The organism is Rhizobium johnstonii 3841 (assembly GCF_000009265.1).
GTDB classification, from domain to species: domain Bacteria; phylum Pseudomonadota; class Alphaproteobacteria; order Rhizobiales; family Rhizobiaceae; genus Rhizobium; species Rhizobium acaciae.
Genome location: NC_008380.1, coordinates 4,373,533 through 4,430,268, shown reverse-complemented (window position 1 = coordinate 4,430,268; position 56,736 = coordinate 4,373,533). Strand labels below are relative to the sequence as shown.

Sequence of the window (56,736 nt, the reverse complement as noted above, 5' to 3'; positions counted from 1 at the left end):
GCGCCGCAAGGCGGGGGAGGCGGTGGCGGCCACTGACCTCCGGCCTGCCGCCCCTTGAAAAGGCCCTCTTCGGAGGGTCTTTTTGTTTGCCGTTTTCAGGTCGCTATGTCATCAGGTCGATCATCGCCACCGGATCGGTCCGAAGCGAACATGCCGGGAAAACGATGCGGAAACCCGCCCGTTCGATTTTTTGATTTACGTACATCAAAATTGGCGCTAATGGTCTCGTCAGGAGGAATGATGAGGCCAACCGTTCACGATATCGCCGCCGCCGCCGGTGTCAGTCTGGCGACCGTTGACCGGGTTCTCAACCAGCGTCCCGGTGTGCGCCACGTCACGCGGGAAAAGGTCGAGACCGCGATCCGCGAACTCGGTTATGTCAGAGACGTCGCCGCCGCCAATCTTGCCAAGGGGCGCACCTATCCGCTGGTCTTCATCCTCCCGGCCAGCGACAACTCCTTCATGCACGGGCTCAATGCCGAGATCCGCCAGGCAGTCCTCCGATCGTCGGCCGAGCGCACCGATATCCGCACCATCGAGGTGCCGGCCTTCGATCCGGCCGCCCTCGTCTCCGTGCTCGAAGAGCTTTCCCGCGAAAAGCCCTGTGGCATTGCGCTGGTTGCTACCGATGCGCCTGACGTGCGCGCCGCCGTCGACAGGCTGGTGCGCGAGCGCTTTCCCATCGTCACCCTGGTTTCCGATCTCACGGGGTCGCTCCGCCATCACTATGCCGGCGTCGACAATATCGCAGCCGGCCGCACAGCTGCCCGGCTGCTCGGACGATTCCTCGGGCCGCGGAAGGGTGAAATCGCCGTGCTCGCCGGCTCCATGCTGGTGCGTGACCATCGCGAGCGGCTGGAGGGCTTCACCGCTGTCATGGCTGAGGAATTTCCCGATCTTGCGATCCTGCCGGTTCTCGAAGGCCGCGACGACCCGGAGGTCGCCCACAGGCTCGTTGCCGACGCGCTCGGGAATGCCGGCATCATCGGCGTCTACAGCCTCGGCGCCGGCAATCGCGGCCTGATCCGGGCGTTGAAGGAGAAGGCCGTCGACCGCGTGCTGACCGTGATTGCCCACGAACTGACCGCTCATACGCGTGCAGCACTGATCGACAACACGATCGATGCGATCCTCAACCAGGATGCCGGCCATGAGGTGCGCAGCGCGATCCGCGTGCTGAAAGCCAAGGCGGACGGGCTTGCCGTCATCGAAGCGCAGGAGCGCATCCGCCTCGACATATTCCTGAAAGACAATCTGCCGTAACGGCAAAGGGAGAAACACCACATGTATCTGGGTCTCGATCTCGGAACCTCCGGCGTCAAGGCGATGCTGATCGACGGTGATCAGAAGATCGTCGGCTCGGCCAATGGTTCGCTCGACGTGTCGCGTCCGCATTCCGGCTGGTCGGAGCAGGAGCCGGCCCACTGGGTGCGCGCCACGGAGGAGGCTGTCGCCGGCCTCAAGGCAAAACATCCGAAGGAGCTTGCCGCGGTCAAGGGCATCGGCCTTTCTGGCCAGATGCATGGCGCAACGCTCATCGATGCGACCGACAAGGTGCTGCGCCCGTGCATCCTCTGGAACGACACGCGCAGCTACGTCGAGGCCGCGGCGCTTGATGCCGATCCGCGCTTTCGCGCGCTCACCGGCAACATCGTCTTCCCCGGCTTTACGGCGCCGAAGCTCGCCTGGATCGAGAAGCATGAGCCCGATGTCTTCGGCAAGATCGCCAAGGTGCTCTTGCCGAAGGACTATCTACGTTTGTGGCTGACCGGCGACTATATCTCGGAAATGTCGGATTCGGCCGGCACCTCCTGGCTCGACACCGGCAAGCGCGCCTGGTCCTCCGAACTGCTCACGGCCACCAATTTGTCCGAGGAGCAGATGCCGGCGCTCGTCGAAGGCACCGAGCAGGCCGGCAAGCTGCGGTCCGAACTGGCGGCGCAATGGGGTATAACAGGTGATGTCGTCATTGCCGGCGGTGCCGGCGACAATGCGGCCTCGGCCTGCGGCATGGGCACGGTCAGCGATGGCGCCGCCTTCGTCTCGCTCGGCACATCAGGCGTGCTTTTTGCCGCCAACGGTTCCTATTTGCCGAAGCCGGAAAGCGCCGTGCATGCCTTCTGCCACGCGCTGCCGAACACCTGGCACCAGATGGGCGTCATCCTGTCGGCCACCGATGCGCTCAACTGGCATTCCGGCGTGACCGGCAAGTCGGCCGCCGATCTCACCGGCGAACTCGGCGAGACGCTGAAGGCGCCCACCGGCGTCACCTTCCTGCCCTATCTCTCCGGTGAGCGCACGCCGCACAATGATGCCGTCATCCGCGGCGCCTTCATCGGCCTTGAACATGAAAGCAGCCGTGTCGTTCTTACCCAGGCGGTGCTCGAAGGCGTCGCCTTCGCCATCCGCGACAATCTCGAAGCGCTGCGTTCGGCCGGCACCGGCATATCCCGCGTCACGGCAATCGGCGGCGGTTCGCGCTCGCGTTACTGGCTGGCGTCGATCGCGACCGCGCTCGGCGTTCCGGTCGACCTGCCGGCCGACGGCGATTTCGGCGCGGCCTTCGGCGCCGCCCGCCTCGGGCTGATCGCGGCAACGGGCGCGGATCCGATTGCCGTCTGCACGCCGCCGGTGACGGCAGGCACGATCGAGCCGGTATCCGCACTGAGCGGCGCTTATGAGGATGCTTACAAGCGCTACCGTGCGCTCTACCCGGCGATCAAGTCGCTGGCGTAGGCCAACAATTCAGAACTTCGAAAAGATACGAACCCAAGGAGAACCAACATGAGCACCGGATTTTTCGGCGATATCCAGAAAGTAAAATACGAAGGCCCGGACAGCACCAATCCGCTAGCCTTCCGCCATTACCAGCCGGACGAGATCGTCATGGGCAAGCGCATGGAAGACCATCTGCGCTTTGCGGTGGCCTACTGGCACACCTTCACCTGGCCGGGGGGCGATCCCTTCGGCGGGCAGACCTTCCTGCGTCCCTGGTTCGAGGACACGATGAAGGCTGCCAAGCTCAAGGCCGACGTCGCCTTCGAATTCTTCTCGCTGCTCGGCTCGCCCTACTACTGCTTCCATGACGCCGACGTGCGTCCGGAAGGCAAGACTTTCGCCGAGAACACTAAAAACCTCAACGAGATCGTCGACTATTTCGCCGAGAAGCAGGCCGCAACCGGCACCAAGCTGCTCTGGGGCACGGCGAACCTCTTCTCCCACCGCCGCTATATGTCGGGCGCTGCGACCAATCCGGATCCCGACGTCTTCGCTTTTGCAGCCGCGACGGTAAAGACCTGCATCGATGCCACGCAGAAGCTCGGCGGCGAAAACTACGTGCTCTGGGGCGGCCGCGAAGGTTACGAGACACTGCTCAACACTGATATCGGCCGCGAGCTCGACCAGCTCGGCCGCTTCCTCAATCTCGTCGTCGAATACAAGCACAAGATCGGCTACAAGGGCACGATCCTGATCGAGCCGAAGCCGCAGGAGCCGACCAAGCACCAGTATGATTACGACGTCGCGACCGTCTATGGCTTCCTCAAGAAGCACGGCCTTGAAAACGAGGTGAAGCTCAATATCGAGCAGGGCCACGCGATCCTTGCCGGCCACTCCTTCGAGCACGAGCTGGCGCTTGCCAATGCGCTCGGCATCTTCGGCTCGATCGACATGAACCGCAACGACTACCAGTCCGGCTGGGACACCGACCAGTTCCCGAACAATGTTCCCGAAATGGCGCTCGCCTACTACCATGTTCTGGCAGGCGGCGGCTTCAAGACCGGTGGCACCAACTTCGACTCGAAGCTTCGCCGCCAGTCCCTCGACCCGGCGGACCTGCTGATCGGCCATATCGGCGGCATGGATTGCTGCGCCCGCGGCCTGAAGGCCGCTGCCAAGATGATCGAGGACAAGGCTCTGTCGCAGCCGCTCGCCGATCGTTATGCCGGCTGGGAATCCGCCGAGGCGCAGAAGCTCTTCCGCGGCGAGTATTCGCTGGATGAGATCACCCACTATGTCGAGAGCCACGACGTGAACCCGCAGCCAAGGTCGGGCAAGCAGGAATTGCTTGAGAACGTCGTCAATCGTTACGTTTGATAAAGCGCGCCGGCGGCCATTGGTCGCCGGCGCAATTTTGCCGGCTAAATGCGCCTTAAGCGCTTACTGATACGGGTTCAACGTTTCGACCAGTTGCGCGACGGCGCCGAGACGGAGTTTCGAACCACCAGATCCGGCCGCAGCAAGATTTCCGTTTCGGTCGGCCGGCCATCGGACAGAAGTTCCAGCAGCAGCGCCATCGCCTGCTTGCCGATCGCCGTTCTCGGCTGGCGGATCGTGGTCAGCGGTGGGGATATGAAGACGGCCTGCGGCACGTCGTCGAAACCGGTCACCGAGAAATCCCGCGGAATATCATAGCCTCGCGCGCCGAGCCCGACCATGACGCCGATCGCCGTCTGGTCGTTGACGCACATGAAGGCGGTTGGAAGCGTGTCGCGCATGAAAAGCTGTTCGACCGCATGCCGCCCGCTTTCGATCGTGCCGTCGCCTTCCAGCACGATCCTGGTGTCGGGCGGGATGCCTGCGGCATCGAGACCGGCATCGTAACCCATGCGGCGTCTCGTATAGGCAAGCCGGGTGCGTGAATCGCCGATGAAGGCGATCTTGCGATGCCCTTCAGCCAGCAGCAGGTCTACTGCCTTTCGCGCGCCCTCGGTGTCGTCGACGCCGACATAGGGAATGCCGCCGTTGAAGACGGGTTCGAAAACGCCGACGCTCGGCGGCAGCCGCGCGGTCATCGTCTGATGCCCGAAGGGCAGGATGCCGGTGAAGAGGATCAATCCGGCCGCCTGGTTGGAATTTAAGAATTTCAGATATTCCAGGCCGCGCTGCGCATCGTTCTGCGTGTGGCCGATCAGGATGCCGTAGCCGTGCGCGCGCGCTTCGTTCTCCAGCCCGACGAGAATGTTGGAAAAATTGGGATCGCCAATATCGGGCGCCACGACAAGGATCATGTTGGAGCGGCCGAGCCTCAGGCTGCGCGCCATGGCATTGGTCGTATAGCCGGTGATGGCGATCGCCTGGTTGACCTTGAGGCGGGTGGAGTTGGCGACCTTCTCCGGCATGTGGATTGCCCGGGAAACCGTCGCGATGGAGACCTCGGCGATCCGGGCGACGTCTTCGATGGTTGCGGGCGTGGAATTCGACACTGAGCTCTGCCTTGGGCTGTCTTCGCCGCGACACTACACAGACTTGTCGAGAGGTCAAAGGCAGGCTTCAACTGATCTGTGTAAATCAACGATGTAAACCTTTACACGATGTATGTAAAGGTTTACATAGGGCCCCAGAGCGGATGGGACGCCGCTTGGGGAGGACCGGATGACTGTGGAAGCTGCCGACACCGCACCCGTGGTGCTGTCTGCCAGGCGCATATGCAAATCCTTCAGTGGAGTGCAGGTCCTTTTCAGCGTGAACTTCGATCTCCGCGCCGGCGAAATCCATGCGCTCATGGGTGAAAATGGCGCCGGCAAATCGACGCTCGTCAAGGTATTGTCCGGTTTCGAACAGCCGAGTTCCGGCGAAATCCTGCTCGACGGCAAGCCGGTCGTCCTGCCGCCCAATGGCGCCGCCGAGGCGCTCGGCATCGTCATCATTCACCAGGAATTCAACCTCGCCGAACATCTGACCGTGACGGAGAGCCTTTTTCTAGGGCGCGAAGTCACCCGTTTCGGCATGCTCGACCGCAAATATATGCGGTCGGAGACACGCAAGGTTCTCGATGTGCTCGGTTCGCATGTCGATGAGAATGCGCTGATCAGCACGCTTTCCATCGCCGACAAGCAGATGGTCGAAATCGCCAAGGCGATCAGCCGCGATGCGCGGGTGGTGTTCATGGACGAGCCGACCGCGGTGCTGTCGCGGGAAGAGACCAATATGCTGTTCAAGCAGGTTCGCAAGCTTCGCGATCAGGGTACCAGCTTCGTCTTCGTGTCCCACAAGCTCGACGAGGTGATGGAATTGACCGATCGTGTCACGGTCCTGCGCGACGGCCAATGGATCAAGACTTCGCCGACGTCCGTTCTGGACGGGGAATCGATCGCGCAACTGATGGTCGGCCGCGAACTCTCCAGCCTCTATCCCGCCAAGGTCGAGCCTGATGTCGACGAGGAGGTCGTCCTCAGAGTAGCCTCTGTGTCGACGGGTTATGTGAAGGATGCGAGCTTCGAGGTGCGCAAGGGCGAGATCATCGGGTTTTCCGGTATGATCGGCTCCGGCCGCACCGAGCTGATGGAGGCGATCGCCGGGTTGCGGACCCGTCTCGAGGGCGAGGTGGTCATCAAGGGGGAAACGGTTCCCTCCGGCGACGTGCATGCCGCCAATCGCTGCGGGCTCGCCTACATGACCAAGGACCGCAAGTCGAAAGGCCTCTTGCTGCGCTCCGGCATGGTGACCAATCTGACACTGCAATCGCTCGGAAGGCACGCTCGTCACGGCTATCTCGGCCCGGGCAGCGAGGCGGCCGCGATGGCAAAGGCCAAGCGCCGCTTCGATATCAGGGTTCGCGACGGCAATATCGTCGCTGGCCGGATGTCGGGGGGGAACCAGCAGAAGCTGCTGCTCGCCAAGGTCATGGAGACCGAGCCTCAGATCATTATCATCGACGAGCCGACGCGCGGCATCGATGTCGGCACCAAACAGCAGATCTATCATTTCATCTCGGCGCTCGCCCGGGACGGCCGGTCGATCATCGTGGTGTCGTCGGAGATGCCGGAGGTCATCGGCCTCTGCACCAGAGTGGCGGTGATGCGCGAAGGCCGTATCGTCGGCGTGCTCGAGGGCGAGGAGATTTCCGAGCAGGAGATCATGCGTTACGCCGCGGGGCTGAAGAAGAAGGCGGCTGCCTGAAGGCTGAAGTAGGGCTTTACCGATCAGGGCGACAGATAAGATTCCCAGAAAATATGGGACGGGAGGTTGGTTTGGAAATGAGTGTCAACGAGGAGACCAGGGAAATCCGGCGCCGATCCTGGCGGGATGTCGACCTGCGTGCGGTCGCGCCCTTCGTCGCCCTTGCGCTGCTACTGATCGTCGGAGCCCTGGTTAATCCCAATTTCATCGGCATCACCAACCTTGCCAATGTCGCAACGCGCAGCGCTTTCATCGCCATCATCGCGGTCGGTGCGACCTTCGTGATATCGGCCGGGGATCTCGATCTGTCGGTGGGCTCGATGGTGGCCTTCGTCGCCAGCCTGATGATCCTGCTGATGAATTCGGGCGCCATCGAAAACCCGGCTTTGATGCTGCTGGTCGCGGTCGTCTTCACCATGGTCGCCGGCGCACTCTGCGGCCTGGCGAACGGCCTGATCACGACGGTGGGCAGGATCGAGCCCTTCATCGCGACGCTCGGCACGATGGGCATCTATCGCGGCCTGACGACATGGCTGTCGCAGGGAGGCGCGATCACACTTCGCTCCGCCGATATCCAGACGCTCTATCGCCCTGCTTATTTCGGCAATATCGCCGGCGTGCCTGTGCCGATCGTGGTGATCCTGGCGGTGACGGCGGTTGCTGCCTTCATCCTCTACCGCACCCGCTACGGGCGCCACGTCGTCGCTGTGGGATCAAACAGCGATGTCGCCCGCTATTCGGGCATCGCGGTCAACCGTGTGCGGACGATTGCCTTCGTCATCCAGGGACTGTGCGTCGCCATCGCCGTGCTGCTCTACGTTCCGCGTCTCGGCTCGACATCGGCGACGACGGGTATCCTGTGGGAGTTGCAGGCGATCACGGCCGTCGTCGTCGGCGGCACGGCGCTCAAGGGCGGCGCGGGCAGGGTCTGGGGCACGATCTGCGGCGCCTTCATTCTCGAACTGGTCGGCAACATCATGCTGCTTTCGAATTTCATCAGCGAATATCTGATCGGCGCCATCCAGGGTGCGATCATCATCATCGCCATGTTCGTCCAGCGCTCGCTGGTGCGCAAATCATAAATTGGCAAATCATGAATTGACCGGGCTTGCAACTGGCCGGGGCTACAATTGATCGGGCTTACAGGGCGTCCGGTCCCGTATGGAAAAGTCCCTGAAGTTATTGGGAGGAAATAGCATGCGTAAATTGATGTTGGGCCTGGCGGTTGCGGCGGTGACGTTCGCCGGCGCCGCTCACGCCCAGGACAAAAAATTCACGATCGGCGTATCCATTCCGGCCGCCGACCACGGTTGGACGTCGGGCGTGGTGTTCCATGCCGAACGCGTCGCCAAGCTGCTGATGGCCGAACATCCCGGTCTCAATGTCATCGTCAAGACCTCGCCGGACGCCGCTAGCCAGGCCAACGCCGTGCAGGATCTCGATACGCAGGGCATCGACGCCCTCGTCATCCTGCCGTCGGATCCGGATCCGCTCGTCAACGCCATCAAGGAAGTCAAGGCCAAGGGCAAGTTCGTCGCCCTCGTCGACCGCGCGCCGAGCAACAACGACAATTCCGTGCGCGACCTCTATGTCGCCGGCAACAACCCGGCTCTCGGCGAAGTCGCCGGCAAGTACATCAAGGACACCACGCCGGACGCGGAAGTGGTCATCATCCGCGGTCTGCCGATCCCGATCGACCAGCAGCGCCAGGACGGCTTCGACAAGGGCATTGCCGGCTCGAACGTCAAGGTTCTCGACCGCCAGTACGGCAACTGGAACCGCGACGATGCATTCAAGGTCATGCAGGACTACCTGACCAAGTACCAGAAGATCGACGTCGTATGGTGCCAGGATGACGACATGGCCGTCGGCGTTCTGCAGGCGATCGAGCAGGCCAAGCGCACCGACATCAAGTATGTCGTCGCCGGCGCCGGTTCCAAGGACATGGTCAAGAAGGTCATGGACGGCGACAAGCTGATCCCGGTCGACGTTCTCTATCCGCCGGCAATGGTCGGCACGGCGATGGAGCTGACGGCGGCAGCACTTTACGATCAGGTTCCGGTTCATGGCAGCTACATTCTCGATGCGACGCTCGTCACCAAGGAGAATGCCAAGGACTTCTATTTCCCGGATTCGCCGTTCTGATCCATCGACTTGAGACATGCGCCCATTCGAAAGGATGGGCGCATTTTTATGCTTCCATACAGCGGCTGGCCGAAAATGCTGCACGTACCTCTTGCCCGCCACAGCCCATCGTGTTTAGCTCCCAGCCATATCGCATCTGGCCTCGCGCCAAATCACGAGCCAAGGGCGAGGAGGCGCCTTGCTCCCGCCAAATAGCGTGCTACAACATATCAGAAACGTTTACGGTCGATATTCAGGGAGGAATCTGACATGAAAACGATCAAAGGCCCCGGCCTTTTCCTTGGCCAGTTCGCGGGCGATACTGCTCCTTTCAACTCGTGGAACGCGATCACCAAATGGGCGGCCGACATCGGTTACAAGGGCGTTCAGGTGCCGACCTGGGCCAGCCAGCTGATCGATCTGAAGAAGGCTGCAACGTCCAAGGACTATTGCGACGAATTCGCCGGCAAGGCTCGCGAAAACGGCATCGAGATCACCGAACTCTCCACTCACCTGCAAGGCCAGCTCGTCGCCGTGCATCCGGCCTATGACGAAGCCTTCGACGGGTTCGCGGCACCGGAGGTGCGCGGCAATCCGAAGGCGCGTCAGGAATGGGCGGTCGAGCAGGTCAAGATGGCGCTGACGGCATCCAAAAATCTCGGGCTTACGGCGCATGCGACCTTCTCCGGCGCGCTTGCCTGGCCCTTCATTTATCCCTGGCCGCAGCGCCCTGCCGGTCTGGTCGAGACTGCCTTCGACGAGCTTGCCCGTCGCTGGACGCCGATCCTCAATCATGCGGACGAGAACGGTATCGACGTCTGCTACGAGATCCACCCGGGCGAGGACCTGCATGACGGCATCACCTTCGAGATGTTCCTGGAGCGGGTGAAGAACCATCCGCGCGCCAACATGCTCTACGATCCCTCGCACTATGTCCTGCAGTGCCTCGATTATCTCGACAACATCGACATCTACAAGGACCGCATCAAGATGTTCCACGTCAAGGATGCGGAGTTCAATCCGACCGGGCGCCAGGGCGTCTACGGCGGCTATCAGGGCTGGGTCGAACGTGCCGGCCGGTTCCGTTCTCTCGGCGACGGCCAGGTCGATTTCGGCGCGGTGTTTTCGAAGATGACGGCGAATAATTTCGACGGCTGGGCCGTGGTCGAATGGGAATGCGCGCTGAAGCATCCGGAAGACGGCGCCCGCGAAGGCGCCGAATTCGTCGCCGCGCATATCATCCGCGTCACCGAGAAAGCCTTCGACGATTTCGCCGGCAGCGGCACGGACCAGGCGGCGAACCGGCGGATGCTGGGGCTTTAGGCTTTCATTTCCCTTCTCCCCAGCGGGGAGAAGATGCCCGTCAGGGCAGATGAGGGGGATGAGGAGCGATAGCGACGAATGCCTTGAGCGACAAGCGAAAGGCAATATCTGTCGGTAGGCCCCCTCATCCGACCCTCCGGGCCACCGACCGGGGTTGAGCCACGGGGCTCAACCCGTCCTTCGAACCCCCAAGGGGAGAAGGGAATAAAAATTCAGGAGGAATCAATGGCAATCGAAGCATCATCCGAACAGACACGCGAGCCGCGCATCCGGCTCGGCATGGTGGGCGGCGGCGCGGGCGCGTTTATCGGCGCGGTGCACCGTATCGCGGCACGCATCGACGATCAGTACGATCTCATCGCCGGCGCGCTGTCGGCTTCGCCCGAAAAGGCGATCGCATCCGGCCGCGACCTCGGCCTCGATCCGTCGCGGACCTATTCCAGCTATCGCGAGATGGCGATCCGCGAGGCGAAGCTGAAGAACGGCATCGAGGCAGTGGCGATCGTCACGCCGAACCATGTGCATTACGATGCGGCCAAGGAATTCCTCAAGCGCGGCATCCATGTCATCTGCGACAAGCCGCTGACATCCAACCTTGCCGATGCGAAGAAGCTGAAGAAGATCGCCGACGAGAGCGGCGCGCTCTTCGTGCTGACGCACAACTACACCGGCTATCCGATGGTGCGGCAGGCGCGGGAGATGATCGCGAATGGCGAACTCGGCGACATCCGCGTCGTCCAGGCCGAATATCCGCAGGACTGGCTGACGGAAGCGGTCGAGCAAACCGGCCAGAAGCAGGCCGCCTGGCGCACCGATCCGGCGCAGTCCGGCGTTGGCGGCTCGACCGGCGATATCGGCACGCATGCCTATAATCTCGCTGCCTTCATATCAGGTCTCGAGCTCGACAGCCTCGCCGCCGATCTCGACAGCTTCGTTCCGGGCCGCCGGCTGGACGACAACGCCCATGTCATGCTGCGCTTCAAGGCGAAGGGTTCTGAGAAGCCGGCCAAGGGCATGCTCTGGTGCAGCCAGGTGGCGCCTGGCCATGAAAATGGCCTGATGGTCCGCGTCTACGGCACCAAGGGCGGGCTGGAATGGACCCAGAAGGACCCGAACTACTTGTGGTACACGCCTTTCGGCGAGTCGAAGCGGCTGATCACCCGGGGCGGTGCCGGTTCAGGCGCGGCTGCCGGCCGTGTCACGCGTGTGCCATCTGGGCATCCGGAAGGTTATCTCGAAGCCTTTGCGACGATCTATACCGAAGCCGCGCATGCGATCAATGCCCGCAAGAAGGGTAAGGCCGTCGACAAGGCAGTGGTCTACCCCACGGTCGATGACGGCGTGAAGGGTGTGGCTTTCGTCGAAGCCTGCGTCGCGTCTTCCAAGAAGAACGGCGCATGGGTCAAGGTCTGAATTTACCGATCCGCGTGGCCCCATGAAAAACGCCGAGGCGGTCTCGAGTCGCCTCGGCGTTTTGTTTTATTTTTGATCAAGCCGCCGCCGTACGGCCACGCCTCAGCAGGTTGTCGACACTCAGCGGTCCGGCACCTGCCGCCACCAGATAAAGAAACACGAAGCAGAACAGGATCGCCGCGACGCCGCCGTTCTGAGCGGGATAGATGCCCTTCGACGCATGCCCGATGAAATAGGCGAAGGCCATCAGGCCCGAGAGCACGAAGGCTGCGATACGGGTCTGGAATCCCACCAGGACCAGAAAGCCGAAGGTGAGTTCGAGCAGCCCGGCAATCCAGGAGAGCGAGCCCGCCGGCGGCACGCTTGCCGCAGCCGGAAAATGCAGGATCTTCTGTGTTCCGTAGCTGAAAAGGACAAGTGACGAGACGATGCGCAATAGGCTCAGCAGATGAGGCTGCAGCGAATGGATCGAAGAGAGCATTGGATTCCTTTCACATTTGTGATGCCATTTCCCGTGTAAGGATCTCCGTCTCAACGGCCAAGTCACGACTGCTGACATTGCCGTTATGAGGGTGGCTGCGGTTAAGGGTGCGGCGTTGCAACCGCCCTGTTTTTCCTCCTGCAACGTTGCAGTTTTTCTCGCCGCCAGCCTGTACTTTGCCTTCAGGCTTGGATAAATCCGGCGCAAACGGCTCAACCTGAGAGATAGGATTTACAGATGATCGATCCGAAGAAACTCGCAGAGCGCTTTCCCGGCGACTTCACTTTCGGCGTCGCCACCGCCGCCTTCCAGATTGAAGGCGCCAGCAAAGCCGATGGCCGCAAGCCATCCATCTGGGATGCTTTCTGCAATATGCCCGGCCGCGTCCATAATCGCGATAACGGCGATATCGCCTGCGATCACTACAATCGCCTGGAACAGGACCTCGATCTCATCAAGGAGATGGGTGTCGAAGCCTACCGGTTCTCGATTGCCTGGCCGCGCATTATCCCTGACGGCACGGGTCCGGTGAACGAGGCCGGCCTCGATTTCTACGATCGGCTGGTCGACGGCTGCAAGGCGCGGGGCATCAAGACCTTCGCGACGCTCTACCATTGGGACCTGCCTCTGCTGCTCGCCGGCGAGGGCGGGTGGACTGCGCGCTCGACTGCCTATGCGTTTCAGCGCTATGCCAAGACGGTGATGAACCGCCTTGGCGATCGCCTCGACCGGGTCGCGACCTTCAACGAACCCTGGTGCATCGTCTGGCTCAGCCACCTCTACGGCATCCATGCTCCGGGCGAGCGCAACATGCAGGCCGCCCTTCACGCCATGCATTACATGAACCTTGCCCATGGTCTCGGCGTCGAGGCGATCCGCTCGGAAGCCCCCAACGTGCCGGTCGGGCTCGTGCTCAATGCCGCCTCGATCATTCCCGGCTCCAACAGCCCGGCCGATCTGGCCGCCGGCGAGCGTGCGCATCAGTTCCACAACGGCGCTTTCTTCGATCCCGTCTTCAAGGGTGAATATCCGAAGGAATTCATCGAGGCGCTGGGCAATCGCATGCCCGTCATCGAGGATGGCGACCTGAAACTCATCAGCCAGAAACTCGACTGGTGGGGGCTGAACTATTATAAGCCCGAGCGGGTCACTGATGATGCCGAACGCAAAGGTGATTTCCCCTGGACGGTGGAAGCGCCGCCGGCAAGCGACGTCAAGACCGATATCGGCTGGGAGATCTATGCGCCTGGCCTGAAGCTCTCGGTCGAGGATCTCTACCGCCGCTACGAGCTGCCGGAGTGCTACATCACCGAGAATGGCGCCTGCGACAACACCGATGTCGTCGACGGCGAGGTCGACGATACGATGCGCCTTGATTATGTCGGCGATCACCTCGAAATCGTCGCCGGCCTCATCAAGGACGGCTACCCCTTGCGGGGCTATTTCGCCTGGAGCCTGATGGACAATTTCGAATGGGCGGAAGGCTACCGCATGCGCTTCGGTCTGGTCCATGTCGATTATGAGACCCAGGTACGCACGGTAAAAAAGAGCGGCAAATGGTATCACGAACTCGCGGCGCAATTCCCGAAGGGCAATCACAAGCCGGGTTAGGGGCGCTTCCTCAGGCGGCGACACAAAAATAGCTCGCCAGAAACCTGCAACAGCCGGTTGCTTAAACGTTTTTGAACCCTTGGCTGGCAAAGTCCGATGGTCAGGGAGTCGTAATGCAGACCGCCGGAAAGTCGCAGAGCAAAGGATCGGGAATAGGCCGTCACATCACCGTCACGGGCGTGCTTTTTTCCTTCGCAGTCATTGTTGCAGTCGTCACCATCATGGTGCTGACGGCGCTCGAACGCGTGGCCGAAAATTCCAATATTCTCGATGACGAGCGCTCGCGCGAAACGACGATCGGCGCGTTGAAGACCTTCGAGGAACAGCTCGGCGCGACGCTTGACGATTACGCCGCCTGGGATGACGCCGCCGTCAACGTCTACGCAGCTGACGGTATGGCCTGGACGGTGAGCAACTACGGCGAGATGTCGGTCAACAGTTCGCTTTTCGACATGGCGATCGTCATCGATGCCGAGAAGAAGGCGATTATGGCCTATCGCGATGGCAAGCCGATGGAGGAGCCGGTCACGGATTTCTTCGCGCCTTCGCTCTGGACCCTGTTCGACACGGTGAAGGCGGCCGGCCCGGCCGATCGTCCTCAGGCGATCGGTTTCGTCACCACCAAGCGGGGCATTGCCGCCGTCGGCGTGGCATTGGTGCGGAAAAAGTCCGGTTCGCTGGATGTGCCCGCCGGCCAGCAGCGCTATCTCGTTTTCGCCCGCCATCTCGATGACGACAGGGTGACCGCTCTCGGCCAGACCTATGTCATCGGCGGGCTGCGGCTGGCGCCGCCGAGTTTTGCGGCCGACTACCTCGTCCCGATCGTCGATCCGACGGGGGCAACGCTCGGCAAGCTCGTGTGGATCTCGCGTTCACCCGGCGATATCGGCTATGCACAGGTGCGGCCGATGGTCATCCAGGCGCTCGGCCTCGTCGGATTGTTCTTCGTGGTGCTGCTGGTCATCGGCTGGCTTGCCGGCCGCCGCCTGAAGGCGGAGGAAAACAGCGCTCGCGAGGAGGCGCTGCGCGACAGGCTGAGCGGCCTTTCCAATCGCGACGGTCTCGGGCTGGCCGTCGATCGTTTTGTCGTCGAGGCACGCCAGACCAAGCGCAATGTGCTGCTCCTCTATCTCGACCTCGATGGCTTCAAGGAAGTCAATGACAGCTATGGCCACGGCACCGGCGACCAGTTGATCCGGGCGGTCGCGGCCGGGCTCGATGTACTCATTCCGCAAGGTGCGGTTCTCGCCCGCATCGGCGGCGATGAATTTGCGATCGCCTTTCTCTCCGACAGCGAGAATGCCGCCGCCCTGCAGCTCGCCGAGCAGATCCTCGATTTTCTTGTCGAGCCGCTGGAGATCGGTCGTCGTGTCGTCGTCGTCGGGGCAAGCATTGGTATCGCCATGTCGCCTTCCGGGACGATCGGGCGTGAGGAGCTGGTGCGCCGTTCCGACCTTGCCATGTACAAGGCGAAGGAGGCCGGCCGCGCGCGCATGACGCTCTACGATGCGTCGATGGACGCCGATCGAGAGCAGCGCAATGCGCTGGAGCTCGACCTCCGGATCGCCATCGAAAGCGGCGACCTGACGCTCGCCTACCAGCCGCTGATCGATGCGGCGACGCATGCGATGACCGGCGTCGAGGCGCTGGTGCGCTGGAACCGTCCAGGCCATGGCCCTGTTTCGCCCGAGCTGTTCATCCCGATCGCCGAGACCAGCGGCCTCATCGAATCGCTTGGCCTGTTCGTGCTGCGCAAAGCCTGCGAGACGGCCAAACAATGGCCGAACCTCAACGTCTCGGTCAACGTCTCGCCCGGCCAGTTCCGCAATCCCGCCTTTACCGACTATGTGCGCTACGTGCTGAAGCAGACGGAGATCGAGGCCGGCCGCATCACGCTCGAGATCACCGAAGGCTACATGATCCAGAATCCGCAGCGCACCCGCCAGTCGATCGAACGGTTGAAGGGGCTGGGGGTCAAGGTGGCGCTCGACGATTTTGGTTCCGGCTTCTCCTCGATCGGTTATCTCAGGCAGTTCGGCTTCGACCGCATCAAGATCGACCGCTCGTTGGTCATGGGTGTCAACGAAGACAAACGCCAGCGCGAGATGCTGCAAGCGACGGTGGCGCTCGCCCGCTCGCTCGACATTCCGGTGACGGCCGAAGGCATCGAGACCGAGGAGCAGGCGATAGCCATGCGCCTTTTCGGCTGCGACTGCCTGCAGGGCTATTTGTTCGGAAAGCCTGTGACATCAGACCTTATCAGCGAGATGCTGAACGAGCGACGTGCAGCGGAGCCGGCGGCCCGACGCCACATCGGCGCAGCCTGATCCAATCAGAATCCTGGCTCAGCTGCCGATATGTCGCTGGCCGCGCTTCTTCGCCAGGGCGATCTGGTGCTGACGCTGACGGTAACGCAGCCGGTCTTCCTCCGTGCGCGTGTGGTAGCAGTGGCTGCAGGAAACGCCTTCCTCGTAAAGCGGCGAAGTAGTCTCCTCGGCAGTGATCGGGTTGCGGCAGGCGTGGCAGAGCCGGTGTTCGCCTTCCTTCAAGCCGTGCTCGACGGAGACACGCTCGTCGAAGACGAAGCAGGCGCCATCCCAGAGGCTTTCCTCCTGTGGTACTTCCTCCAGATATTTCAGGATGCCGCCCTTCAGATGGTAGACCTCGTCGAAGCCCTCAGCCTTCATGAAGGCGGTGGCCTTCTCGCAGCGTATGCCGCCGGTGCAGTACATGGCGACCTTCGGCTTGTTGTGCAGACCGGGATTCTGACGCACCCATTCCGGAAACTCACGGAAGCTCTTGGTCTTCGGGTCGAGCGCGCCGCGGAAGGTTCCGATCGCCGTCTCGTAGTCGTTGCGGGTGTCGATGACGATGGTGTCGGGATCGGAAATCAGCGTGTTCCAGTCCTTGGCCGCCACATAGGTGCCGACCACCTTGTTGGGGTCGATATCTTCGACACCCATGGTGACGATTTCCTTCTTCAGCTTCACCTTCATGCGCAGGAAGGGCATTTTCGAGGCGCGGCTTTCCTTATGCTCCAGGCCCGAAAATTCCGGCTGGGCGCGCAGGAAGGCGAGCACGGCGTGAATGCCGGCATCCGGGCCTGCGATCGTGCCGTTGATGCCTTCATGCGCCAGAAGCAGCGTTCCCTTGACGCCGTTCTCCTCGCAAAGTGTCTGCAGCGGCGCCTGCAGGTCGGCAAAGCGCGGCACGGAAACGAAATGGTAGAGTGCGGCCACGAGGAACGGGCTGGTGTGTGTCAGGCTGTCGGTCATAGGCCGGAAATACAGAAAATCGGCGTGCCGCGCAATTGCCTTCGCCAGCGGCGACTTTGACCGGTGACCGATTAGGCTCGCGCCTGCCACGCGGAAAACGGCCGCACGCCGAAGCTCCGGTCGGGGATGTCGTCTAGAACGCTGATGAACTCGATCGAGTGCCCATCCGGATCCTTGAAATAGATAGACAGCGCCGGCATCCAGCCGAGAACCACCGGCTCCGTCACCGGTTCACCGGTAAAGCCGAGAGGTTCCACACCCTTTGCCCTGAGAATGGCGGGCGCCTGCTGCACACCGCCGGCGGTCATGCGGAAGGCGATGTGCAACCGCATCTTCAGCGGCCCGCTTCCGGTTTCCCAAAGGCCGAGCATCCCGGTCTTCCTGTCGTTCACCCAAAGGAAAGCGACTTTACGCTCCTCGAATGAGGCTGCCGGTTCGAGCCCAACGACATCGCGGTAGAAGTCCGTGGAGGTCTTGAAATCGGCAACGGTCAGATGGGTCTCGTAGAGCCCGAGCACCTTCGGCATTGCGGCATTTTCGGAGGTCATTTTTTCCTCGCGGGTCAAGTCTCTGCTTGTTCGACCACCGGAGGCTAGGACCTCAACATCGGTTGAGGTCAATAGGGTTTCTTGTGATTTTGCAGATGCGATGGGAAATGCAGAGCTGCGCGCAAGCACTTCCGATTTCGCGGACTCTCAACTCCCAGCCATCACCCAGAGAAGCTCGATGCGCTGGGCTTCCTCGTCGGCATCATCGGCGAAGACGGCCTCGGCTTTGACCAGCGCTTGCCGCCGGTCTTCCTGCTGGCGGAAGATGATGATGTCGAGCAGATGCGCCAGGTCATCATTGCGGGTGAAGAGCTGCGGTTCGGCTTCGACCAGTTCGGAGAGCACGGTGAGATCGTGGATGTGGCCGAGATCCTCGACGAGTTCCTCGGCGGCATCGCGCTTGGCCTTCATCGCGCCCGGCCAGACGTCACGCAAAAGGGCATGGTAGAGCCGATAGTCGTAGGTGCGTTTGCGCAGATTGTGGAAATCGGCGGCCGATGCCCCGCCGTGGCAAGCCGCAAGCGCGGTCTTGGCCTTCCGCGCCGTGCGTCGCCAGCTCTTTGCCAGCATGCGGGCATTCTTGCGGTGGCCGCCATCAAAGGAGACGGCATCCAAGGCGGCGATCGCTTGCTTCAGAACGTCGGAGGTTTCCGCGAGCCGCTGTTCCAGGCTGCTTTCGGCCTGCGCCATCCAGTCACGGCGCCCTTCGAGAATGGTGACGATGCGGCCGAGCGCCTCGCTCTCCTCGTCCCCGCGGGCTGCATGCTGAAGATATTCCGCGGTGCCGATAAGGGCGGCAGCATCGCGGATCGCTGAAAGCGAGCGTGCGGCATCGCGCAGCCTTGCATTTTCCTGGGCCTGAAAATCCGGCACCTCGCGGGCCACGAGGCGGTAGAGCGAACGCAGTCGTTTCAGGTTCTTGCGGAAGGAGTGGATCGCCTCATGGGCGCCGTGCGGGCGCTCCTCAAGAACCGTGACGGCGCGTTTCAGCTGCTCCGTCGCGACATTGCGGAACACCTCGGTGAAATCGGCCTCAGGCCGAATGCGATAGGCCATGCCTGTCGTGCCCGTATTCTGTGGCGAGGGCTTGGTTGGAATAGCGGAAATCGCCGGTCACTTCGCCGCCGAGCCATGTAGGCAGGGCCGGATCATCAGTTTCAGCCGTCATTTCCACCTCGGCGATCACCAGTCCGCGATGCTCGCCGGTAAAGACGTCGACTTCCCAGACGAAATCCTCATGCGGAACGCGATAGCGCGTCTTCTCGATGACGACGCCGATCGCGTTCCGCAACAGCTCTTCGGCATCGGCGATCGGGATGTCGTATTCGAATTCGTCACGGGTAATGGTGCTGCGGCCGATCTTGATCGTCAGTTTCGCCTTCCTGCCGTCGAGGATGCGCACGCGCACGGAACGATCGTCCATCGAGGCAATGTAACCCTGCCTGAGGACAGACTTCGTCTCGACGGCGGAACGCCATCCATCGCTGCGTACAAGAAACTTCCGCTCGATCTCTTTCGCCATATCGGTGAACCTTTTGTGACGATTACGGCACGGTAGCCCAATTTCCACGCATTTCATACCCTTCTCGGCATGCGGTCCGGTTTTATCTCGACAAGGTTCCGCGGGGGCGTTATTCGGGGTCCGAATTCAATCGTTTCAAGGAGGTCGCGCGACCATGGGCGAGAAAACAGAGAAGCTCCTTTCCATCCTGAAACTCCAGCCTGTCGTTCCGGTCCTGATCGTCGACGATGCGAAGACGGCGGTGCCGCTCGCCCGTGCGCTCGTTGCGGGCGGGCTGAAGGCGATCGAGATCACCATGCGCACGCCGGCGGCACTCGAGGCCGTGCGCGCAGTCGCCGCAGAGGTCGAGGGGGCCGAAGTCGGCGCCGGCACTATCCTCAATGTCGCCCATTGGGAAGCCGCCGTCGAGGCCGGTTCGAAGTTCATCGTCAGCCCGGGCACGACGCAGGTACTGCTTGATGCCGCTGCCGATTCCGACGTGCCGCTGCTTCCGGGGGCTGCGACCGCTAGCGAAGTCATGGCACTGCGCGAAGAAGGCTACCAGGTGCTGAAATTCTTCCCGGCGGAGCAGGCCGGTGGCGCCGCCTATCTCAAGGCACTGTCCTCGCCGCTTGCCGGCACCTTGTTCTGCCCGACCGGCGGCATTTCGCTGAAGAACGCCAACGATTATCTCTCGCTGCCGAACGTCATTTGCGTCGGCGGCTCGTGGGTGGCGCCGAAGGAACTGGTCGCGGCCGGCGACTGGGCTGGCATTACCAAGCTCGCGGCAGAGGCGGCGGCGCTGAAGGCCTAAACCTTTGTTCGGTGGGGCGACACCCCCTCTGTCCTGCCGGACATCTCCCGACAAGGGGGAGATCGGCCAGCTCTTTCTCCCGATCCGCCGCTTGAGCCAATTGTTTGAGGAAACCCTCACGCCCATCCAATCTCCCTCCTTGTGGGGGAGATGCCCGCTAGGGCAGATGGGGTGGCAACTCGGCACGCCGCATTTGTATTTCACCCGTCGCAAACCTATGTACTCCTCCAGTTTCAAACAGGGAGATGACGAGGAATGTTCGACGCAAAGAAGCTTCTCGACCAGTTTTTGGGTTCGCAGGTGCCAGGTCTTGGCGGTTCGGTCCGCGACAGGGCCGGTGACGCCGTGCAGACGGCAAAGAACAATCCGCTGGCGACAGGTGCGATTGCAGCCGCGCTTCTCGGCACCAAGACTGGTCGGGGTATTGCCGGCAATGCACTGGCGATCGGCGGTCTTGCCGCGATTGCCGGCCTCGGCTACCAGGCCTACAAGAATTACCAGGCGGGACAGGCGCCCTCAGCCCCCTCGGATGCACCGTCGGCAAATAATCCGGTTCTCCTGCCGCCGCCTGCCGAATCCGGTTTCGGACCGACATCGCCTGCCGGCAGCAATGAATTCGTCCTCGTGCTGATCCGTGCGATGATCGCCGCCGCCAAGGCCGACGGCCATATCGACGATGCCGAACGCGCCCTCATCATGGACAAGGTCAAGGCCGCCGATGTCAGCGGCGAGGCTGCCGCCTTCATCGAGCATGAACTCGCTTCGCCGACGGATATCGATGCGCTCGTTGCCGCAGCGACGACGGAAGAACAGCGCGTCGAGCTTTACACCGCCTCGCGGCTGACCATCGACCCGGATTCGCGCGCCGAGCGCGGTTATCTCGATCTGCTTGCCGGCCGCCTCGGCCTTGCCGACCAGCTGGTCGACCATATTGAGGCGACGGTGTCGTCGGCCAAGACGACCTTGTCACAGTGACATCTAGGCCGGTTGCCTTTGTCGGGCGGCTGGCCTATCCACTCTCCCGACAAGGGAGTGGACATGCGCGATCTCACAAATTTCAAGGGCTGCCCGGCGCCGAAGCCGGTCACACTGAAGGGCCGTTTCGTTACCGTGGAGCCCTATCGGCGCGCGGAACATCTCGAGGCGCTGTGGGACGGGCTCGGCGGCATGGGCATCAATCCGCTGCTTCTCTATTTCGCCCAGGACGACTTCTCCGGTATCGACGATTTCGCCAACTGGCTGGAAACCGTCTACACCAAGTCCGGCTGGCTCACCCATATCTTCCGCGACAACGCCACCGGGAAGATTGTGGGCATGGCGAATTACATGCGCGCCGACCCGGCAAACGGTGTCGTCGAGATCGGCGGTGTGGCGCATGGCGTCGAGATGAAGCGTTCGCCGCTTTCAACCGAGGCGCATTATCTGATGGCCAAGCACGTCTTCGAGGATCTTGGATACCGCCGCTACGAATGGAAATGCGACAATAAGAACGAGGCGAGCAAGACGACGGCGGCCCGTTACGGCTTCAGCTTCGAAGGGGTCTTCCGCCAGCACATGATCTCCAAGCATCGCAATCGCGACACCGCCTGGTTCTCGATGATCGATGCCGAATGGCCGATGATCAACGATGCATTCGAAGCCTGGCTTTCGCCGGGGAATTTCGACGCCGAGGGCAACCAGGTGCGCCGCCTGCAGGATATCCGCGCCGATCTTGAAAAGGAAAGGCTCGCGTGAGCCCGGAGAGCCGCTCGCAGGCGACCGCCGCCGCCATCATCTTGCTCGGCGCTGCCCTCGTCATCTACTTCCTGCCGACCATCGTGCTCTGGATCGGCAATTTCTCACCGACGCTGGCAATCGTCGTCGGCGTCTGCCTGATCATGGCGTTCTTCGCAGTCTTCTGGCTGCGGGCGCGTTACCAGCGCGGCCGGGGAAAGTAATTTTATCCCTGCAGCGAGGCTCCGAGCAACAGGGCGCCCATCAGCATGACGAGCACGGCGCCGAGGATTTCGATGGCATTGCCGACCCAGATCGAGGCGGTCGAGCCGCGTCCGGAGAGGCGGACGGCCGCACTCTTGGCAGTGACGGCAAGTGTGGCAAGCAGGGAAACGGTGATCGCCGTACCGAGCGACATGGCGGCGACCGACAGCACGCCGCCGAGATAGAGCCCGTTCAGCAGTGAGAAGGTCATGACCAGAAGCGCGCCGGAACAGGGGCGCAGACCGACGGCAACGATCGCCGACCAGGCCTCGCGGACGCTGAACTTGTCGCCGCCGAGCAGGGCAGGGTCGGGCACATGGGCATTGCCGCAGGTCTCGCAGACCATGCCGGGAACGAAGGTGTGGCCGGCTTCTACAGCCTGCGCCTTGCCGTTGAAGGCATAGGCCTGGCGTTCGGCTGCATTGTCCTTCCAGTCGAGCATCATGCTGACCGGGCCGGCCGGCGTCGCCATCAGCCCGCGCCGTGGCATATTGCCGGCTATCGAGCGCAGTTTTCGAAACAGCAGCCAGCCGCCGAACAGGATGACCATGACGAAGCTTGCGATCTCCATTGCGTGGGTCGCCTCCGTCAGCGTGATGCCGGTGCCGCGCAACACCAGCCAGGCGCCGCCGACCAGCGCTACCGCCACCATGCCCTGGATGAAGGCCGAAATGAAGGAAATCATCACGCCGCGCTTCAGCTCGATCTCGTTGGCGATCATATAGGAGGAGATGACCGCCTTGCCGTGGCCCGGGCCGGCCGCATGGAAGACGCCGTAGGCGAAGGAGAGGCCGATCAGCGATGCCAGCTGCCACGGGTCTTGGCGCATCGCCTTCAAGGCGCCGGTCAGCGCCCGGTAGAAGGCCTGCTGTTCATAATTCACATAGAGCAAAAGCGGTGCGAGCGGACCGCCGGTCGGCTGGAAGCTCGGCTCCGCCGTGCCGATGCCGAGCGGAGATTGCGCATGGGCCAGACTTGCCGCCACCAGGAGCGCGAGGACGACAGCGGAAAAAATGAGGGGCAGGCGTTTTGTCAGCATGTGACCTCCAGCCGGGTGGCGAAGAGTTTAGACATGTTGGTGCCGGTGGGATCGTTGAAGAAAGCGTCCGTCAGCGACTGTTTGTTTTCCGAGATCACCTCGTCGGCATCCGGCCGCACCACCTGATGTTTGCAGGCCTTGAAGCCGTCTCCGACGATCGCCAGCTCGGTGTCGGTGGGAAAATCGATCGAGGTGTAGAGCGTCGGGTCATAGACGCCGAACGTGAGCCTGCCCTTCAGCGGCATTTTCTCCACCGGCTTCACCGCAAAGAACATCAGCAGCTGGCCATCCTTGTAGTCGACATGGATGATGTCGGGCTTCTGAACTGTGATGTTCTTCCCGTTGATCGTCAGGTTCATGTAGTAATCGTAGTCGGCAAGCGATTGCTTCACCGTCTTTCCGACCTCAGCAAGTTCGTTCGGCTCCAGCTTCAGGTCGGTGTTCTTGTCGAAATCCATGACCACGGAGGAGGAAAAGACCTCGTCGAAGCGCCAGACATTGCGCAGTTCCTCGACACTGCCGTCCTTGCCGGCCACGACTTCGAGGCGCGCTTCCACGAAGATGTGCGGATGCGCAAAGGCGGCGGCCGGCGCCAGCGAAAGAAGCGCGGCCATCAGTATCGTTGAATGTTTCATCTATCCCGCTGCCCTGTTCGCTGCCCCTGACTTCTTGCCAGAAATTGGGACGGAATTGGGACCGGGCTCGGCATCGGCTTCGCTGGGCCGGATGCCACTACACAATTTAAGGATAAAATTATGCAGCGATTCAAAGTGCTACAGCGTCCTTTGCGCATCTGACAAGACGCGCGGCGCTGTAGAGCGGGGCGGAATGTCGCATCGCTTCGCAAGGGCGCCGGCCTACGGATGCTTCTTGAACCAGTTGTGCAGGTAATCGACGAAGATTCTTACCTTAGCCGGCAGGTAGCGCCGGTGCGGGTAGACGGCATAGATGCCGCGGTCGGTCGGGGTGTAATCGTTGAACAGGGTCACCAGTTCGCCGCTCTCGATCGGCTTGCGGGCGATGAAATCCGGGATGAAGGCTACGCCGATGCCGGCAAGTGCCGCGCGTAATGTCGCATGCGGGCTGTTGACCTCTATCGGTCCGGAAACGGCGACGGCGAACGAGGTGTTGTCAGGATTGTGGAAGCGGATGCTCGCCTGGGTGCGCGCATTGGTATCGACGATGAAGGGGACGCTGGAAAGGGCCGTTGGGTGATCGAGATCGGGATAACGCTCGAGAAATTCAGGGGTGGCGCAGATATGGATGCGGAAATCCGAGATCTTGCGGGCGATCATGCCGGAATCCTCGAGCTTGGTGATGCGGATCGCCACGTCGAAGCCTTCCTCGATCAGATCGACGAACCGGTCATCGGCGGCGATCTCCAGCGAAAGGTCCGGGTTCTCCTTGGCGAAATCGATCAGCGACTGGCCGACATCGGCATCGACGAAGGTGCGCGGCACCGAGATGCGCAGCCGTCCCTTGAGCTGTGCATTGTTTTCGCGCACGAGATCGGCGAGGTTATCGATCTCCTTCAGGATGTCGGAGGCGGTACGGTAATAGGTATGGCCGGCCTCGGTCATCGAGAACTGCCGGGTAGTGCGGTTGAGCAGCAGGGCGCCGAGCTCGTCTTCCAATTCGCGCACATATTTGGAGAGCAGCGCCTTGGAGCGACCGGTGCGCCGTGCCGCGGCGGAGAAGCCTTCGGCCTCGACGACATCGATGAAGGCGCGTATGCGGGTCAAGGTATCCATGGCACCCCTCAGGCTGTTTCGGAATGTTGAACAAATTGGCTCGTCTTGTTCAATAATTTTTTTAGCGTCGGGATCAAAAAATCGCTTGATTATGAAGGCGAATATTCTTATTTCCCACTCAGCCCAAAGTCGCACGTGCCCATGGGTGTCCGCCGAACCCTCGAATTGGTGAGGAAATCGGTAAGGTACCTGGAATTAACCCCTCCAGTCGCTATTCCGGCCAACCGGAAAATGCGAGGACGCCTGAAGCAACGACGGTGCGGGCCTTTTTGTTCTCTCCCTGCTTTCCATCAGCGGGGGTTACTGAAGAGGCACACCATCATTGCCGGAAGTGCGGTTGGGATTCTCCCTCCAATCCATGGCAGACAAAGCCGAACTTACACCGCATCGCGGCGTTGGTTCACTATCTGCGCATCGAGCGCTTGCTATGGTTCCGGGGTCTCCACCGGCTGGTTCCAATGTGAGCTATCGTATGCCCTTTGTCCTCCGGTTCATGCCGGAGCTCTGGAATTGGAAGAGGGAATCGATATGACCACCCAGCGCATCCGCGACTTTCTCGCAACCCGACGTCCCGACGGTCCCTGCCTCGTGGTTGACCTCGACGTCGTTCGCGACAATTTCGACGCCTTCCGTCACGCCATGCCGGACAGCGCCATCTATTACGCCGTCAAGGCCAACCCGGCTCCCGAAGTGCTGAAGCTGCTCGCAGGCCTCGGCTCCAATTTCGATTGCGCATCCGTTGCCGAAATCGAAATGGCGCTCGAAGCCGGTGCGACCGCTGCCCGCATCTCCTACGGCAACACGATCAAGAAGGAACGTGACGTTGCCCGCGCGCATGCGCTCGGCGTCAGCCTCTTTGCGGTCGATAGCCATGAGGAAGTCGAGAAGATCTCGCGCGCCGCTCCCGGCGCCCGTGTCTTCTGCCGCGTGCTCACGGATGGCGAAGGCGCCGAATGGCCGCTGTCGCGCAAGTTCGGCTGCGTTCCGCAGATGGCTGTCGACGTTCTCGTCTACGCCCATCAGCTTGGCCTGCAGTCCTATGGCGTTTCGTTCCATGTCGGTTCGCAGATGACCAAGGTGGATGCTTGGGATTCGGCGCTCGCCGATGCCAAGCGCGTCTTCGTATCGCTTGCCAAGCAGGGCATCCACCTGCAGATGGTCAACATGGGCGGCGGCTTCCCGACCAAGTACCTGCGTGACGTTCCGTCCGCAGAAGCTTACGGCAAGTCGATCTACCAGGCGCTGCGCACGCATTTCGGCAACCAGATCCCGCAGACGATCATCGAGCCGGGCCGCGGCATGGTCGGCAATGCCGGTGTCATCAAGGCGGAAGTCGTGCTGATTTCGAAGAAGTCGGACAATGACGATGCCCGCTGGGTCTTCCTCGACATCGGCAAGTTCGGCGGTCTCGCCGAGACGATGGACGAAGCCATCCGCTATCCGATCCGCACGGAACACGACGGCGACGAGATGGAGCCCTGCGTCATTGCCGGTCCGACCTGCGATTCGGCCGACGTGCTCTACGAGAAGAACCTCTATCCGCTGCCGATCTCCCTTTCGATCGGCGACGAGGTCCTGATCGAAGGCACCGGCGCCTATACGACGACCTATTCGGCGGTCGCTTTCAACGGTTTCGACCCATTGAAGGCCTACATCATCTAAGGTCGTTTCCGCCGGCCCCGTAACCAGCCGGGGCGGCAACTCCACAATTTTCCTTCATCGCCGCTGATAACGGTATTGGGTACGGGAGGCCAAGATGGCCGCTGTTCTTGATTCTGTCCGCGCATTCTTTGCGCCTACCACTTTCGCCATCGATGCCGAAAATCCCTCGGATGTCGTTGCGCGTGAAAACCTGCTCGACCGCGTCATGGGCCCGGATCGCCGCAAGAAGTCGTCGGAGAAGATCCGCCGCAACCGCGTCCCGGCCGAGGGCCTTGCACTCGTCGCGCGCGATCGCGACGGCCATGTCATCGGCTCGGTGCGGCTCTGGAACATCGAGGCCGGCGTCAATGACGAAGGCACGCCGATCAATGCGCTGCTGCTCGGACCGCTCGCCGTTGCGCCCCATCAGGGCGGCAAGGGCATCGGCTCGGCGCTGATGCGTGCGGCGATCCTCGAAGCGAAGAAGCGCGGGCACGGCGCCGTCCTGCTCGTCGGCGATGCTGCCTATTACGAGCGCTTCGGCTTCTTTGCCGAAAAGGCTCGTCATCTTGTCATGCCGGGTCCGTTCGAACGCTCGCGCTTTCTGGCGCTCGAGCTCACGGAAGGTTGGCTTGACGGCGCGGCCGGCATGATCGTCCCCTCGGGACGCATGCTGGCCAGCGCGCCGGTTCGCCGCGTAGCCTAGCGCATCGGCCCGAGAAGACGCGCGGAACCGTAAGGCTGCGCCGACCGGCCGGCCAGGTTGGGAATTTTCCCCCGGCTGGTAATATCCGCGCCGTTTGACCACGCAGGCTGGCGGGCCTGGTGTGGTTGCGGCGCGGATTGTCCTCCTGGCATCAAGTTTCGATAAGGCGCCGGCAGCACGCGGAAACACAATTGCGTGAAATGGGTCGCCGGCCCGCGAACATATCGCGGCGATATCCTATCTTGCGTCGCATGATCCGCCTTCTTTCCCTTCTGCTTTTCTTCTGCCTGCCGCTTGCCGCAACGGGGCCGGCGGCTGCCCAGAGCACGGCTTCCGCCGTCGGCGGGCTTGGTCCGCGTCTCGATCGCGCGGCGAGCGACCCCGCGATGAGGCCTCTCAAGACGGTGATTGTCGCTCGCGACGGACGCGTGCTCAGCGAACGTGGGTTCCATGGTCATTCGCCCTCGGAATCGACCAATATCAAATCCGCTTCGAAGTCGATCATCTCGGCGCTGGTCGGTATCGCCATCGACAAAGGCCTGCTCGAGGGGCCGGACCAGAAGATCGCGCCGATTCTCAAGGCCGATCTCCCTGTAACGCCCGACCCGCGCATCAACGACATCACCATCGGCAATCTTCTCTCCATGCAGGCCGGGCTCGGTCGTATGTCGGGGGCGAATTACGGCCGCTGGGTCTCCTCGCGCAACTGGGTGCGCTTTGCGCTGTCGCAGCCTTTCGTCGATCAGCCCGGTGGCGAGATGCTCTATTCCACCGCCTCCACGCATCTGCTGTCGGCCATTCTCACCAAGGTCGGCCGGCGGCCGACGCTGGTGTTGGCGCGCGAATGGCTGGGTCCTGTCGACGGTTTCCGCATTGGCGCATGGGAGCGCGATCCGCAGGGCATCTATCTCGGCGGCAATCAGATGGCGATGAGCGCCCGGTCCCTGCTTGCCTTCGGCGAACTCTACCGTAACGGCGGCAAGACCGCCGACGGCCGCCAGATCGTCCCTGCCGACTGGATCTCCCAGTCGTGGCAGCAGCGAACCAACTCGCGCTTCTCCGGCGATGAATATGGCTATGGCTGGTTCACGCGGCAGATCGGCGGCGAGCAGGTGCATTTCGCCTGGGGATATGGCGGGCAGATGCTCTACATCGTGCCGTCGCTCGATCTCACTGTCGTCATGACCTCGGAAGAGAGCGGTCCGTCTGCCCGAAACGGCTACAGGGACTTGCTGCACGGTCTGTTGGCGGACATCATCGGCTCGGTGCGGGCCGCTTGACGGCAGGGCCAGGCGTCTTTCACAAGCGCCAAGGGTGCTGTGGGATTTTGAATTATGCAGCGGGGAAAAACCGCGATCGTTAAATTTTTAGCGAAGGCTCCAATCAAACCGCAAAACGCTTCCTGTAAGTTCCGCGAGAATTTCGGGAAAGCGCCATGCTGCTGGATCTCAGGACAATCTATTTCATTGTTGCCGTGAGCTGTTTTGTGCTGGGCATTCTCCAGCTTGCGGCCTATGCGACGGGTCGCTTCGAGAGGTGGCCGCTGTGGTGGGGCTTGAGCAACCTTCTTGTCGGTGTCGGCTCGTTTCTCGTCGCGCTGCGCAATCTCGTTCCCTACGCGGTCTCGGTCGACGGCGGCAATATCGTCACCATCGCCGGCTACATGCTGATGTTCTTTGCCGTGCGCGTTTTTTCGGGACGAGCGCTCGACCAGCGCACTTTCTGGCTTGCCATCTTGCTCGTCAGCGTTCCTGTCGTCCTCATCGTCAGCGATCCATCGTCAGTCTCGGCGAGGCTCCTCTACGTCTCCGTCATCTGCTGCCTCTGCGATCTTGCCGTTGCAAGGGAGGCGATCAGCATTGTCCGGCGCGAGAGGCTTTATTCGGCAGCCTTGCTTGTCGGCCTCTACGCCTGCACTGCGGGGATCTTTGCGGTTCGCAGCATTCTCGCGGCGACCGGTGAGATCGGCGGGCCGGATCCTTTCGGCAGCAGTGCAATTCACAGCTGGATGGCGGTGTCGGCGGTCGCGTTCATCATGCTTCGCAGCATGGCGATGGTGCTGATGGCCGCCGAGCGCAGCCGAAATCAGCTGACGGAACTCGCTCACCACGATCCGCTGACCGGCGCGCTCAATCGCGGCGGCCTTGCCCAGCATCTGCCGGCCCTCGGTTCCCAGCCGGCATCGCTGCTGATCATCGATATCGATCATTTCAAGCAACTGAACGACAGGCATGGCCATGCAGCCGGCGACGACATCCTGCGGCTTTTCGCCAGTGTTTCGCGAGGCATCATGCGCTCCGACGATCTGCTTGCCCGTCAAGGAGGGGATGAATTCCTGGCGGTGCTGAAAAACGTTTCCCGGGAGGATGCGGTGGCAATTGCCGAGCGCATCCGTCTCGCCTTCGCCGCCGCCGTCATGCAGCGGCCGGATCTGGCAGTCTTTCCGACGCTGAGCGTCGGTGTTGCCGCGCGTGCGGAAAGCGGCGAAGATTTTGAGCGGCTGATGCAGAAGGCGGACGAGGCGCTCTACCGTTCGAAGCGTGAAGGCCGCAACCGGGTCGAAGTCTTTGGAGAAAATCAACAAGCTGCGTAGGAACGGGGCGACTGTTCCTCTCTCGAAACGGCTCTATCTTTTTGCCTTTGCGCAATTCCGGACGCAAAGCCGCTGCGCACTTTTGCTGGAATTGCCCTAGATATTCTGATCCATCGTCTCGGCCGGGATTTCGTCGGCGCGGTGGATGCGCACGACCGTTGCCGGCACGCCGGCGACCGTGCAATGCGTGGGAACCGACTTGAGCACGACGCTGCCGGCGGCGACCTTGCTGAAGGCGCCGATTTCGATATTGCCGAGGATCTTGGCGCCGGCGCCGATCATCACGCCGTGGCGGATCTTCGGGTGGCGGTCGCCGGTCTCCTTGCCGGTGCCGCCGAGCGTGACGTTCTGCAGGATAGACACTTCATCCTCGATGACAGCCGTTTCGCCGATGACGATGCCCGAACCGTGGTCGAGCATGATGGATGCGCCGATCCGTGCCGCCGGATGGATATCAGGGCCGAAGACCAGCGAAACGAGATTGGCGAGCCAACTGGCGATCTCCGGACGGCCGGCGATCCAGAGCGCATGGGCGATGCGATGCGTCTCAAGGGCATGAAAGCCCTTCAGATTGAGAAGCGCGTGCAGAAATGTCGTGCAGGCCGGATCGCGCTCGCGCACGGCGATGAGATCCGCCTCGACCTTGCGCATGATATCGTCATCAAGTGCGGACAGGATGAGATCGAACAGATCACTCGTTTCCACCTGCGCTACGGAGAGCCGCGCGGCCAGCACGCGGGCGATGATCTCATCGTTGCCGGCAGTGTCGGTTACGTCAGCGGCAAGCAGCTGCCGCAATATCGGCTCGCGCGCGGCAAGCTCGGTCGCCTCGGCGCGGATCACGGTCCAGACGGATGCATCACCCAAAGGCTGCGGCTGTTGCCCGGCTAAACCGAGGCCGGTCGATTTCGACATTTCCGTTTCCTATGTCAGCCTGGGCGGCGCGCAAAGCGCCTCCGGTGTGGTTCATGTTTCGCCCGGGTAAGGCATTTGGGAAGCCCTGATTATAGTCTAGTGCCCGTCCATAAACGCCTGTTTTTCCGGGTTTTTCAAAGGTTGTTTGCCGGCTGAGGCGTATTTTTGGAGGACGTGCTGGCACAAGGCGATGCAGATTGAGGCCGGAAGAGCGATTTGGCGGCAATGGGATCATGGAGTATCGGCCGAGGCTTGCCGGGCGTGCTGTGAGCGCTGCCAGATGAGGGGCGTCAGGTCGGCCTGAGGCGGGCGAAGAGGGCGAGATTGTAAGCGACCACCGAGGACCAGACATAAGCCTTGAAGTGGTCGAGCCCACGCCAGGTGCAGCGCCCCAAGCCATAAGCGCGTTTCAGGCAAGAGATGCCGGCCTCGATGCCGGCGCGGAAGTTTCTGAGCTTGCGATAGACCCAGCGGCTCTTGACCATGTCTTCGATCTTGAGGCCGCACTTCTTGTGGAAGGCCATGTCGCGAATGCCCCAGGCTTTGGCCTGGCTCAGATTGGTGCGGCTGGCATAGCCGCCGTCGGCGGCCGCCTGACGTGGCGCCGCGCCATAGAAAGCGATGTGGCGTTCCAGCATTGGCTGCAACCGTTCGCTATCGGCCGGGTTGCCGGCTTCCACGACGAGGTCAAGGATCAGTCCGCTTCTGCCGGTGGTCAGATTGAGTTTGTGGCCGTAGTCGACATCACGGCTGCCCTTGACGATGATGTCGGCATGCGGCTCGAACAGGCTCACCAGTTTCTCGCCAGCCGGCACCGCCTCGCCGGCCAGGACCCGCCGTTCGGTCTGGGCGATGATCCGCTCGATCAGCGGCCGGTAGCGGCGGAGCTGGGCCTGCCATAGCTCGCCGGCCAGGCCCGCCGTCAGGGGCAACTGTTCACTCGCCTGCTGCAGATAGCTCAAGGTGGTGCGCGTGATCTTGAGCAGTTCGCGGTAGTACTTGATCCGTTTGGGACGGCCGCGGGTATATTCGATCGCCCGGGATCGCTTCTTCGCCGCGCGGCGGTGGTCGTGCCATGGGATGGCACTACCCAGTGCATCTGCCTGCTGCAACAGCCGCACCATTACCCGTACGGCGTCCCATAACAGGCTGCTGTCACTCGGCTCATGGATCAGTGCGGCGGTGACGGTGCTGTCCACACGCAGGACCTTGCCACTTTCCAGCTTCTCCTGCCGGGCGCTCGCCAGCAGTACCCGGTTGATCTCTTCAAAGGTTTGCGCCCGGATCGCACTGATCGTCTTGTGCAAGACCGACTTCTTCGGGCTCCACCCCCACGGCAGCCGGGCAAAGGCTCGGAACGAGGCGGAGTCTTCGAGATGGAAGGCCAACTCCTGATAACTCAACTGGCGATGCTGCTTGAGCAGCGCGCAACGCAGCACAGCCTCGGCCGGCAGCCCCTCGCGGCCGGTCTCCTTGAGACCATGTCGGCGCAGGTCCCGCGTCACCAGCCCGAGCAAATCGCCATGCTCATCCAGCCATTGCGACATCGCCCTCAGTTCACGACCGATCTCGTGTTCGGCGAAAAGATCGAATACACTGGTTTGGACCGTGCGTTCTTGGCGCATTGTCGGCTCCGGCGGTTACGGGTTTGTCCTTAGAATCAGTAGCTTGATCTAAAGTATACCTGAAACCGCCGGGCTTTGCCCGCGGAGATTGCGCGATTCCCGCAATAATTTCAGCAGTTTACCGTTTATGGACGGGCACTAGTCTAGCCGTCCCGCGGTTGCAGGCGAACTGTCCGCTCCGGAAGCCGGCGCCAATGATAGAGCACATCAGGCTCCCGTTCTTCGTTGTCGGCGCCATCGGTCTCCCTTTCGGCGGTAAAACCGTGCCGTTCGTAGAAGCTCCGAGCGCCTGCATTACGCCTAAACGTCCAGAGACTGATCTCGTTCATCTCCTCCTTGGCGCAGCCGAGGAGTGAAGAGCCGATGCCCATGCCCTGGAAACCGGGGAGAACGTAAAGCTGCTCTATCCAGTTGTCGCCATAGGCGATGACACCGACGAGCCGGTTGCCCATGGCAGCGCCGAGAATGGAGCAATTCGGCAGCAGATGCATGCGCCAGTACTGCTCCTCTTCCTCGGGCGTATGCACATCCGGCAGCCAGGGCAGCCGTTGCCACAGGGCGACACGTCTGATTCCGGCTGCGGCTTGCATGTGGTCGGCCGTCAGCGCCACGATTTCGGGTTCCACCAGGGCGTTGTCCATTGTCGGCAACGGGCCTCAAGCCGAAATATCGATGACACCACAATCGCCGGCTTCGGAGCCGAAGGCGAGCAGCTTGCCGTTTTTGCTCCAGCTCATCGCCGTGATCGCACCCTTGCCGGGTCGGCGCAGCAGCGCTTCCTTGCTGTCGGCGATGCGCACGGCCAGGATCATGCCGTCGATGAAGCCGATGGCGAGGATGTCCTCGAGCGGATGGAATTTCACCGCGGTCGCCATGATATTGGCGCGGGTGCCGAGCTCCAGCGGCGCCTTGCCCATCGGCCCGTCCTTGCCCTGGAAGGGCCAGACAATTGCCGCAGGCGCGCCCGAAGACGCGAGCCACTTGCCCTTGACCGACCAGGAGAGCGATTTCACCTTGGAGGGGTAGCCGGTCATGCGCATATGGCGGGCTTCGGTGCCAGGCTTGATGTCGAGCTTCCAGCCGTGCAATGCGTTTTCCTGCATCGAGGTGACGAGGAAATTGCCATCAGGCGAGAAGGTGACGCCGGTATGCGCACCCTTCCATTCCAGATCGATCGGCTTGGCATTCATGCCGATCCAGTGCAGCGACACGCCGTTGTAACGCGCGGCCGCGATGCGCAGCCCCTTCGGCGCAAAGGCAAGGCCTTCGACGGTGCGCTCCTCGGGGAATTCCTTGGTCGTGCCATCGGCAAGGCGAACCAGCGAACTCTTGCCGTAGGAATAGGCCACGGCGCCCTGCGGGCCGGCTGCCACCTGCGAAATCCACTTGCGCGGCGCGGTCGCGATCTCGCTGACGCTGCCGTCGGCGGCAATGCGCAGCACCTTGCCGTCCTCGCCGCCCGAAATCAGGCTCTCGCTGTAGGGATCGCGGATGGCAGTGAGCATGCCCTGATGGGCTTCGGAAACCCTGTCGCCGCCGTCCAGCCGGTGGTATGTACCGTTTGCGCTTGCGAAGAAGGGAACATCACCTAAAAATTCGACGGCCAGAACATGGCCGTCGAGATCAAGCGGTGCAACTGTCGGCATCAGGCGGCTGCCTCGCAGGCCTTGAAGGAGGTTTCGAGCTTCTCGCGGTCGAGTTCGCGGCCGATGAAGACGAGACGGCTCTCGTGCTTTTCGCCTTCCTTCCACGGCCGCTGATGGTCGCCCTCGATGATCATATGCACACCCTGAACGACGTAACGCTCGGGATCGTCCTTGAAGGCGATGATGCCCTTGAGACGCAGAATATTCGGCCCCTGCGTCTGGGTGATCTTCTGGATCCAGGGGAAGAAGCGCTCCGGGTTCATCTCGCCGCCGCGCAGCGAGACCGACTGCACTGTCACATCGTGGATCGCCGACATCGCGCCATGGTTATGGGCGCCATGGTGATGATGGTCGTGGCCGTGGTCATCATGCTGATGACCGTGATGATCGTGATCATGGTCATGACGGTGGTGGTCGTGATCGCAATCGGGGCCGCAGACATGGTCGTCATGGCCATGCTCCAGGAAATGCGGATCGTTTTCGAGCGCGCGCTCCAGGTTGAAGGCGCCCTGATCGAGCACGCGGGCGAGATCGACACCCGAGCGGCTGGTCTTGTAGACGCGGGCGGCCGGGTTGATGGCGCGGACGATATCCTCGATCACATCAAGTTCTTCCGGGGTCACCAGGTCGCTCTTGTTGATGATGACGACGTCGGCGAAGGCGATCTGGTCTTCGGCCTCGCGGCTGTCCTTCAGGCGCAGCGGCAGGTGCTTGGCATCGACGAGGGCGACGACGGCGTCGAGCTCGGTCTTGGCGCGCACATCGTCATCCATGAAGAAGGTCTGGGCGACCGGCACCGGATCGGCAAGGCCGGTCGTTTCGACGATGATGCCGTCGAAGCGGCCGGGGCGGCGCATCAGGCCTTCGACAACGCGGATCAGGTCGCCGCGCACCGTGCAGCAGACGCAGCCGTTGTTCATCTCGTAGATTTCTTCGTCCGACTCGACGATCAGGTCGTTGTCGATGCCGATTTCGCCGAATTCATTGACGATGACCGCGTATTTCTTGCCGTGATTTTCGGAGAGAATGCGGTTGAGCAACGTCGTCTTGCCGGCGCCGAGATAACCGGTGAGCACGGTAACGGGAATAGGCTTCTGGGTGGAGATCGCGTCGGTCATGAGAACCTCTAGGATTAGGCGTGCGGCCGAGCGGCTTGGGATCGGCTGCTTGAACGGTTGGTCTCATATAATGGCTTGAGCGTGGCAGTTCAAAGGGTTTTATAATGTTATAAGATCACATCGCCTGGCCGGTGCAGATGACCCATATTCACCTGAGTTGCGCGACATCGAATGCATCGACATCGCTCAGCAATTCCACCAGCCCCTTTACCGCATGGGCAATCAGCGCCTCACCTTTCTCTGCCGTCGCAGCTGCGGCGTTGCCCGCCACGCCTTCCGTGTTGAGATCCGACATCTTCCAGCCGAAGGCGTGCGGCCCGTAGGCGCGCAGATGCTTGAAACTCTCGGCGAATTCCGTCTGTTGCGAGCGGAAGTCAGCCGCCTTCGCCATATCCACCTTATCGGGATGAAGCGCCAGCATCACCGAGGTTTCGATATCGCCGCCATGGATGCCGATCGCCTTTTCCTCCGGCGTGATCACGCCATCCGGCACGCCGAAACGGGTCCAGCTCGTCGCCACCGCCAGCATGGCAAAGCGGACCCGCGCCTCGGTGGCGACGACTGATATGAGGGGCGAATTGCCGCCATGGGCGTTCAGCATCACGAATTTGCGGATGCCCTGCTTTGCCAGCCCCTCGGCGATGCCGAGCCAGCCGTTTACCGCTTCGTCGAAGGCAAGCGTCTTCGTTCCTTCAACATCCATATGCTCTATGGAATAGCCGACAGATTCGGCGGGCAGGAAGGTGACCGGCAGGCCGGCGGGCAGGGCCATCTTCAATCGCCCGGCGATGCCTTCGGCAATCAGGGTGTCGGTTTCGAAGGGCAGGTGAGGGCCGTGCTGTTCATGGGCGCCGAGCGGCAACACGGCGATCAGATGGCGCCCGTCAGGTGCAAAGGCCGGGTTGCTGTCCTCGAAGCGCGGCGAAGGTGTCATCATCCGGTCGTTGCCTCTTGTTTATGACGAGATCCTGAGCAATGTCATATCGCAGCGGCGTCGGGGCTTAAAGATCAAAGGGATGGCTATGGGAAAGAAGCACAAGGACGGCAAAAAGAACAAGTCCAAGAAGAAGGACCAAACCGAGTATACGCTCGTCGATCTCTCCCCGGCCCTGACCCAGGCGGCGCGGTCCATGCGGACGGTGCTCTCGCGCAACCTGCTTGAAAGCGGGCTCTATGCCGGCCAGGATGGCGTCATCCTCTCGCTTGCCGAGAGCGACGGCATGACGGCGGGCGGCCTTGCCCAGAAGCTCGGGGTCAAGGCGCCGACGATGACGCGCACGATCGGCCGCATGGAGGCGCAGGGCTTTCTCGAGCGCAAGCCCGATGCGGAAGATGCGCGCCTCACCAAGGTCTATCTCACCGAACTCGGCCGCGGCAGCGTTCAGGGGATCGAGATGGCGGCCTCGGCCTGCGACAGCCTGGCGACGCAGGAGTTCTCCGAGAAGGAAATCCGCAATCTCGTCCGCTTGCTGAAGGCGATCGATGCCAATCTGCAGGCCGAAGCCATTCATATCGAAGAACCGGACGAAGACTGAAATTTCCCCGAAAGACGAATTGCTTCCACCGATTAAATCTTTTAATTAAACATTTTAAGGGCCGCGCCGGTTTGCTGGCGGGGTCTTGCTGCGTACGTGCTGCCTGGAGGAGGACACGTGGTCCAGAAGATCAAGCTTTCGACAATCGCCGAAACGCTCGGCATTTCAACGGCGACCGTATCGCTCGCCTTACGCGACAGTCCGCTCGTCGCCGGCAATACCCGGGAGAAGATCAAGGAACAGGCGCGCGCGCTCGGCTATATCTACAATCGCCGTGCCGCCAGCCTTCGGACCTCGCGCTCCGGCATCATCGGCGTCGTCGTGCACGACATCATGAACCCCTTCTACGGGGAGATCCTGAAGGCGATCGAAAGCGAGCTCGACCGCAGCCGGCACACCTTCATCCTTTCCAACCATTACGACAATGTCGAAAAGCAGCGCACCTTTATCGAGACGCTGCTGCAGCTCGGCGGCGACGGCGTCATCATGTCGCCGGCGATCGGTACGCCGCCGGAAGACGTGCAACTGGCGGAAGACAACGGCATGCCGGCGATCCTGGTCGCCCGCTCGATGGAAGGGCAGGACCTGCCGACCTATCGCGGCGACGACAGCTACGGTATCTCGCTTGCCACCAACCACCTGATCGGCCTCGGTCATCGCTCGATCGCCATGATCGGCGGCACGGACCAGACATCCACCGGCCGCGATCGCTACCAGGGCTATGTCAATTCGCTGCGCAAGGCCGGCATCGAGGTCGATCCGAACCTGCGTATTCCCGGTCCGCGCTCGAAACAGGGCGGTTTCGAGGCTGCAGTGCATTTCCTTTCGCTGCCGCAGAAGCCGACCGCAGCCGTCTGCTGGAACGATCTCGTGGCGATCGGCCTGATGAACGGCATTGCGCGCGCCGGCCTGGTGCCGGGACGCGATATTTCCGTCACCGGCTACGACGATCTCGAGGAGGCCTCGATCGCTACGCCCGCGCTAACGACCGTCTGGAACGGTCAGGCCGAGGTCGGGCGCCTGGCCGCTCGGGCGCTGCTCGATCGCCTTGCCGGCAGCCATGAGCCTGATGGCATGCATCTGATCAAGCCGGAAATGCGCATTCGCCAGTCCACCAGTCCCCATCGGCCGCGCGCCTGAACCAAGACCGCCATCCAAGAGGAAAAGCCATGTCCCGCATCGCCATTCTCGTTCCTGGGAAGATACACGAGCGTGTTCTCGACAGGTTGAAGGATCGTTTTGAGATTATCGCCGTCCCGCGCGAGGGGACGCTTGCGCTCGATGGCGAGATTGCCGGCCGCATCCGTGGCGTCGCTGTGTCCGGTTCGTTCCCGGGCGCCTGGATGGACCAGCTGCCGCATGCCGAAGTGATCGCCAATTTCGGTGTCGGTTATGACGGCGTCGACGTGAAACATGCCGCCGAAAAAGGCATTGTCGTCACCAATACGCCTGATGTGCTGAACGATGAGGTCGCCGATACGGCGATCGGCTTGCTGCTGAGCACGGTCCGGGAGTTGCCGCGGGCCGAAGCCTGGCTGCGTGCCGGCAACTGGAAGCCGGGCACGGCCTATCCGCTATCGCGTTTCTCACTGAAGGGCCGGCATGTCGGGCTTTACGGCCTTGGCCGCATCGGGCTGGAAATTGCCAAGCGGCTGGAGCCGTTCAAGGTGAAGATCAGTTATCACACACGTTCGCGTCATGCCGATGTGTCCTACGATTATCACCCGACGCTGAGGGGGCTGGCGGACGCGGTGGATACGCTGATCGCCATCGTTCCGAAGACGCCGCAGACGCACAAGACGATCGATGCCGATATTCTGGCAGCACTCGGCCCTGACGGCATTCTCGTCAATGTCGGCCGCGGCTGGACGGTGGACGAGGAGGCGCTGAGTGCGGCGCTTGCTTCCGGGGCGCTCGGGGCTGCTGGTCTCGATGTCTTCTATGAAGAGCCGACCGTGCCGGCCGACCTGCTTGAACCGACCAATGCCGTGCTGCTGCCGCACGTCGCCTCCGCGTCCGTGCCGACACGCAATGCAATGGCCGATCTCGTCGCCGACAATCTCATTGCCTGGTTCGAGAAGGGTGCGGCGCTGACGCCGGTGCCGGAGACGCCGCAGAAGGCTTAGGCGCGGGTTGGCTCCGCGGACGATGCTTGCCGAGCAACAGACATAGCGCTTCGCGGGCGCCTGGAGTCAGGCAATCGCCTGCGCGGGGATGATCGGCAGCTTGGCGGCGGCATAGCTGCGGACGGCGTCGCCGAAAGCGGCGAACAGCTGGTTCGAAGACTTGTCGGTTTCAGCCCAATATTCCGGATGCCATTGCACGCCGACGGCAAAGGCCTTGGCGTCGATGACGGAAACGGCCTCCACCGTGCCGTCCTCGGCGATGGCTTCCACCTGCAGGCGTGGGGCGGTTCTGGCGATTGCCTGGCGATGCAGGGAATTCACGCGGATCTCGCCCGGACCAAGAATGCCTGCGATGCAGGAGCCTTCCTTGACGTGGACGGTCTGGCGAATGGCGTACATGCCGTCCCGATCGATGCCTTCCGGCCGGCGGTGGTCCCAGATGCCGGGTTGCTCCTGGATCTCGCTTGCCAGCGAGCCGCCGAGGGCGACGTTCAGCTCCTGGATGCCGCGGCAGATGGCAAGCAGCGGGATGGCGCGGTCGATGGCGCGGCGGATGAGCGGCAGGCTGGTGGCGTCGCGGGCGGGGTCGAACGGGCCGTCCTTGTCATTCGCCTCGGTGCCGTAGAGCGAGGGATGAACATTGCTGGCCGAGCCGGACACCAGCAGGCCGTCGACGCGGTCGAGGATCGAATCGGTATCGTAGCCTTCCTCGAAGGCGGGGATCATGAAGGCCATGACGCCGGCCGCATTCAATGCGGCACGCAGATATTGATGCTGCACGGCATGCCAGGTTGCGCCGTCGAAGCTGCGGATATCGGCAGGAATGGCAACGATCGGTTTCGTCATATCAGCCCCGGTGAAATCTTTGTGCTTGCCGTTTCTGCCGCCAGAACGGCCGTCAAGTCAACGCTTGGCTGCGTGAGGTGGCCAAATTGCGGCGGAAGCGGTGCCGAAGGCCTCCGGTTTGCGGCTAAGCCGCTGATTTTGATGGGCGCCTGGGGGCCGCCTTATTGCCGTCTTGATGCCAAAGGCTAATAGACTAAAGCTTGAATCGCGGCCCCCGCCATGCTTAGGTTTGCCCTTGCTGCGGGTAGGGGTGAAGATCGCCCGCGCAGTACCATCTATACGGGAGGTTTTTGATGGATCGTCGTTCGTTTTTCAAGAAGGCGGGAACCGCCGGCGCCGGTGCGGTTGCCGCAACGTCATTGGCAGCGCCTGCGATCGCGCAGGAGAATCCGAAGATCGCGTGGCGCATGACATCGTCGTTTCCGAAGAGCTTGGATACGATTTATGGCGGCGCCGAGGATATCGCCAAGCATGTCGCCGCCGCGACAGACGGCAATTTCACGATCCAGCCTTTTGCGGCCGGTGAAATCGTGCCGGGCCTGCAGGCCGTCGATGCCGTTGCCGCCGGCACGGTCGAGGCAGCCCATACCACCTCCTATTATTTTGTCGGCAAGGACCCGACCTATGCCATCGGAACGGCCATTCCGTTCGGGCTGAACAGCCGTCTGACCAATGCCTGGTACTATGAAGGCAACGGCAACAAGCTGATGAACGAGTTTTATGCCACGCAGGGCATGTATGCCCTGCCGGCCGGCAATACCGGTGCGCAGATGGGCGGCTGGTTCCGCAAAGAAATCAACACGCTCGATGACCTCAAGGGCGTCAAGATGCGCATTGCCGGCCTTGCCGGCCGGGTCATGGAGAAGGTCGGCGTCATCCCGCAGCAGATCGCCGGCGGCGACATCTATCCGGCGTTGGAAAAAGGCACGATCGATGCGGCGGAATTCGTCGGCCCCTATGACGACCTGAAGCTCGGCTTTCACAAGGTGGCGAAGTACTACTATTATCCGGGCTGGTGGGAAGGTGGCCCGACGGTGCATGGGTTCTTCAATCTCGAAAAATGGAGCAGCCTGCCCAAGCATTATCAGGCAGCGCTGACCGATGCCTGCGCCTTCGCCAACACCAACATGCTGGCGAAGTACGACACGAAGAACCCGACCGCGCTGAAGCAGCTCGTCGCGGAGGGCGCGACGTTGCGCCCGTTCAGCCAGGAGATCATGGAAGCCTGCTTCCAGGCGGCGACGGGCATCTACAGCGAAATCTCGGGCACGAACCAGTATTTCAAGAAGATCTACGACGACCAGACCGCCTTCAAGCGGGACGCCTATCTCTGGATGCAGCTGTCGGAATACACCTTCGATACGTTCATGATGATCCAGCAGCGGGCCGGAAAGCTTTAAGCACTCCGCCGTCGACGCTTCAGACGAGCGCAATAACAAGACCCCGGATCTCCATCCGGGGTTTTGCTTTTTGCTGGACTAGAGCCTTTCCGGGTTAGATTGCAGCATTCTGTTGGCTCAAACGGAGTCGGATGGTCGACCGGCCGGCGCGCGTCGTAGCCAAGCTTTACGGCCAAGCCGGCCGGTCGAGCAGGCGGCCTGTTTCAGCCAACCAGAAGGGCTGGGCATCTTTCCGCCAGGATCAGAGGCGATCGGCTCGGACGTACCAAGGGGGTATGTCCATCGCCAATCGCCTCTGCCCTGACGAAAACCTGCTCCGGCAGAATGCTGCAATCTAACCCGGAAAGGCTCTATTTGGCCGGTGGCGGCGGTGCTCCCGGCAAGCCGTTCAGCGGCGGCAGGGTCAGGCCTGGGATCTGCGGCGAGCCATTGCCGCCGCCACCCAGTGGCGGCAGGCCGAGCTGGCCGCCGAAGCCCGGGACTTCGATCTTGATCGAGTTCGGGTCGACCTTCGGGCCGTGATCCAGCCAATAGGTGACCGATTGCGGCCAGAAGATCACGATCGCCACTAGAATCAGCTGCATACCGACCCAAGGGAGAGCCCCCATGTAAATATCCGAGGTCTTGACGTCCTTGCTGGCGATCGAGCGCAGGTAGAAGAGTGCGAAGCCGAAGGGCGGATGCATGAAGCTCGTCTGCATGTTGACGCAGATCAGGACGCCGAACCAGATCAGGTCGATGCCGAGACTGGAGGCGACGGGGGCAAGCATCGGGATGACGATGAAGGCGATCTCGAAGAAATCGAGGAAGAAGGCGAGCACGAAGATGAAGATGTTGACGAAGATCAGGAAACCGACCGGGCCGCCGGGAATGCCCGACAGCATGTGCTCGATCCAGCGCGAGCCGTCCATGCCCTGGAAGACCAGGCTGAAACAGGTGGAGCCGATCAGGATCATCACCACCATGGATGTGATGTGCGTGGTCGATGACATGGCTTCGCGGATCAGCGGCCAGGTGAGTCGGCGATTCATGGCGGCAAGCACAATGGCGCCGACGACGCCGAGCGCGCCTGCTTCCGTCGGCGTTGCAAGGCCCATGAAGATCGTGCCGAGCACCAGGAAGATCAGCACGATCGAGGGGACCATGCCCATCAGCACCTTCGCGAGCAGAGCCCAGTTGAAATCGCCGCGCACCTCTTTCGGCAGCGGCGGCATCGATTTCGGCCGGATAATCGACATCACCAGGATGAAGAGCACGAAGATCGTCACCTGCAGGATCGAGGGGCCGATCGCGCCCAGATACATGTCACCGACCGACCTGCCGAGCTGATCGGCGAGAACGACGAGCACGAGCGAGGGCGGGATCACCTGTGTGATCGTGCCCGAGGCGGCGATGACGCCGGTGGCAAGGCGCGGGTTGTAGCCGTAGCGCAGCATGATCGGCAGCGAGATCATCCCCATGGTGATGACGGAGGCGGCCACCGTGCCGGTAATCGCGCCGAGTACGGCGCCGACGAGAATGACGGCATAGGCAAGGCCGCCGGGTATGCCACCGAAGAGCTTGCCGGTGCCTTCGAGCAGGTCCTCGGCCAGGCCGCAGCGCTCCAGCACCGCGCCCATGAATGTAAAAAAGGGAATGGCGAGCAGGAGGTCGTTGGAAAGGATGCCGAAGAAACGCAGCGGCAGGGCCTGCAGGAAGACCTCGCCGAAATGACCGGTGACGATGCCGATGATGGCGAAAAACAAGCCGACGGCGGCGAGCGAAAAGGCGACCGGAAAGCCGTAGAGCATGAAGATGATCATGCCCAGGAACATGGCCGGCGGGATGATGCCGAAATCAAACAAATCCGTGTCTCCCAGCCCGCGTTACTGCAGCGGCTTTTCGTATTTCGTATCGATGCTGATATAGCCGGTGAGCGCTGCGATCCGCTTGACCAGTTCCGAGAGGCCCTGAAGGGACAGCAACGCGAAGCCGGCAACGAGGATCAGCTTGACGGGCCAGCGGATCAGCCCACCGGCATTGCCCGATATTTCCCCCTGATGGTAGGAGAGCGCGAAGAAGGGCCAGCACAGCCAGGTGAGATAGACGCATGCGGGAAGGAGGAAGACGATGAGGCCGACGATGTCGATCCAGATCTTCGCCTTGTCGGAAACCGAACCATAGATCAGATCGACGCGAACATGTTCATTGTTGCGCAGCGCATGCGAGGCGCCGAGCATGACGACGAACGCGAAGAGATACCACTGGATCTCCAACCAGCCGTTCGAACTGTAGTTGAAGGCATAACGGACGATGGCGTTACCGGCGCTGATCAGACAGCAGAACAGCACCATGTATTCGGAAAGTTTGCCCATGAACTGACTGATCGAATCGATCAGCCGGCTTGCCGCCAGAAGTACCGACATTCGCCTCCCCTTATTCTTGTCCCGCCGGTTTTCCGGCAGCTTTTCCCTCTTGCAATCGATGTAGACCACGGCCTTTGAAATTGGAAGGATAAATGCCTCTCGTTGGAGTATAGTCTTAGGTGCACAGGTCGGATCATATGGCCGTCGAATATTTCAGCAACCCAGGCGTGGATAAATTATTTCAATAATCTCGCCGGTAGGCTGCATTAACTCGCGTAGGCTGTGCGGTTCACCCTATGGTTTTAGAAAATTTGACCAAATGTTTGATTCCATTGAAATCAATTTTTAAAGGGTTGGGCTTAGAATCCCCGCGCACAGGGAAAGTGTGGATGAAGCCAGATAACCCGAACAGGGTCCCTATAGATGTGTATCTGTCGTTTGTGAGTTCCCTTTCCGGGAACCGCATGACGCTTCTTGCTGGCGTGATCGTGCATGTCGCGACCTGCCTTGCCGTTGCTGCCAAGACGCAGTCCCTCGTCTATATCCTGCTGTCGGCCGCCTTCCTCCTGGTCTTCTGCGTTCGCATGGTCATCTTCCGGCACTTCGACCGTGTCGACAAGGAGAGCCTGTCGCACGCCGGAATCGAGCGTTGGGAGCGGATCCTGGTTGCGGGTGCCGCCTGCACCACCGCCCTGCTTGGCATCGCCAGCGGATACGCCATCTTCGTCGTGCATGATTCCTTTGCAGAGCTTGCGTGCATTGCCGTGACCATGGCGACCATGGTTTCCGTTGTCGGCCGCAATTATGGTTCGCGCCTGGCGGTCGACCTCCAGACCTTCTCCTGCTGTCTGCCGATGATCATCTGCAGCCTGTTGGCGCTCGATTTTTATCGGGGCCTGCTGTCGATCTTCCTCATTCCCTTCTGGCTGACGACGCGGGCCATGGCCAACGGCGTGCGCGAGTTCCTCTATGAGAATGTCATCGCGCGCCGGGAAATCACCATCATCGCCGACCGTTTCGATACGGCGCTCAACAACATGCCGCATGGCCTGGTCATGGTCGATGCCGAAAACCGCATCCAGGTCGTCAATCGCAAGGCCTGCGAGCTTCTGAAGATCGGTGCGCCGGACCGGTTGAAGGACCGCGACCTCGGCGCCGTGCTGCGTTATGGCGCGCGCTACAGCTTCATGGACGCCTCGCAGCCGGAACTCATTCTGCGCCAGCTCACCCAGGTCGCCGAAGGTAACCTGTCGCGCACGCTGATCCATTTCCCCGAGGGCCTGTCACTCGAATTCTCCGCCAGCCGAAGGGCCGACGGCGGCGCCGTATTGATCTTCGAGGACGTGTCGAGCCGGGTGAAGGCGGAACAGAAGATCATGCACATGGTCCGCTTCGACGCACTGACCGGCCTGCCGAACCGCGAATATTTCGGGCAGCTGGTGCAGGATTATCTCGCCAAACATCAAAGGAAGTCCGGGCCGCTCGGCTTCATGGTTCTCGATATCGACGAGTTCAAACATGTCAACGACATGCGCGGCCACGTCACCGGCGACCACCTGCTCTGCGCCATCGCCGCCCGCATCAAGCAGGCCTCCGGCAACGCCATCCTCGGCCGCCTGATGGGCGACCAGTTCATCCTGTTCTTCCCGCATGCGAAGGAACAGGCCTCGCTCGACGTCGAGATCCGCCGCGTGCACGCCGCAATCCAGGGCAATTATGCGGTCGACGAGCTGACCTTCCTCGTTTCGCTCAGCGCCGGCTACGCGATCCTCGAAAGTGCCGCGTTTGCGATGGATGAATGGAGCGTCAAGGCGGATCTGGCGCTGTTCGAAAGCAAGTCGCGCTTCAAGGGCGGCATTTCCGGCTTCGAGCGGGAGATGGATGGCCGCTATATCGAGCAGCAGAAGCTGAAGGCAGATCTGCGCGAGGCGGTCTCGGCGCAGGCGCTGCATCTCGCCTTCCAGCCGATGTTCCGAGCAGACGGCTCGCGGATCGAATGCGCCGAGGCGTTGGCGCGCTGGGTGCATCCGGAGAAGGGCTCGATCCCGCCCGACGTCTTCATCCGGCTCGCCGAGGATATGGGCATTATCTCCGACATCACCCGCTTCGTCCTGTTCAAGGCGTGCAGCGAATGCATGAACTGGCCGGAGCATATCGCCGTCTCGGTCAACCTTTCGGCGCGGGATCTGCGCGATGCCGATATTCTCTCGGTGGTCGCCGAAGCGCTTGCCCATTCCGGCCTCGATGCGGCGCGGCTGCATCTCGAAGTCACCGAAAGCTGCCTGATCGACGAGCCGGCGGCCGTGCGCGCCATCCTGGCGGAGCTCAGGGCCCGCGGCATCACCATCGCCATCGACGATTTCGGTACCGGCTTCTCCAGCCTCAGCTATCTCGACACGCTGCCGCTCGATATCGTCAAGATCGATCGCTCCTTCGTGCGCAACATCGTCGAGGATAATCGCCGCCTGAAGCTGCTGCGCGGCACGGTCCATCTCGCCCGCGAACTGGGCCTGAAGATCGTCATCGAAGGCGTCGAAACCGAGGAGCAGCTCGCACTGCTCAACAAGCACCGCAGCGCCGACCTTGTTCAGGGCTATGTTTTCTCGCCGCCGGTGCCTTCCCAGAATATCCCGCTGCTGCAGCAGGGCATCGGCCGCCGCGTCGTGCAACGCCGCCGCCACAAGGTCGCCTGAGCGGTCTCAACGGACAGTTTTCCCCCTGAAAAGCGCGCGCCGCGTTAACCTTAACGATTTAAAAACAAGGGAAGTTATCGGAATTCCTTGCCTAAATTTCGCTGGCGTATGATTAATGATCCGTTAACGAGCGGATCGAGAAATGTCAGAGACACTGTTCAAGCGTAGTGATTTCAGCACAAAAATTTTGGAAGTTTTGGATCATGTCGAGTATCGCCGCGTCGAAAGCAGCGAAGACATGGAGCAGGTGGAACGGTTGCGCTACAAGGCCTACAAGGCCCATGACGTCCTGGCGCTCGCCCCGAAAGGGCTGCTTGATGACAGCGATTTCGACAGCCACGCCTATATTTTCGGTCTGTATTATTATGGGGAACTGGTCAGTACCATCCGGGTTCATTATGTGACACCTGAGCATCGCCTCAGTCAGTCCGGTGGCGCCTTTCCCGAGGCGATGGATGAACTTCTGGATGCAGGGCTGACCCTGATCGATCCGGCGCGTTTTGCGGCCGACCCCGAGCTCACCGCCGATCTGCCCTGGGTTCCCTATCTGACGCTGAGGCCGACCATCGTGGCGGCGGCGTATTTCCGTGCCGACCGCGTCCTTCAGTTCGTTCGACCGCCGCATGCAGCCTTCTACAAGCGGGTCTTCTATGCCGATACGGTCGTGCCGGGCCGGCTGGCGAAGAATTACGGGATCGACATGACGCTGATGGCGACGAATGTGATCGAGGTCGGGCGAAAGCTGTTGACGCGCTATCCCTTCTTCATCTCCAGCGCCAGCGAGCAGCGCATGATGTTTTCGCGCAATCCCAACGACACGTTGCCGCCGCTGACCATCATTCCGACGGCGCGTTTCGTGCCGCAAGGCGAACTCGGCACCGACCTGCCGCTGTAATTTGCCCTTGTCCCCGACGGAGAGACGATGTCCGCCGGGGCAGGTGATGTGGCGACAGACGCAGGCGATATCAGCCGTCCTTCAGGTTCCGTTCCGAGCCTCTGACATCGCGGTTGCCAAGCGCGCCTGCGGCATTCTCATGCATTGCGCTTTCGCCAGTCATTGTGTAATCCCTGCAGGAAGGGATTTCCCTCGCTCAAGCTAGGGAATCAAGCAGCGCAGAGGCATTTCAGGGAGACGATATTTATGGCCGAACATCATACCGGACCGGTCGAGACCGGCGCGCCGATGGATTACAAAGAACATGAAAAGACCTACGACATGTTCATCGCCAGCGCGAAATACGGCTCGATGCTTCTCATCGTCCTCCTGCTTGCTATGACCGCCGGTTTCTTCGGCGGCGCCGGCCTTCTCGGCGGCCTCTTCGTCTTCATCATTCTACTCGCTGCCGGCATCTTCCTGCTCCGCTGATCGGGTAGATTCAGGGGGGCAGAGCGTCCTTTGCGCGTCCGAAAGGACGCACGGCGCTCTGAGGGGAGGAGAGCTTCTCCGAAGCTTTTTGAATGAGGTGCTTGGCCTGCGCAGGGAAGCCTGCGGCGGTCTGGCTGACCCGGAGGAGGGGGCAGTTGGGCAATATCGTTTTCGTTGCAAGGGAAAACACGGGCGAGGAGACGCGCGTCGCCGCCTCCGCTGAGACCGTGAAGAAGATGAAAAGTTTCGGCTTCGACGTCGTCGTCGAAGCCGGTGCCGGTGCGGCTTCGCGCATTCCGGACGGGGAGTTCGAGGCCGCCGGCGCCAGGATCGGCAGTTTTGCGGATGCAGCCTCAGCCGATGTGGTGCTGAAGGTGCGCCGTCCCAGCGGATCGGAAATCTCCGGCTATAAAAGCGGCGCCGTGGTCATCGCCATCATGGACCCTTACGGCAATGACGAAGCGATCGCGGCACTGGCAAGTGCCGGGCTTTCGGCTTTCGCGATGGAACTGATGCCGCGCATTACCCGCGCCCAGTCCATGGACGTGCTGTCGTCCCAGGCCAATCTCGCCGGTTACCAAGCCGTCATCGAGGCAGCGGCGGTTTATGACCGCGCCATGCCGATGATGATGACGGCAGCCGGCACCGTGCCGGCTGCCAAGGTCTTCGTCATGGGTGCCGGTGTCGCCGGTCTTCAGGCGATCGCGACCGCGCGCCGCCTGGGTGCTGCGGTCTCGGCCACCGACGTTCGCCCTGCCGTCAAGGAGCAGGTCGCTTCGCTAGGCGCCAAGTTCATCGCTGTCGAGGATGAAGAGTTCAAGGCGGCGGAAACGGCCGGCGGTTATGCCAAGGAAATGTCCGCCGACTATCAGTCGAAACAGGCGGCTCTGGTTGCCGAACACATCGCCAAGCAGGATATCGTCATCACCACCGCGCTGATCCCCAGTCGTGCGGCGCCGCGCCTCGTTTCGCGCGCCATGCTCGCTTCGATGAAATCAGGTTCGGTCGCCGTCGATCTCGCGGTCGAGCGCGGCGGCAATATCGAGGGCGTCGTCCCCGGCGAGATCGCCGATGTCGAAGGCGTCAGGGTGATCGGTTTCGCCAACATGCCGGGCCGGGTTTCGGCCAGTGCCTCGGCGCTCTACGCCAAGAACCTCGTCACCTTCCTCGAGACCATGGTCAACAAGGAAACCCGGAGCGTCGTCGTCAATCTCGACGACGAACTCGTCAAGGCAACGATGCTGACCTATGCCGGCGATGTGGTTCATCCCGCCTTCGGCGGCGCGAAGAAGGGAGACATCTGATGGCCAGTGAAGCAATGGACAGAGCGCTGGAGCAGCTCGACCAGGCGGTGACCGCCGTCATCACGGCGGCGGCCCAGGCACCGGAAGCGGCAAGTGCTGCGACCGGCGGGGCGATCGATCCCTTCGTCTTCCAGTTCGCGATCTTCGTATTGTCGATCTTCGTCGGCTATTACGTCGTGTGGTCGGTGACGCCGGCGCTGCATACGCCGCTGATGGCCGTCACCAATGCGATCTCCTCCGTCATCGTCGTCGGCGCGCTTCTGGCGGTCGGCATCTCGACCAGCGGGCTTGCGACCGGCTTCGGCTTCGTCGCCCTCGTGCTCGTCTCGGTGAACATCTTCGGCGGTTTCCTCGTCACGCAGCGGATGCTTTCGATGTACCGCAAGAAGGACCGGTGAGGGACTGATGACCAATATCGCAGCCTTCCTCTACCTCGTCTCCGGCGTGCTCTTCATCCTGGCGCTGCGCGGCCTGTCGCATCCGGCCACCAGCCGCAAGGGTAATCTCTACGGCATGATAGGCATGGGGATCGCGATCCTGACGACGCTGGTGCTGGCGACCCCCAATTTCGGCGGCTTCGTGCTGATCGTCCTTGGCCTTGCCATCGGCGGCAGCGTCGGCGCCTATGTCGCCCGCACCATCCCCATGACCTCGATGCCGCAGCTCGTCGCCGGTTTCCATTCGCTGGTCGGCCTTGCCGCCGTGCTGGTCGCGGCTTCGGCGCTTTACACGCCTGCTTCCTTCGGTATCGGCGAGATCGGCCAGATCCACACCGAGGCGCGCGTCGAGATGGCGCTCGGCGTGGCAATCGGGGCGTTGACCTTCACCGGCTCGATCATCGCCTTCCTGAAGCTCGACGGACGCATGTCCGGCAAGCCGATCCTCCTGCCTTACCGGCATGTGATCAATGCGAGCCTGCTGGTGCTGATCGTGCTCTTCATCATCGGGCTTGCCGCCACCGAAAGCCATTTCGACTTCTGGGCCGTCGTGGCGCTGTCGCTGGCGCTCGGCGTCCTGCTGATTGTGCCGATCGGCGGGGCCGATATGCCCGTCGTCGTGTCGATGCTGAACTCCTATTCGGGCTGGGCCGCGGCCGGCATCGGCTTCACACTCGGCAATCTGGCACTGATCATCACGGGCGCGCTCGTCGGTTCTTCCGGCGCAATCCTTTCCTACATCATGTGCAAGGGTATGAACCGTTCCTTCGTCTCCGTCATCCTCGGCGGTTTCGGCGGTGAGACGGCGCCCGGCGGACCCGATACCTCAGACAGGACGGTAAAGCTCGGCTCGGCCGAGGATGCGGCCTATCTGATGGCCAATGCATCAAAGGTCATCATCGTGCCGGGATATGGCATGGCGGTCGCCCAGGCCCAGCATGCGCTGCGCGAGCTCGCCGACAATCTCAAGAAGAACGGCGTCGAGGTGAAATATGCAATCCACCCAGTTGCAGGCCGTATGCCCGGCCACATGAACGTGTTGCTCGCCGAAGCGAATGTTCCCTATGACGAGGTTTTCGAACTCGAGGACATCAACTCGGAATTCTCCCAGGCCGACGTCGCCTATGTCATCGGCGCAAACGACGTCACCAATCCGGCGGCGCGCGACGACAAGACCTCGCCGATCTACGGCATGCCGATCCTCGACGTCGACCGGGCAAAGACCTGCCTCTTCGTCAAGCGCTCGCTCGGCTCGGGTTATGCCGGGATCGACAATACGCTGTTCTACAAGGACGGCACGATGATGCTGCTGGGCGACGCGAAGAAGATGACCGAGGATATCAACAAGGCGCTCGCGCATTGATCTATGCCAACGCAGCCGCCCTTCGGGCGGCTGTTTGATTTATGCGGCACGCCACTGCTGTCTGCCTTCTGGCCGTCCGCTTTTCGTCAGGTCTCTCCCGGCACGAGGGTCATCTTTTCGACGCCGATCGCCAGGTTCAGGCCTTCCTGAGCCTGAACGTTCAATGGCTGCAGCATGAAGGCCTTGTCGGTGCCGCCGGCGATGACCTTGGCGCCGGCGCCTGCACCGATGCTCGCATCGGCGCCGATCCCGTAATATTCGCCGGCAAGGGCGAATTGCGGGATATCCGTGCCGGTCTTTGCCAGCACCTGCCAGATCATGACGCTCTTGCCGGTCTGGCCGATATCGAGGCCAAATTTCTCGATTTTGCCGGCATAGACCGCCTTGGCGCCGCCGGCCGATGGCGTATAGGTGCAGATAAGGTTCTTCTGCGAGGTGACGATCAGACCCTGGCCGCCATCCGATCCGCAGACCAGACGGCCAAGCGTGACATAGTTTTCAGCGCCCGCCGGGCTCGCCCAGGCAGCGGCTGTAAGAGCCGCGGCTGCGATCATCGTTTGCTTGAACATGGTCTTTCTCCTTTGGAACGACCTGTCCGAAACGGGTGGAGGTAGCGATTGTTCCGGGACGCAGATTCAAAGTGATAGAGCGTCCTTAGCGCGTCTGAGAAGACGCGCGGCGCTCTATTCCCGCTCCAGCGTGGCGCGCTGCGCCGTCAGCACCCATAAAAGGCCTTCGGGCCGGAAATCGATCTCAACCGTGCCGCGAAAGGCGGAGGCGGCATGGGCTTTGATAACGGTCGTGCCGAAGCCCGAGCGCGATGGCTTGGTGACCGGCGGGCCGCCGCGCTCTTCCCAGGTGAAGCGGAGCAGGGCATCCGGCTTGCCCTCCTCGCTGACGTCACGCCATTCGAAGCGGACACGGCCTTGCGGTACGGAGAGCGCACCGTATTTCACAGAATTGGTGGCAAGCTCGTGCAAGGCAAGGCCGAGATTCTGCACTGCATCCGGCTTCAGCACGAAGTCTTCGCCGCTGATGTCGATCTGTTCGCGCGATTGCGGGAAGGCGTGCAAATGGATGTCGACGACCCGCCGCAGCGATACCCCTCCCCATTGTTCGCTGGTCAGGAGCTCGATCGAACGCACCAATCCCTCGAGGCGGTCGGCGACGGCGGCGCGGAAGGTCTCGACGCTGTCGGACTGCTTGGCGAGCTGGCGCATCATTGCCTGGGCAAGCGTCAGAAGATTCTTGGTGCGGTGGACGAGCTCGTGCATGACGAAACGCAGCCGGTCCTCGGTCTGGCTACGGTCGAAAGAGGCATTCGAAAGGGCAATCGCCACCTGGTTCGCCTCGATGACGCTGGTCTCGACCGGCGAGACGATATGGCCTTCGCCCATGCGGTTTGCCATGTCTGCGATATCGCGGATGGTGGTGCGCACCTGTCTTGCGACGGCATAGGCGGCCAGCACGGCGACGAGCACCAGTGCCACGCCGCCGATGATCAGGAAGCGCCAGGTGCTGAGGATCGAAGCCTGGGCGATCGGTCCCCAGATCACCGTCTTCCACGACCAGCCGGGAATCTGAGCATAACCGAGGAGCATGTGCGGCAGGACCGCTTCGTCTTCGAAGACGCCGCGGGACACGGTGAGCGCCGGGAGAATGCGCGGATCGAAGGGTGTGCCGGGTTCGAGATTGGCGGGGCCAGTGGCCGCGACGACGTGGCCGCTCTCATCGATGACGGCGGCCGACCAGCCGGGGGCAAGGCCCTCGGTGGTCACAAGCTTGCCCAGATCCTGGGCGTTCTGCGTGATGATAAGGGCTGCGACCGGTTCGTTCTTCCGCGGTAGAGTGACGTTATAGACCCATTCGCCGCTGGTCCGGCCGCGAAAGACGTCGGAAGCCTCGATGCGACCGGACGCCATGACCGCCTCGAGCGCGGGGATATTCGCCGTCTGGCCGAGCGGCGTGCCGAACGCCCGACGGGTGTTCAGCAGTTGCTGGCCGCTGCGGTCGACGGCGATGACGAAAAGCGTATTGTCTCTGAGGGCTGTTTCCGTGCGCTCATGGAAGGAGGCGAGATTGCCGTTTTCAAGCTCCGGCGAACTCGAAAGCAGCCGCAGCGTCGTCGCCATGTCCTGAAGCTGGCGGTCGATGATGCGTGAAAGGGCAAGCGCATCCTGGGCCGTCTCGCGCTTCAGCGTTGAACGCTGGTTGTCCTCCAGCTGCAGCAGAAGCAGCGCCACGAAGGCGAAGATCGGCAGTGCGATCGCCACGGCCATGGCGACGAGGTAGGTGCCGATCGAAGCCTTGGGAAAGAACAGCGCTACGATTTTCATCTGTTATGCCACATCGCATGCGCACATGCTTAATTCCTTAAATCGGAATCGATTTAAGGACAAAATCATGCAGGAATTCGAAGTTCTAAAGCGTCGTTCGTGCTTTTGAAAAGACGCGCGGCGCTGCAATGCGTTTGGCCCACAACGGTTTTGGCTTGCGGCCAGGAAAGCAAAGATCCGCATCTCTCGCAAACCGCCCTCAACACGTGTTCGAACATCCGATAGCGGGCTATCGAAGCCGGTCCATGTTAGGGGGAGCAAGAGCAGGTTGCAACACACTATGACAGGCCATCGATGATGATGGGCGCTTTTTCGGCTTCTCTTCACAAGCCGGTGCGGCCGGCTTTGCGGTAGCGTCGCTTCTCTCCGCCCGGCATGGCGCGATATCACCTCGATGATATCTAACGGCTGGAAGATTCGTTTGAACCATCAGAAACTTGGTCGCAGCCCCGATGAGCGGCGCGACCGGCAAGAGGCGGTTGCGAGCCGCCCGATGCTTCGGGCCGCCCAATGATGTCCTTAGCCGGCGGGGGCGACGCCGACGCGAGCAAGGCCGTCACGAGCCGGCTGGTACTTCGGATCGAGGCCGATCGCGTGGCGATAGGAGCGGGCAGCCTTCGCCTTGTCACCGCGGCGTTCGTAGACGAGCGCCTGGTTGGCCCAGGATTCGGCGATGTTGCCGTTCAGCTCGATCGCATGGTTGAAATCGGCAAAGGCGTTGTCGTCGTCGTTCAGGGCGATATAGGAAATGCCGCGGCCATTATAGGGCTCGGCCGAATTCGGCGCGAGCGAGATCGCTTTCGAGAAATCGTCGATCGCCTTATCCTGCTGATTGCGCTTCTGATAGATCAGGCCACGATTGTGATAGGCGCGGCCATCGGTAGTGCCGAGCTGGATCGCCTTGTCGAAATCGTTGAAAGCCTGGTTGTCTTGGCCGGCCATGCGATAGACATTGCCGCGGCCGATATAGGCGACGTCGTAGCTCGGATTGATCTGCAGGGCGGCATTGTAATCGGCAATTGCCTGGGCCTGCTGGCCCATGTTGCGATAGACGAGAGCGCGGTTGGCGTAAGCCTGGAAAAACCGCGGATTGATCTGCAATGCCGTGTTGAAATCGTTCAGCGCCGGGCGGAATTGGCCGGCGCGGCCATAGGCGGAACCACGGACGTTGTAACCTTCGGGATCCCTCGGATTGGCGTTGATGACCGCCGTCAGCGACGCGATATTCTCTTCCGAACCCTGCGCCTTGTCGATGCGGATCACGGCATCCGTGGTATTGGTCGTCTCGCAGCCGGCGAGGCCGAACATTGCCGCCAGCACCAAAGCGGGCAGGAATGCGGTTTTCTGCAAGCGCAAAGCGCGGGACGGATTAAAGGTGTTGACAGCCATTCGGGCTCGCTTTCCCCATGCGGCATATCCGGTGCGCGGATATGCGATCCTCAGCGGCAAACTAAAAAAGGCGGCGGCGAACCCATCGCCCCCGCCACAATGCATCTGAAAACGTCGAAAAAACGACGGCAACGCTCAGCGTGCTGCGACCAGACCTTCGCGCTGGGCGCGCTTACGGGCCAGCTTGCGAACACGACGAACAGCCTCGGCCTTTTCGCGAGCACGCTTCTGCGACGGCTTCTCGTAATAGTCGCGCATCTTCATTTCGCGGAAAATGCCTTCGCGCTGCATCTTCTTCTTGAGAGCGCGGAGAGCCTGATCAACATTGTTATCGCGGACAAGTACCTGCACGAGAATCACGTTCCTTTGGTTGGTTGATGCCTGGGGCGGCGCAGCGGCCAGAGGCAAAACAATAACGTTCGCGCGGCAGCAGCCTCGCGATTGGTGATGCGGGATAGCAGATTGGGTACGGGAAGTCCAGATGGATATGGAAGGCGGGCGGAAAAATCACGCTTCGCCTGATGCGGTCATCATCCGGCCGGTTCGGGCGCGGCTTCATCCAGCGCGGCGATTGCTTCCTTAAGAGCCGTCCTGACCCTTAGGCGGTCGGCAGGCTCCAGCCGGCTGATATCCAGATGCAGGTCGAGGCCGGAGAGGTGCTCGCTCAGAACGCGGCTCTTGTGGTCCGCACCGGGCGTCAGCCCATCCACCCCATAGGGCACGATCTCGCGCTGTATGCCCTTCATCGTGATCGGCGGCAAGGGGTGAGCGTCGACGATTTCGTTCACCAGCGCATAGGTTTCGTAGCTGATGACGATTTCTCCTCCTTGGGCGATCGATTGCAGCCGGGCTGCGAGATTGGCCTCCGCCCCGATGATCGTATAGTCCATGCGGTCGCTGCTGCCGAAATTGCCGACGTTGCAATAACCGCTGTTAATTCCCATGCGGACGACGAAAGGCTCCTCGGTGCCGTTTCTGCGCCATCTGTCCTTGAGTTCGCCGAGACGGCGCTGCATGTCGACGGCCATCCGCAGGCATGCTTTCGCGTCCTCCTCCGGCCCCTTGGTTTCGGGATCGCCGAAGAAGACCAGCATCGCGTCGCCGATGAACTTGTCGACCGTGCCGCCATGCTCCAGAGCAATGTTCGACATCTCGGTCAGATATTCGTTGAGCATCTCCGTCAGGGCTTCCGGCTGCAGGCGCTCGGTCGTCGCCGTGAAGTCCTTGATGTCGGAGAAGAAGATCGTCAGGCGCTTGCGCTCGGTATGGACGACGACGTCCTTCTGCCCGGAGAAGATGCTTTTGTAGATCTGCGGCGAGAGATAGCGCGAAATCTTTATGGAAACGCTGGCGAGGAATTCGTTCGCTGCTTCCAGATCCTGGTTGGCGCCATGGATTGCGCGCGCCTGCTGCCGCTGGAGCACAATGAAGCTGATGCCGATGATGGCGACGAAAAGGAAATAGCAGAGCAGGTATTTGAAGGCGAAGACATTGCTCGCATAGGGCTGTCTGATGACGACTTCCTGAATGCCGCGCACATCGCCCACTTTCCAATCGGTCTTCGGGCTTTCGGGATGGGTATTGTGACAGGCAACACAGGCCTGGCCCATGACGACGGGGGTGATAAACCGCAAGGTATCGGTCAATCCGACGCGGGTGAGATCGTTCAGCGTCTGCTGCGGATTGCCGCGCAACGCGGCGAGCGCTTGTCTCTCGAAATCGTCGAGCTCGTGGGATGCGCGGCTCTTGAACGGCAGGTCGGAGACGAAACGGTAGGTGATATTGGCCTGCTGCTCCTTGATGACGTCGCCGAGTTCCAGGGAGAGCGTGGCCGGCAGCGGGATGGCGCCTGGAATATTCGCGTAAGTGTGAGAGACGACCGTACCTCCGGTCGCGCCGCTGGCATGGGCGGCCAGAACGCGCCCCACGACATTCGCGGAATAATAGGAGCGAATGCTCGATATCAACGAGCTCATGTCGCGCGCCTGACGGCGCAGGGTATTCCCCGAGAGATCGCTGATATCAAGCCAGACGGCAAGCGGCAGCCCTGCGAGCATTGCCAGCACGACGACAATCAGCCAGTAGCCGCTGCGGCGTGCGGCGGATTCGGAAATCACGGTGACCTTCATCCTTCTCTCGAAAAAGCATCCGATTTTCGATCGCTACAAGAACATTTCGCCACGCGCCGGGCAAGGTCGAAGCCTTGTCATCCAGGCAAAAGCCCGGCCAAAACTGGAGGCGTGGCCTGATTGAAGACGGTTCCCAGCCGTCCGCCGGAAAGCGAAATGCGGGAGGCTGAAAAGACAGCGTCCTTATGCATCTGCGAATGGCGTTTGGATCGAAAGCGGCGTAGCCTGTCTGCCGGCAGGTGCGGGCCGTTCTGTCGGCCGTCGGGGGGGCAGCCGGTGAGATCATGACGCGCGTGCAGCAAATCGGTGTCGTTATCGGCCTGGCGATCGTGGCTATGCTGACGATTCTCCGGGCAGGCGATCCCGGGATTTTCAAGCTGATCCGGGGCGTGACTTTCGACGAGTATCAGCGGCTGGTTCCTAGGATCTTCGAGCCGATGCCCGTCCGCGTGATCGACATCGACGA

Annotated in this window: 54 protein-coding genes (2 of these 54 cut by a window edge); 31 read left to right on the top strand and 23 right to left on the bottom strand. The window is 61.6% G+C overall.

Going from position 1 to position 56,736, the window contains the following annotated elements:
- The 4 genes from RL_RS21550 to xylA form a co-directional block, all read left to right on the top strand.
- A protein-coding gene (locus tag RL_RS21550; RefSeq protein WP_011653580.1) for a DHA2 family efflux MFS transporter permease subunit crosses the window boundary here: on the top strand, positions 1-36 show its final stretch. 1,563 nt of this gene lie to the left of the window's left edge; 36 of the gene's 1,599 nt are visible here — the last part of the coding sequence; its start codon lies off the left edge, out of view; it ends in the stop codon at positions 34-36.
- A 204-nt stretch (positions 37-240) separates the two neighbouring features.
- Positions 241-1,263, top strand: a complete 1,023-nt coding sequence (locus tag RL_RS21545; protein WP_041936473.1) for a LacI family DNA-binding transcriptional regulator — start codon at positions 241-243, stop codon at positions 1,261-1,263.
- A gap of 21 nt (positions 1,264-1,284) precedes the next feature.
- On the top strand, positions 1,285-2,736 hold the full coding sequence (gene xylB, locus RL_RS21540; protein ID WP_011653578.1) for a xylulokinase: 1,452 nt from the start codon (positions 1,285-1,287) through the stop codon (positions 2,734-2,736).
- 48 nt (positions 2,737-2,784) lie between these two features.
- Complete coding sequence (gene xylA, locus RL_RS21535) at positions 2,785-4,095, top strand: xylose isomerase (protein ID WP_003552938.1); 1,311 nt, start codon at positions 2,785-2,787, stop codon at positions 4,093-4,095.
- A 77-nt stretch (positions 4,096-4,172) separates the two neighbouring features.
- On the opposite strand, the gene RL_RS21530 is transcribed toward xylA, so the two are convergent.
- Positions 4,173-5,204, bottom strand: coding sequence for a LacI family DNA-binding transcriptional regulator (locus tag RL_RS21530; protein WP_011653577.1), 1,032 nt, complete (start codon positions 5,202-5,204; stop codon positions 4,173-4,175).
- 169 nt (positions 5,205-5,373) lie between these two features.
- On the opposite strand from RL_RS21530, the gene RL_RS21525 reads away from it, so the two are divergent.
- The 5 genes from RL_RS21525 to RL_RS21505 all read left to right on the top strand — a co-directional run bounded on the left by RL_RS21525 (position 5,374) and on the right by RL_RS21505 (position 11,760).
- Positions 5,374-6,900, top strand: coding sequence for a sugar ABC transporter ATP-binding protein (locus tag RL_RS21525; RefSeq protein WP_011653576.1), 1,527 nt, complete (start codon positions 5,374-5,376; stop codon positions 6,898-6,900).
- Between the two features lie 77 nt (positions 6,901-6,977).
- Positions 6,978-7,982, top strand: a complete 1,005-nt coding sequence (locus RL_RS21520; protein ID WP_011653575.1) for an ABC transporter permease — start codon at positions 6,978-6,980, stop codon at positions 7,980-7,982.
- 115 nt (positions 7,983-8,097) lie between these two features.
- Positions 8,098-9,045, top strand: coding sequence for a substrate-binding domain-containing protein (locus tag RL_RS21515; protein WP_003543021.1), 948 nt, complete (start codon positions 8,098-8,100; stop codon positions 9,043-9,045).
- A gap of 249 nt (positions 9,046-9,294) precedes the next feature.
- The gene (locus RL_RS21510; RefSeq protein ID WP_011653574.1) at positions 9,295-10,347 is read left to right on the top strand and encodes a sugar phosphate isomerase/epimerase family protein; all 1,053 of its coding nucleotides are present in this window, start codon (positions 9,295-9,297) and stop codon (positions 10,345-10,347) included.
- A 225-nt stretch (positions 10,348-10,572) separates the two neighbouring features.
- On the top strand, positions 10,573-11,760 hold the full coding sequence (locus RL_RS21505) for a Gfo/Idh/MocA family protein (RefSeq protein ID WP_011653573.1): 1,188 nt from the start codon (positions 10,573-10,575) through the stop codon (positions 11,758-11,760).
- Between the two features lie 76 nt (positions 11,761-11,836).
- Here RL_RS21505 and RL_RS21500 read toward each other — a convergent pair whose 3' ends face one another.
- Entirely contained in the window at positions 11,837-12,241 is a 405-nt protein-coding gene (locus RL_RS21500; protein WP_011653572.1) for a DoxX family protein, read from the bottom strand.
- A 237-nt stretch (positions 12,242-12,478) separates the two neighbouring features.
- Between RL_RS21500 and RL_RS21495 the strand changes: the two genes are divergently transcribed.
- Both RL_RS21495 and RL_RS21490 read left to right on the top strand, forming a co-directional pair.
- Complete coding sequence (locus RL_RS21495) at positions 12,479-13,852, top strand: GH1 family beta-glucosidase (protein WP_011653571.1); 1,374 nt, start codon at positions 12,479-12,481, stop codon at positions 13,850-13,852.
- Between the two features lie 113 nt (positions 13,853-13,965).
- The gene (locus tag RL_RS21490; RefSeq protein WP_011653570.1) at positions 13,966-16,179 is read left to right on the top strand and encodes a bifunctional diguanylate cyclase/phosphodiesterase; all 2,214 of its coding nucleotides are present in this window, start codon (positions 13,966-13,968) and stop codon (positions 16,177-16,179) included.
- 18 nt (positions 16,180-16,197) lie between these two features.
- On the opposite strand, the gene RL_RS21485 is transcribed toward RL_RS21490, so the two are convergent.
- From RL_RS21485 to RL_RS21470, 4 genes are all read right to left on the bottom strand, one after another.
- Positions 16,198-17,127 carry a rhodanese-related sulfurtransferase gene (locus RL_RS21485; RefSeq protein WP_011653569.1) on the bottom strand — a complete coding sequence of 310 codons (930 nt, stop codon included), beginning with the start codon at positions 17,125-17,127 and terminating at the stop codon, positions 16,198-16,200.
- Positions 17,128-17,198: 71 nt separating this feature from the next.
- On the bottom strand, positions 17,199-17,675 hold the full coding sequence (locus RL_RS21480) for a VOC family protein (RefSeq protein ID WP_011653568.1): 477 nt from the start codon (positions 17,673-17,675) through the stop codon (positions 17,199-17,201).
- A 147-nt stretch (positions 17,676-17,822) separates the two neighbouring features.
- Positions 17,823-18,731, bottom strand: a complete 909-nt coding sequence (locus RL_RS21475) for a CHAD domain-containing protein (RefSeq protein WP_011653567.1) — start codon at positions 18,729-18,731, stop codon at positions 17,823-17,825.
- Positions 18,709-19,197 (bottom strand): CYTH domain-containing protein, encoded by a 489-nt coding sequence (locus tag RL_RS21470; RefSeq protein ID WP_011653566.1) that lies wholly within the window; start codon positions 19,195-19,197, stop codon positions 18,709-18,711. The genes RL_RS21475 and RL_RS21470 overlap by 23 nt, the downstream gene beginning before the upstream one ends.
- A gap of 154 nt (positions 19,198-19,351) precedes the next feature.
- Here RL_RS21470 and RL_RS21465 point away from each other — a divergent pair, with 154 nt between their 5' ends.
- From RL_RS21465 to RL_RS21450, 4 genes are all read left to right on the top strand, one after another.
- Positions 19,352-19,990: a 2-dehydro-3-deoxy-phosphogluconate aldolase gene (locus RL_RS21465; protein WP_011653565.1), complete on the top strand. Its 639-nt coding sequence runs from the start codon at positions 19,352-19,354 to the stop codon at positions 19,988-19,990.
- Positions 19,991-20,245: 255 nt separating this feature from the next.
- Positions 20,246-20,965 carry a tellurite resistance TerB family protein gene (locus tag RL_RS21460; protein WP_011653564.1) on the top strand — a complete coding sequence of 240 codons (720 nt, stop codon included), beginning with the start codon at positions 20,246-20,248 and terminating at the stop codon, positions 20,963-20,965.
- Between the two features lie 63 nt (positions 20,966-21,028).
- Positions 21,029-21,724, top strand: a complete 696-nt coding sequence (locus tag RL_RS21455; RefSeq protein WP_011653563.1) for a GNAT family N-acetyltransferase — start codon at positions 21,029-21,031, stop codon at positions 21,722-21,724.
- A complete protein-coding gene (locus RL_RS21450; RefSeq protein WP_028742330.1) occupies positions 21,721-21,927 on the top strand; it encodes a hypothetical protein in 207 nt (68 codons plus the stop codon). Before RL_RS21455 ends, RL_RS21450 begins: the two co-directional genes overlap by 4 nt.
- Positions 21,928-21,929: 2 nt before the next feature.
- Here RL_RS21450 and RL_RS21445 read toward each other — a convergent pair whose 3' ends face one another.
- The 3 genes from RL_RS21445 to RL_RS21435 form a co-directional block, all read right to left on the bottom strand.
- The gene (locus RL_RS21445) at positions 21,930-23,006 is read right to left on the bottom strand and encodes a nickel/cobalt transporter (protein WP_011653562.1); all 1,077 of its coding nucleotides are present in this window, start codon (positions 23,004-23,006) and stop codon (positions 21,930-21,932) included.
- Positions 23,000-23,641 (bottom strand): DUF1007 family protein, encoded by a 642-nt coding sequence (locus RL_RS21440; protein WP_011653561.1) that lies wholly within the window; start codon positions 23,639-23,641, stop codon positions 23,000-23,002. The genes RL_RS21445 and RL_RS21440 overlap by 7 nt, the downstream gene beginning before the upstream one ends.
- A 222-nt stretch (positions 23,642-23,863) precedes the next feature.
- A complete protein-coding gene (locus RL_RS21435) occupies positions 23,864-24,757 on the bottom strand; it encodes a LysR family transcriptional regulator (RefSeq protein WP_003542994.1) in 894 nt (297 codons plus the stop codon).
- Between the two features lie 528 nt (positions 24,758-25,285).
- Here RL_RS21435 and odc2 point away from each other — a divergent pair.
- The 4 genes from odc2 (at position 25,286) to RL_RS21415 (ending at position 29,697) form a co-directional block, all read left to right on the top strand.
- Positions 25,286-26,419: an ornithine/lysine decarboxylase gene (gene odc2, locus RL_RS21430; RefSeq protein ID WP_011653560.1), complete on the top strand. Its 1,134-nt coding sequence runs from the start codon at positions 25,286-25,288 to the stop codon at positions 26,417-26,419.
- 94 nt (positions 26,420-26,513) lie between these two features.
- Positions 26,514-27,104: a GNAT family N-acetyltransferase gene (locus RL_RS21425; protein ID WP_011653559.1), complete on the top strand. Its 591-nt coding sequence runs from the start codon at positions 26,514-26,516 to the stop codon at positions 27,102-27,104.
- Between the two features lie 251 nt (positions 27,105-27,355).
- Positions 27,356-28,384 (top strand): serine hydrolase domain-containing protein, encoded by a 1,029-nt coding sequence (locus RL_RS21420; RefSeq protein WP_041936613.1) that lies wholly within the window; start codon positions 27,356-27,358, stop codon positions 28,382-28,384.
- A 155-nt stretch (positions 28,385-28,539) separates the two neighbouring features.
- The gene (locus tag RL_RS21415; RefSeq protein ID WP_011653557.1) at positions 28,540-29,697 is read left to right on the top strand and encodes a GGDEF domain-containing protein; all 1,158 of its coding nucleotides are present in this window, start codon (positions 28,540-28,542) and stop codon (positions 29,695-29,697) included.
- Between the two features lie 96 nt (positions 29,698-29,793).
- On the opposite strand, the gene cysE is transcribed toward RL_RS21415, so the two are convergent.
- The 6 genes from cysE to RL_RS21385 form a co-directional block, all read right to left on the bottom strand.
- Complete coding sequence (cysE, locus tag RL_RS21410) at positions 29,794-30,612, bottom strand: serine O-acetyltransferase (RefSeq protein WP_011653556.1); 819 nt, start codon at positions 30,610-30,612, stop codon at positions 29,794-29,796.
- Positions 30,613-30,902: 290 nt separating this feature from the next.
- Complete coding sequence (locus RL_RS21405) at positions 30,903-32,237, bottom strand: ISNCY-like element ISRle10 family transposase (protein ID WP_011653555.1); 1,335 nt, start codon at positions 32,235-32,237, stop codon at positions 30,903-30,905.
- A gap of 143 nt (positions 32,238-32,380) precedes the next feature.
- The gene (locus tag RL_RS21400; protein WP_028742327.1) at positions 32,381-32,878 is read right to left on the bottom strand and encodes a GNAT family N-acetyltransferase; all 498 of its coding nucleotides are present in this window, start codon (positions 32,876-32,878) and stop codon (positions 32,381-32,383) included.
- A gap of 15 nt (positions 32,879-32,893) precedes the next feature.
- Positions 32,894-33,883 (bottom strand): WD40 repeat domain-containing protein, encoded by a 990-nt coding sequence (locus RL_RS21395; RefSeq protein WP_011653553.1) that lies wholly within the window; start codon positions 33,881-33,883, stop codon positions 32,894-32,896.
- Positions 33,883-35,001: a CobW family GTP-binding protein gene (locus RL_RS21390; RefSeq protein ID WP_011653552.1), complete on the bottom strand. Its 1,119-nt coding sequence runs from the start codon at positions 34,999-35,001 to the stop codon at positions 33,883-33,885. Before RL_RS21390 ends, RL_RS21395 begins: the two co-directional genes overlap by 1 nt.
- A 148-nt stretch (positions 35,002-35,149) precedes the next feature.
- Positions 35,150-35,938, bottom strand: coding sequence for a creatininase family protein (locus RL_RS21385; protein ID WP_011653551.1), 789 nt, complete (start codon positions 35,936-35,938; stop codon positions 35,150-35,152).
- Between the two features lie 85 nt (positions 35,939-36,023).
- Between RL_RS21385 and RL_RS21380 the strand changes: the two genes are divergently transcribed.
- The 3 genes from RL_RS21380 (at position 36,024) to RL_RS21370 (ending at position 38,662) form a co-directional block, all read left to right on the top strand.
- Positions 36,024-36,536, top strand: coding sequence for a MarR family winged helix-turn-helix transcriptional regulator (locus tag RL_RS21380; protein WP_011653550.1), 513 nt, complete (start codon positions 36,024-36,026; stop codon positions 36,534-36,536).
- A gap of 117 nt (positions 36,537-36,653) precedes the next feature.
- Entirely contained in the window at positions 36,654-37,676 is a 1,023-nt protein-coding gene (locus RL_RS21375; RefSeq protein WP_003542973.1) for a LacI family DNA-binding transcriptional regulator, read from the top strand.
- Positions 37,677-37,705: 29 nt separating this feature from the next.
- Positions 37,706-38,662 (top strand): 2-hydroxyacid dehydrogenase, encoded by a 957-nt coding sequence (locus RL_RS21370; RefSeq protein WP_011653549.1) that lies wholly within the window; start codon positions 37,706-37,708, stop codon positions 38,660-38,662.
- A gap of 66 nt (positions 38,663-38,728) precedes the next feature.
- On the opposite strand, the gene RL_RS21365 is transcribed toward RL_RS21370, so the two are convergent.
- Complete coding sequence (locus tag RL_RS21365; protein ID WP_011653548.1) at positions 38,729-39,508, bottom strand: gamma-glutamyl-gamma-aminobutyrate hydrolase family protein; 780 nt, start codon at positions 39,506-39,508, stop codon at positions 38,729-38,731.
- 293 nt (positions 39,509-39,801) lie between these two features.
- On the opposite strand from RL_RS21365, the gene RL_RS21360 reads away from it, so the two are divergent.
- Positions 39,802-40,908, top strand: coding sequence for a TRAP transporter substrate-binding protein (locus tag RL_RS21360; RefSeq protein WP_011653547.1), 1,107 nt, complete (start codon positions 39,802-39,804; stop codon positions 40,906-40,908).
- A 350-nt stretch (positions 40,909-41,258) separates the two neighbouring features.
- Here the strand turns inward: RL_RS21360 and RL_RS21355 are convergent, their stop codons facing one another.
- Together RL_RS21355 and RL_RS21350 are read right to left on the bottom strand one after the other, a co-directional pair.
- Positions 41,259-42,752 (bottom strand): TRAP transporter large permease, encoded by a 1,494-nt coding sequence (locus tag RL_RS21355; protein ID WP_011653546.1) that lies wholly within the window; start codon positions 42,750-42,752, stop codon positions 41,259-41,261.
- Positions 42,753-42,773: 21 nt separating this feature from the next.
- The gene (locus RL_RS21350) at positions 42,774-43,313 is read right to left on the bottom strand and encodes a TRAP transporter small permease subunit (protein WP_041936471.1); all 540 of its coding nucleotides are present in this window, start codon (positions 43,311-43,313) and stop codon (positions 42,774-42,776) included.
- Positions 43,314-43,642: 329 nt separating this feature from the next.
- On the opposite strand from RL_RS21350, the gene RL_RS21345 reads away from it, so the two are divergent.
- The 6 genes from RL_RS21345 to RL_RS21320 all read left to right on the top strand — a co-directional run bounded on the left by RL_RS21345 (position 43,643) and on the right by RL_RS21320 (position 50,416).
- Positions 43,643-45,946: a putative bifunctional diguanylate cyclase/phosphodiesterase gene (locus RL_RS21345; RefSeq protein WP_011653544.1), complete on the top strand. Its 2,304-nt coding sequence runs from the start codon at positions 43,643-43,645 to the stop codon at positions 45,944-45,946.
- 142 nt (positions 45,947-46,088) lie between these two features.
- Positions 46,089-46,841, top strand: a complete 753-nt coding sequence (locus RL_RS21340) for an N-acyl amino acid synthase FeeM domain-containing protein (RefSeq protein ID WP_003542957.1) — start codon at positions 46,089-46,091, stop codon at positions 46,839-46,841.
- Positions 46,842-47,087: 246 nt separating this feature from the next.
- Entirely contained in the window at positions 47,088-47,312 is a 225-nt protein-coding gene (locus tag RL_RS21335; protein WP_003542954.1) for an aa3-type cytochrome c oxidase subunit IV, read from the top strand.
- Positions 47,313-47,467: 155 nt separating this feature from the next.
- On the top strand, positions 47,468-48,616 hold the full coding sequence (locus RL_RS21330; RefSeq protein ID WP_011653542.1) for a Re/Si-specific NAD(P)(+) transhydrogenase subunit alpha: 1,149 nt from the start codon (positions 47,468-47,470) through the stop codon (positions 48,614-48,616).
- Positions 48,616-49,014: a proton-translocating transhydrogenase family protein gene (locus tag RL_RS21325; RefSeq protein WP_011653541.1), complete on the top strand. Its 399-nt coding sequence runs from the start codon at positions 48,616-48,618 to the stop codon at positions 49,012-49,014. The genes RL_RS21330 and RL_RS21325 overlap by 1 nt, the downstream gene beginning before the upstream one ends.
- Before the next feature lie 7 nt (positions 49,015-49,021).
- A complete protein-coding gene (locus RL_RS21320; protein WP_011653540.1) occupies positions 49,022-50,416 on the top strand; it encodes an NAD(P)(+) transhydrogenase (Re/Si-specific) subunit beta in 1,395 nt (464 codons plus the stop codon).
- An 86-nt stretch (positions 50,417-50,502) separates the two neighbouring features.
- Here RL_RS21320 and RL_RS21315 read toward each other — a convergent pair whose 3' ends face one another.
- From RL_RS21315 to RL_RS21295, 5 genes are all read right to left on the bottom strand, one after another.
- The gene (locus tag RL_RS21315; RefSeq protein WP_003542945.1) at positions 50,503-50,985 is read right to left on the bottom strand and encodes a DUF992 domain-containing protein; all 483 of its coding nucleotides are present in this window, start codon (positions 50,983-50,985) and stop codon (positions 50,503-50,505) included.
- Positions 50,986-51,099: 114 nt separating this feature from the next.
- On the bottom strand, positions 51,100-52,752 hold the full coding sequence (locus tag RL_RS21310; protein ID WP_011653539.1) for a sensor histidine kinase: 1,653 nt from the start codon (positions 52,750-52,752) through the stop codon (positions 51,100-51,102).
- A gap of 519 nt (positions 52,753-53,271) precedes the next feature.
- On the bottom strand, positions 53,272-54,141 hold the full coding sequence (locus RL_RS21305) for a tetratricopeptide repeat protein (RefSeq protein ID WP_011653538.1): 870 nt from the start codon (positions 54,139-54,141) through the stop codon (positions 53,272-53,274).
- Between the two features lie 135 nt (positions 54,142-54,276).
- On the bottom strand, positions 54,277-54,492 hold the full coding sequence (gene rpsU, locus RL_RS21300) for a 30S ribosomal protein S21 (RefSeq protein ID WP_003542939.1): 216 nt from the start codon (positions 54,490-54,492) through the stop codon (positions 54,277-54,279).
- Positions 54,493-54,671: 179 nt separating this feature from the next.
- Complete coding sequence (locus RL_RS21295) at positions 54,672-56,270, bottom strand: adenylate/guanylate cyclase domain-containing protein (protein WP_041936470.1); 1,599 nt, start codon at positions 56,268-56,270, stop codon at positions 54,672-54,674.
- On the opposite strand from RL_RS21295, the gene RL_RS41020 reads away from it, so the two are divergent.
- Both RL_RS41020 and RL_RS21290 read left to right on the top strand, forming a co-directional pair.
- Entirely contained in the window at positions 56,260-56,394 is a 135-nt protein-coding gene (locus tag RL_RS41020; protein ID WP_261315755.1) for a hypothetical protein, read from the top strand. The two genes, RL_RS21295 and RL_RS41020, sit on opposite strands and share 11 nt — an antisense overlap.
- Before the next feature lie 160 nt (positions 56,395-56,554).
- Positions 56,555-56,736: the beginning of a CHASE2 domain-containing protein gene (locus RL_RS21290; RefSeq protein ID WP_041936612.1), read on the top strand. 1,990 nt of this gene lie beyond the right edge of the window; 182 of the gene's 2,172 nt are visible here — the first part of the coding sequence; its start codon is at positions 56,555-56,557; its stop codon lies off the right edge, out of view.

Excerpts from the sequence above, each read along its gene's own strand:
- RL_RS21360 (WP_011653547.1), top strand. The coding sequence starts at position 39,802 with ATGGATCGTCGTTCGTTTTTCAAGAAGGCGGGAACCGCCGGCGCCGGT.
- RL_RS21370 (WP_011653549.1), top strand. The coding sequence starts at position 37,706 with ATGTCCCGCATCGCCATTCTCGTTCCTGGGAAGATACACGAGCGTGTT.
- RL_RS21440 (WP_011653561.1), bottom strand. The coding sequence starts at position 23,641 with ATGAAACATTCAACGATACTGATGGCCGCGCTTCTTTCGCTGGCGCCG.
- RL_RS21435 (WP_003542994.1), bottom strand. The coding sequence starts at position 24,757 with ATGGATACCTTGACCCGCATACGCGCCTTCATCGATGTCGTCGAGGCC.
- xylB (WP_011653578.1), top strand. The coding sequence starts at position 1,285 with ATGTATCTGGGTCTCGATCTCGGAACCTCCGGCGTCAAGGCGATGCTG.
- RL_RS21345 (WP_011653544.1), top strand. The coding sequence starts at position 43,643 with ATGAAGCCAGATAACCCGAACAGGGTCCCTATAGATGTGTATCTGTCG.
- RL_RS21475 (WP_011653567.1), bottom strand. The coding sequence starts at position 18,731 with ATGGCCTATCGCATTCGGCCTGAGGCCGATTTCACCGAGGTGTTCCGC.
- odc2 (WP_011653560.1), top strand. The coding sequence starts at position 25,286 with ATGACCACCCAGCGCATCCGCGACTTTCTCGCAACCCGACGTCCCGAC.
- RL_RS21490 (WP_011653570.1), top strand. The coding sequence starts at position 13,966 with ATGCAGACCGCCGGAAAGTCGCAGAGCAAAGGATCGGGAATAGGCCGT.
- RL_RS21295 (WP_041936470.1), bottom strand. The coding sequence starts at position 56,270 with ATGAAGGTCACCGTGATTTCCGAATCCGCCGCACGCCGCAGCGGCTAC.
- RL_RS21470 (WP_011653566.1), bottom strand. The coding sequence starts at position 19,197 with ATGGCGAAAGAGATCGAGCGGAAGTTTCTTGTACGCAGCGATGGATGG.
- RL_RS21525 (WP_011653576.1), top strand. The coding sequence starts at position 5,374 with ATGACTGTGGAAGCTGCCGACACCGCACCCGTGGTGCTGTCTGCCAGG.
- RL_RS21485 (WP_011653569.1), bottom strand. The coding sequence starts at position 17,127 with ATGACCGACAGCCTGACACACACCAGCCCGTTCCTCGTGGCCGCACTC.
- RL_RS21365 (WP_011653548.1), bottom strand. The coding sequence starts at position 39,508 with ATGACGAAACCGATCGTTGCCATTCCTGCCGATATCCGCAGCTTCGAC.
- RL_RS21420 (WP_041936613.1), top strand. The coding sequence starts at position 27,356 with ATGATCCGCCTTCTTTCCCTTCTGCTTTTCTTCTGCCTGCCGCTTGCC.
- RL_RS21460 (WP_011653564.1), top strand. The coding sequence starts at position 20,246 with ATGTTCGACGCAAAGAAGCTTCTCGACCAGTTTTTGGGTTCGCAGGTG.
- RL_RS21465 (WP_011653565.1), top strand. The coding sequence starts at position 19,352 with ATGGGCGAGAAAACAGAGAAGCTCCTTTCCATCCTGAAACTCCAGCCT.
- RL_RS21405 (WP_011653555.1), bottom strand. The coding sequence starts at position 32,237 with ATGCGCCAAGAACGCACGGTCCAAACCAGTGTATTCGATCTTTTCGCC.
- RL_RS21340 (WP_003542957.1), top strand. The coding sequence starts at position 46,089 with ATGTCAGAGACACTGTTCAAGCGTAGTGATTTCAGCACAAAAATTTTG.
- RL_RS21385 (WP_011653551.1), bottom strand. The coding sequence starts at position 35,938 with ATGATGACACCTTCGCCGCGCTTCGAGGACAGCAACCCGGCCTTTGCA.
- RL_RS21480 (WP_011653568.1), bottom strand. The coding sequence starts at position 17,675 with ATGACCTCCGAAAATGCCGCAATGCCGAAGGTGCTCGGGCTCTACGAG.
- RL_RS21505 (WP_011653573.1), top strand. The coding sequence starts at position 10,573 with ATGGCAATCGAAGCATCATCCGAACAGACACGCGAGCCGCGCATCCGG.
- RL_RS21390 (WP_011653552.1), bottom strand. The coding sequence starts at position 35,001 with ATGACCGACGCGATCTCCACCCAGAAGCCTATTCCCGTTACCGTGCTC.
- RL_RS21515 (WP_003543021.1), top strand. The coding sequence starts at position 8,098 with ATGCGTAAATTGATGTTGGGCCTGGCGGTTGCGGCGGTGACGTTCGCC.
- RL_RS21495 (WP_011653571.1), top strand. The coding sequence starts at position 12,479 with ATGATCGATCCGAAGAAACTCGCAGAGCGCTTTCCCGGCGACTTCACT.
- RL_RS21520 (WP_011653575.1), top strand. The coding sequence starts at position 6,978 with ATGAGTGTCAACGAGGAGACCAGGGAAATCCGGCGCCGATCCTGGCGG.
- cysE (WP_011653556.1), bottom strand. The coding sequence starts at position 30,612 with ATGTCGAAATCGACCGGCCTCGGTTTAGCCGGGCAACAGCCGCAGCCT.
- RL_RS21455 (WP_011653563.1), top strand. The coding sequence starts at position 21,029 with ATGCGCGATCTCACAAATTTCAAGGGCTGCCCGGCGCCGAAGCCGGTC.
- RL_RS21425 (WP_011653559.1), top strand. The coding sequence starts at position 26,514 with ATGGCCGCTGTTCTTGATTCTGTCCGCGCATTCTTTGCGCCTACCACT.
- RL_RS21545 (WP_041936473.1), top strand. The coding sequence starts at position 241 with ATGAGGCCAACCGTTCACGATATCGCCGCCGCCGCCGGTGTCAGTCTG.
- RL_RS21305 (WP_011653538.1), bottom strand. The coding sequence starts at position 54,141 with ATGGCTGTCAACACCTTTAATCCGTCCCGCGCTTTGCGCTTGCAGAAA.
- RL_RS21380 (WP_011653550.1), top strand. The coding sequence starts at position 36,024 with ATGGGAAAGAAGCACAAGGACGGCAAAAAGAACAAGTCCAAGAAGAAG.
- RL_RS21500 (WP_011653572.1), bottom strand. The coding sequence starts at position 12,241 with ATGCTCTCTTCGATCCATTCGCTGCAGCCTCATCTGCTGAGCCTATTG.
- RL_RS21335 (WP_003542954.1), top strand. The coding sequence starts at position 47,088 with ATGGCCGAACATCATACCGGACCGGTCGAGACCGGCGCGCCGATGGAT.
- RL_RS21310 (WP_011653539.1), bottom strand. The coding sequence starts at position 52,752 with ATGAAAATCGTAGCGCTGTTCTTTCCCAAGGCTTCGATCGGCACCTAC.
- RL_RS21395 (WP_011653553.1), bottom strand. The coding sequence starts at position 33,883 with ATGCCGACAGTTGCACCGCTTGATCTCGACGGCCATGTTCTGGCCGTC.
- RL_RS21325 (WP_011653541.1), top strand. The coding sequence starts at position 48,616 with ATGGCCAGTGAAGCAATGGACAGAGCGCTGGAGCAGCTCGACCAGGCG.
- RL_RS21510 (WP_011653574.1), top strand. The coding sequence starts at position 9,295 with ATGAAAACGATCAAAGGCCCCGGCCTTTTCCTTGGCCAGTTCGCGGGC.
- RL_RS21400 (WP_028742327.1), bottom strand. The coding sequence starts at position 32,878 with ATGGACAACGCCCTGGTGGAACCCGAAATCGTGGCGCTGACGGCCGAC.
- xylA (WP_003552938.1), top strand. The coding sequence starts at position 2,785 with ATGAGCACCGGATTTTTCGGCGATATCCAGAAAGTAAAATACGAAGGC.
- RL_RS21350 (WP_041936471.1), bottom strand. The coding sequence starts at position 43,313 with ATGTCGGTACTTCTGGCGGCAAGCCGGCTGATCGATTCGATCAGTCAG.
- RL_RS21445 (WP_011653562.1), bottom strand. The coding sequence starts at position 23,006 with ATGCTGACAAAACGCCTGCCCCTCATTTTTTCCGCTGTCGTCCTCGCG.
- RL_RS21315 (WP_003542945.1), bottom strand. The coding sequence starts at position 50,985 with ATGTTCAAGCAAACGATGATCGCAGCCGCGGCTCTTACAGCCGCTGCC.
- RL_RS21415 (WP_011653557.1), top strand. The coding sequence starts at position 28,540 with ATGCTGCTGGATCTCAGGACAATCTATTTCATTGTTGCCGTGAGCTGT.
- RL_RS21320 (WP_011653540.1), top strand. The coding sequence starts at position 49,022 with ATGACCAATATCGCAGCCTTCCTCTACCTCGTCTCCGGCGTGCTCTTC.